This is a genomic window from Nocardiopsis sp. B62, from assembly GCF_018070675.1.
GTDB lineage: Bacteria > Actinomycetota > Actinomycetes > Streptosporangiales > Streptosporangiaceae > Nocardiopsis > Nocardiopsis prasina.
The window spans coordinates 1-57371 of record NZ_JAGPXK010000005.1; the positions used below are offsets into that span (position 1 = coordinate 1).

General features: G+C 71.2%; 51 protein-coding genes (1 of these 51 running past the window's edge). 35 read left to right on the top strand and 16 right to left on the bottom strand.

The features are described 5' to 3' along the window. Positions 1–725, bottom strand: a 725-nt coding sequence (locus KBX21_RS07400) for a cupin domain-containing protein (protein ID WP_210841440.1), incomplete at its 3' end; no start/stop codon positions are given. 215 nt (positions 726–940) lie between these two features. Here KBX21_RS07400 and KBX21_RS07405 point away from each other — a divergent pair. Further along, positions 941–1987: a LacI family DNA-binding transcriptional regulator gene (locus KBX21_RS07405; protein ID WP_210841441.1), complete on the top strand. Its 1047-nt coding sequence runs from the start codon at positions 941–943 to the stop codon at positions 1985–1987. 343 nt (positions 1988–2330) lie between these two features. Here the strand turns inward: KBX21_RS07405 and KBX21_RS07410 are convergent, their stop codons facing one another. Continuing rightward, entirely contained in the window at positions 2331–3380 is a 1050-nt protein-coding gene (locus tag KBX21_RS07410; RefSeq protein WP_247665403.1) for a LacI family DNA-binding transcriptional regulator, read from the bottom strand. Between the two features lie 162 nt (positions 3381–3542). Here KBX21_RS07410 and KBX21_RS07415 point away from each other — a divergent pair, with 162 nt between their 5' ends. From KBX21_RS07415 to KBX21_RS07440, 6 genes are all read left to right on the top strand, one after another. Then, on the top strand, positions 3543–4388 hold the full coding sequence (locus KBX21_RS07415; protein ID WP_049578845.1) for an ABC transporter permease: 846 nt from the start codon (positions 3543–3545) through the stop codon (positions 4386–4388). Positions 4389–4545: 157 nt separating this feature from the next. After that, the gene (locus tag KBX21_RS07420; protein WP_210841442.1) at positions 4546–5601 is read left to right on the top strand and encodes an ABC transporter substrate-binding protein; all 1056 of its coding nucleotides are present in this window, start codon (positions 4546–4548) and stop codon (positions 5599–5601) included. Between the two features lie 2 nt (positions 5602–5603). Continuing rightward, complete coding sequence (locus KBX21_RS07425; protein WP_156208160.1) at positions 5604–6437, top strand: ABC transporter ATP-binding protein; 834 nt, start codon at positions 5604–5606, stop codon at positions 6435–6437. Positions 6438–6486: 49 nt separating this feature from the next. Beyond that, positions 6487–7647, top strand: a complete 1161-nt coding sequence (locus KBX21_RS07430) for a Gfo/Idh/MocA family protein (RefSeq protein ID WP_049578843.1) — start codon at positions 6487–6489, stop codon at positions 7645–7647. After that, positions 7644–8903: a dihydrodipicolinate synthase family protein gene (locus tag KBX21_RS07435; RefSeq protein WP_210841443.1), complete on the top strand. Its 1260-nt coding sequence runs from the start codon at positions 7644–7646 to the stop codon at positions 8901–8903. The genes KBX21_RS07430 and KBX21_RS07435 overlap by 4 nt, the downstream gene beginning before the upstream one ends. After that, positions 8900–9787: a sugar phosphate isomerase/epimerase gene (locus KBX21_RS07440; protein WP_049578839.1), complete on the top strand. Its 888-nt coding sequence runs from the start codon at positions 8900–8902 to the stop codon at positions 9785–9787. Before KBX21_RS07435 ends, KBX21_RS07440 begins: the two co-directional genes overlap by 4 nt. A 239-nt stretch (positions 9788–10026) precedes the next feature. Here the strand turns inward: KBX21_RS07440 and KBX21_RS07445 are convergent, their stop codons facing one another. Next, on the bottom strand, positions 10027–10221 hold the full coding sequence (locus tag KBX21_RS07445) for a DUF1918 domain-containing protein (protein ID WP_049578837.1): 195 nt from the start codon (positions 10219–10221) through the stop codon (positions 10027–10029). Between the two features lie 184 nt (positions 10222–10405). On the opposite strand from KBX21_RS07445, the gene KBX21_RS07450 reads away from it, so the two are divergent. Further along, complete coding sequence (locus KBX21_RS07450; protein WP_017544135.1) at positions 10406–10612, top strand: hypothetical protein; 207 nt, start codon at positions 10406–10408, stop codon at positions 10610–10612. A 66-nt stretch (positions 10613–10678) separates the two neighbouring features. Here the strand turns inward: KBX21_RS07450 and fdhA are convergent, their stop codons facing one another. Both fdhA and KBX21_RS07460 read right to left on the bottom strand, forming a co-directional pair. Further along, positions 10679–11899, bottom strand: a complete 1221-nt coding sequence (gene fdhA / locus KBX21_RS07455; RefSeq protein ID WP_210841444.1) for a formaldehyde dehydrogenase, glutathione-independent — start codon at positions 11897–11899, stop codon at positions 10679–10681. Positions 11900–11999: 100 nt separating this feature from the next. Beyond that, entirely contained in the window at positions 12000–12446 is a 447-nt protein-coding gene (locus KBX21_RS07460; RefSeq protein WP_210841445.1) for a hypothetical protein, read from the bottom strand. A 109-nt stretch (positions 12447–12555) separates the two neighbouring features. On the opposite strand from KBX21_RS07460, the gene KBX21_RS07465 reads away from it, so the two are divergent. From KBX21_RS07465 to KBX21_RS07500, 8 genes are all read left to right on the top strand, one after another. Then, positions 12556–13353, top strand: a complete 798-nt coding sequence (locus KBX21_RS07465; protein WP_234004153.1) for a thioredoxin domain-containing protein — start codon at positions 12556–12558, stop codon at positions 13351–13353. Positions 13354–13359: 6 nt separating this feature from the next. After that, positions 13360–14322, top strand: coding sequence for a cytochrome c biogenesis CcdA family protein (locus KBX21_RS07470; RefSeq protein ID WP_210841585.1), 963 nt, complete (start codon positions 13360–13362; stop codon positions 14320–14322). Between the two features lie 16 nt (positions 14323–14338). Then, positions 14339–15592, top strand: a complete 1254-nt coding sequence (locus tag KBX21_RS07475; protein WP_210841446.1) for a pyrroloquinoline quinone biosynthesis protein — start codon at positions 14339–14341, stop codon at positions 15590–15592. A gap of 56 nt (positions 15593–15648) precedes the next feature. After that, positions 15649–16026 (top strand): BlaI/MecI/CopY family transcriptional regulator, encoded by a 378-nt coding sequence (locus KBX21_RS07480; protein WP_049578830.1) that lies wholly within the window; start codon positions 15649–15651, stop codon positions 16024–16026. Further along, positions 16023–16970 (top strand): M56 family metallopeptidase, encoded by a 948-nt coding sequence (locus KBX21_RS07485; protein WP_210841447.1) that lies wholly within the window; start codon positions 16023–16025, stop codon positions 16968–16970. Before KBX21_RS07480 ends, KBX21_RS07485 begins: the two co-directional genes overlap by 4 nt. A 401-nt stretch (positions 16971–17371) precedes the next feature. Beyond that, a complete protein-coding gene (locus KBX21_RS07490) occupies positions 17372–18184 on the top strand; it encodes a hypothetical protein (RefSeq protein ID WP_049578826.1) in 813 nt (270 codons plus the stop codon). A 129-nt stretch (positions 18185–18313) separates the two neighbouring features. Next, entirely contained in the window at positions 18314–18979 is a 666-nt protein-coding gene (leuE, locus tag KBX21_RS07495; RefSeq protein ID WP_049569601.1) for a leucine efflux protein LeuE, read from the top strand. A 415-nt stretch (positions 18980–19394) separates the two neighbouring features. Continuing rightward, positions 19395–20063 (top strand): DUF899 domain-containing protein, encoded by a 669-nt coding sequence (locus KBX21_RS07500; RefSeq protein ID WP_049569596.1) that lies wholly within the window; start codon positions 19395–19397, stop codon positions 20061–20063. Positions 20064–20111: 48 nt separating this feature from the next. Here the strand turns inward: KBX21_RS07500 and KBX21_RS07505 are convergent, their stop codons facing one another. Continuing rightward, on the bottom strand, positions 20112–20708 hold the full coding sequence (locus tag KBX21_RS07505; RefSeq protein WP_210841448.1) for a TetR/AcrR family transcriptional regulator: 597 nt from the start codon (positions 20706–20708) through the stop codon (positions 20112–20114). A gap of 80 nt (positions 20709–20788) precedes the next feature. On the opposite strand from KBX21_RS07505, the gene KBX21_RS07510 reads away from it, so the two are divergent. After that, complete coding sequence (locus KBX21_RS07510) at positions 20789–21661, top strand: oxidoreductase (protein WP_210841449.1); 873 nt, start codon at positions 20789–20791, stop codon at positions 21659–21661. 45 nt (positions 21662–21706) lie between these two features. Here KBX21_RS07510 and KBX21_RS07515 read toward each other — a convergent pair whose 3' ends face one another. Then, positions 21707–24229, bottom strand: coding sequence for a penicillin acylase family protein (locus KBX21_RS07515; RefSeq protein ID WP_247665405.1), 2523 nt, complete (start codon positions 24227–24229; stop codon positions 21707–21709). A 296-nt stretch (positions 24230–24525) separates the two neighbouring features. On the opposite strand from KBX21_RS07515, the gene KBX21_RS07520 reads away from it, so the two are divergent. From KBX21_RS07520 to KBX21_RS07540, 5 genes are all read left to right on the top strand, one after another. Next, positions 24526–24738 (top strand): hypothetical protein, encoded by a 213-nt coding sequence (locus KBX21_RS07520; protein WP_210841450.1) that lies wholly within the window; start codon positions 24526–24528, stop codon positions 24736–24738. 308 nt (positions 24739–25046) lie between these two features. Then, on the top strand, positions 25047–35372 hold the full coding sequence (locus KBX21_RS07525) for a non-ribosomal peptide synthetase (protein WP_210841452.1): 10326 nt from the start codon (positions 25047–25049) through the stop codon (positions 35370–35372). 68 nt (positions 35373–35440) lie between these two features. Then, on the top strand, positions 35441–35650 hold the full coding sequence (locus KBX21_RS07530) for an MbtH family protein (protein ID WP_017544117.1): 210 nt from the start codon (positions 35441–35443) through the stop codon (positions 35648–35650). 51 nt (positions 35651–35701) lie between these two features. Continuing rightward, the gene (locus KBX21_RS07535) at positions 35702–36691 is read left to right on the top strand and encodes an ATP-binding cassette domain-containing protein (protein WP_210841453.1); all 990 of its coding nucleotides are present in this window, start codon (positions 35702–35704) and stop codon (positions 36689–36691) included. Continuing rightward, positions 36688–37488 (top strand): ABC transporter permease, encoded by an 801-nt coding sequence (locus KBX21_RS07540; RefSeq protein WP_307869171.1) that lies wholly within the window; start codon positions 36688–36690, stop codon positions 37486–37488. Before KBX21_RS07535 ends, KBX21_RS07540 begins: the two co-directional genes overlap by 4 nt. 101 nt (positions 37489–37589) lie before the next feature. Here KBX21_RS07540 and KBX21_RS07545 read toward each other — a convergent pair whose 3' ends face one another. From KBX21_RS07545 to KBX21_RS07555, 3 genes are all read right to left on the bottom strand, one after another. Next, positions 37590–38783, bottom strand: a complete 1194-nt coding sequence (locus KBX21_RS07545) for an MFS transporter (RefSeq protein WP_210841454.1) — start codon at positions 38781–38783, stop codon at positions 37590–37592. Positions 38784–38951: 168 nt separating this feature from the next. After that, on the bottom strand, positions 38952–39623 hold the full coding sequence (locus KBX21_RS26890; RefSeq protein ID WP_307869172.1) for a very short patch repair endonuclease: 672 nt from the start codon (positions 39621–39623) through the stop codon (positions 38952–38954). Between the two features lie 138 nt (positions 39624–39761). Continuing rightward, positions 39762–41045 (bottom strand): DNA cytosine methyltransferase, encoded by a 1284-nt coding sequence (locus tag KBX21_RS07555; RefSeq protein WP_210841456.1) that lies wholly within the window; start codon positions 41043–41045, stop codon positions 39762–39764. 107 nt (positions 41046–41152) lie between these two features. Between KBX21_RS07555 and KBX21_RS07560 the strand changes: the two genes are divergently transcribed. Further along, the gene (locus KBX21_RS07560) at positions 41153–41905 is read left to right on the top strand and encodes an Eco29kI family restriction endonuclease (RefSeq protein ID WP_210841457.1); all 753 of its coding nucleotides are present in this window, start codon (positions 41153–41155) and stop codon (positions 41903–41905) included. A 10-nt stretch (positions 41906–41915) separates the two neighbouring features. Next, on the top strand, positions 41916–42164 hold the full coding sequence (locus KBX21_RS07565; protein ID WP_210841458.1) for a hypothetical protein: 249 nt from the start codon (positions 41916–41918) through the stop codon (positions 42162–42164). A gap of 10 nt (positions 42165–42174) precedes the next feature. On the opposite strand, the gene KBX21_RS07570 is transcribed toward KBX21_RS07565, so the two are convergent. From KBX21_RS07570 to KBX21_RS26560, 3 genes are read right to left on the bottom strand one after another with little or no spacing between them, the layout of a single operon-like run. Continuing rightward, complete coding sequence (locus KBX21_RS07570) at positions 42175–43200, bottom strand: nitronate monooxygenase (RefSeq protein WP_210841459.1); 1026 nt, start codon at positions 43198–43200, stop codon at positions 42175–42177. Positions 43201–43254: 54 nt separating this feature from the next. Beyond that, on the bottom strand, positions 43255–43848 hold the full coding sequence (locus tag KBX21_RS26555) for a hypothetical protein (protein ID WP_247665406.1): 594 nt from the start codon (positions 43846–43848) through the stop codon (positions 43255–43257). Then, positions 43827–44573: an MFS transporter gene (locus KBX21_RS26560; RefSeq protein WP_247665407.1), complete on the bottom strand. Its 747-nt coding sequence runs from the start codon at positions 44571–44573 to the stop codon at positions 43827–43829. The genes KBX21_RS26555 and KBX21_RS26560 overlap by 22 nt, the downstream gene beginning before the upstream one ends. A gap of 200 nt (positions 44574–44773) precedes the next feature. On the opposite strand from KBX21_RS26560, the gene KBX21_RS07580 reads away from it, so the two are divergent. Together KBX21_RS07580 and KBX21_RS07585 are read left to right on the top strand one after the other, a co-directional pair. After that, entirely contained in the window at positions 44774–45529 is a 756-nt protein-coding gene (locus tag KBX21_RS07580) for an SDR family oxidoreductase (RefSeq protein ID WP_210841460.1), read from the top strand. Between the two features lie 147 nt (positions 45530–45676). Continuing rightward, positions 45677–47311: an AMP-binding protein gene (locus KBX21_RS07585; protein ID WP_374225705.1), complete on the top strand. Its 1635-nt coding sequence runs from the start codon at positions 45677–45679 to the stop codon at positions 47309–47311. 110 nt (positions 47312–47421) lie between these two features. On the opposite strand, the gene KBX21_RS07590 is transcribed toward KBX21_RS07585, so the two are convergent. Together KBX21_RS07590 and pfkB are read right to left on the bottom strand one after the other, a co-directional pair. Then, positions 47422–47691 (bottom strand): HPr family phosphocarrier protein, encoded by a 270-nt coding sequence (locus tag KBX21_RS07590; RefSeq protein WP_049569569.1) that lies wholly within the window; start codon positions 47689–47691, stop codon positions 47422–47424. A gap of 83 nt (positions 47692–47774) precedes the next feature. After that, complete coding sequence (gene pfkB, locus KBX21_RS07595; protein ID WP_210841462.1) at positions 47775–48719, bottom strand: 1-phosphofructokinase; 945 nt, start codon at positions 48717–48719, stop codon at positions 47775–47777. 363 nt (positions 48720–49082) lie between these two features. Between pfkB and KBX21_RS07600 the strand changes: the two genes are divergently transcribed. From KBX21_RS07600 to ptsP, 6 genes are all read left to right on the top strand, one after another. After that, the gene (locus tag KBX21_RS07600) at positions 49083–49844 is read left to right on the top strand and encodes a DeoR/GlpR family DNA-binding transcription regulator (RefSeq protein ID WP_017544105.1); all 762 of its coding nucleotides are present in this window, start codon (positions 49083–49085) and stop codon (positions 49842–49844) included. Between the two features lie 67 nt (positions 49845–49911). Next, positions 49912–51009, top strand: coding sequence for a PTS mannitol transporter subunit IICB (mtlA, locus tag KBX21_RS07605; protein WP_049569563.1), 1098 nt, complete (start codon positions 49912–49914; stop codon positions 51007–51009). 42 nt (positions 51010–51051) lie between these two features. Continuing rightward, the gene (locus KBX21_RS07610) at positions 51052–51360 is read left to right on the top strand and encodes a PTS lactose transporter subunit IIB (RefSeq protein ID WP_017544103.1); all 309 of its coding nucleotides are present in this window, start codon (positions 51052–51054) and stop codon (positions 51358–51360) included. Further along, a complete protein-coding gene (locus KBX21_RS07615; RefSeq protein WP_017544102.1) occupies positions 51350–51790 on the top strand; it encodes a PTS sugar transporter subunit IIA in 441 nt (146 codons plus the stop codon). The genes KBX21_RS07610 and KBX21_RS07615 overlap by 11 nt, the downstream gene beginning before the upstream one ends. 79 nt (positions 51791–51869) lie before the next feature. Continuing rightward, positions 51870–52910, top strand: coding sequence for a zinc-dependent dehydrogenase (locus KBX21_RS07620; protein ID WP_049569560.1), 1041 nt, complete (start codon positions 51870–51872; stop codon positions 52908–52910). Between the two features lie 84 nt (positions 52911–52994). Beyond that, positions 52995–54683, top strand: a complete 1689-nt coding sequence (ptsP, locus tag KBX21_RS07625; RefSeq protein ID WP_210841463.1) for a phosphoenolpyruvate--protein phosphotransferase — start codon at positions 52995–52997, stop codon at positions 54681–54683. A gap of 94 nt (positions 54684–54777) precedes the next feature. Here the strand turns inward: ptsP and KBX21_RS27200 are convergent, their stop codons facing one another. Continuing rightward, on the bottom strand, positions 54778–55146 hold the full coding sequence (locus KBX21_RS27200) for a DUF397 domain-containing protein (RefSeq protein ID WP_374225706.1): 369 nt from the start codon (positions 55144–55146) through the stop codon (positions 54778–54780). A gap of 449 nt (positions 55147–55595) precedes the next feature. Here KBX21_RS27200 and KBX21_RS07635 point away from each other — a divergent pair, with 449 nt between their 5' ends. The 3 genes from KBX21_RS07635 to KBX21_RS07645 form a co-directional block, all read left to right on the top strand. Next, a complete protein-coding gene (locus tag KBX21_RS07635; protein ID WP_210841464.1) occupies positions 55596–55967 on the top strand; it encodes a hypothetical protein in 372 nt (123 codons plus the stop codon). A gap of 83 nt (positions 55968–56050) precedes the next feature. Further along, on the top strand, positions 56051–57091 hold the full coding sequence (locus KBX21_RS07640) for a hypothetical protein (protein ID WP_210841466.1): 1041 nt from the start codon (positions 56051–56053) through the stop codon (positions 57089–57091). A 63-nt stretch (positions 57092–57154) separates the two neighbouring features. Then, positions 57155–57371 carry the 5' portion of a hypothetical protein gene (locus tag KBX21_RS07645; RefSeq protein WP_210841467.1) on the top strand. 23 nt of this gene lie beyond the right edge of the window, so only the first 217 of its 240 coding nucleotides appear in the window; its start codon is at positions 57155–57157; its stop codon lies off the right edge, out of view.

Below are 57371 nucleotides of genomic sequence, written 5' to 3' on the forward strand. Positions count from 1 at the left end.
CACATGCCCCAGGCCGGGGAGGCTCCGCCCCGGTGGACCGACGCGGACGCCAGGTGGGAGGCGTCGCCCTCGGCCAGGGCGTCGAGGTGGGCGGCGGTGCGGGCCACCTCGGCGGCCGGTCCGAGCTCGAACCGGGCCCGCCAGGCGGGCAGGTGGCCGGAGACCAGGCACAGGGCGGCGGCGTGCAGTTCGGTCAGCGCGGAGGTGTCGCCCGACTCCAGGCGGTTCCGCAGTTCGGTGAAGCCGGAGACGGCGAGTTCGCGCCTTTCGCGGGCTGATCTCTCGGGGTCGGCGGGGTCGAGGGCGGCCGCCCGCGCGTAGGCGGCCGGGTCGGCCAGGACGTCGGAGGGGAACGTGAGGACGGCGTCGCCCGCCTCGGGCAGGCCCGCGTTCTGCATGAGGACGATCATGCGCAGGCCGTCGTGGTTGACGAGGCGGTGCACGGTTCCGGGTGTGAACCAGAGGAGGTCGCCCTCGGTGAGCGGGGTGGAGGAGAAGCCCTCCGGGGTGAGGGTCTGCACGGCGCCCGAACCGCCGGTCACCGCGTACGCCTCGGTGCAGGCCAGGTGGAGGTGCGGGGTGCCGCCGCAGAGGCCGTCGGACTCCGGGGCGGCGGGCCAGTCGTAGACGCGCAGCCGGGACAGCCCGATCCCTCCGGGAAGCGCGGGCGGGCCTTGGGGCGGTGTCGGGGCGTCAGGGCTGGTCGGCTGGGGTTGCTGGCTCAACGCGGCTCCCTGATCGCTTGGGGGAAAGCGCTTTCTATTCGGAGAAAGTACGTTCGGTCCCCGGCCGCTGTCAAGGAGTCCTGAGGCGGTCGTTCGCATCGGTTCCCCGCCTGCGCCGGGCGTGGAAGTTCGCCATACTGCTGGAAGGGCCTCCCCGTGAGCCGCTGGTGGCAGCGGCGGGGCGGGAGGCGCCGGAACGGGGGACCAGGGCGGAGATGGCGACCACACTCGCCGACGTGGCGCGGCGGGCCGGGGTGTCACCGGCGACGGTGTCCAGGGTCCTCAACGGCAACTACCCCGTGGCCCGGGCCACCGCGGAACGGGTCCACCGGGCCGTCGCGGAGCTGGACTACGTGGTCAACGGCAACGCCCGCGCCCTGGCGGCGTCCAGCTCCGACCTCATCGGCGTGTTGGTCCACGACGTCGCCGACCCGTTCTTCGGGGTCATCGCCAGCGGAATCCAGGCCGCCATGGCCGAGGGCGACGTCCTGGCGGTCGTGTGCAACACGGGCAGCTCCGCCGAACGCGAGCTGCGCTACCTCAGGCTCCTGCGCAGGCAGCGGGCCCGGGCCGTGGTGCTCACGGGCGGATCGGTGAACGGCCCCGGCCACCGCGACGCCCTCGTCGACCAGGTCGCCGAGTTCACCGCCACCGGATCTCGCGTCGTCCTGTGCGGCCGCCCGCCCCTGACCGGCCACGACGGTGGACCGCTGCCAGGGGTGGTCGCGGTCGACTTCGACAACCGGGAGGGCGCCCGAGGGCTCACCGCGCACCTGGTCTCGTTGGGGCACCGGAGCATCGGCTACCTCACCGGACCGGAGCACCGCACGACCTCGCGGCTGAGGCTGGACGGGCACCTCCGGGCCCTGGCGGACGCGGGCCTGCCGGCGGGGGACTGCCCGGTGGCGTCCAGCGACTTCGACCGCGAGTCCGGTCGGGCCGGGGTGGCGGAACTCCTGCGCCGGGCCCCCGGCCTCACGGCGGTGGTCGCGGGCAACGACAACGCCGCGCTGGGCGCCCTCGCCGAACTCCGCTCACGCGGGCTGGACGTGCCAGGGGACGTCTCGGTGGCCGGTTTCGACGACCTCCCGTTCAGCCTGGACGCCGTCCCGGCGCTCACCACCGTGCGCATACCGCTGGCGGACGCGGGCCGCACCAGCGGGATGCTCGCGATCGGCGCTCGGGAGGACCCGCCCGGCGGGGTCCTGACCGTGCGCACCGAGCTGGTCGTCCGCGACTCGACCGGCCCGATTCCCGGATGACGCCCCTCTGAGGGGGCCTCCCGTGGAATCCGGGCGAGGCCCCGTGTGACCGGGGGCCTCGTCCGCGAACGGTCGCACGCCCCCGGTCAGGGTCACTGAACCGGGGAGGGCTCCTGGCCGAGCCTCGTGGGGCCCCGCAGGACACCCTGGACCCCCGGACCCCTATGCTCCCCGGCTTCACTTCGCGGGTGGGAGCGGGGGCCGCGCATGATCACCTCACCGGGGACGCGGGCGTCCTCGGTGAGCGGGGCGGTCGGGTGCGGGGCGAGGTCGGTGGTCTGGCGTGGTGGGTCCGCAGGACGCCCGGACCCCCGGGTCTTCCCGACGCCTGGACTTCCCGGCTTCACTTCGCGAGCGGTGGGCAGGAGTCGCGCATGATCACCTCACCGGGCACGCAGACGTCCTCGGTGAGCGGGGCACTCGGATCAAGGGCGAGGTCGGCGGCCCGGCGTCCTATGGCGGCGAGCGGGAACCGCACCGTCGTGAGCTGGGGGGTGACGTCGGCTGCGGTCTCGATGTCGTTGAACCCGGTGACGGCCACGTCGCGGCCGGGCTGGATCCCGTTGTCGCGCAGGGCTGTCATCGCGCCGACCGCCATGAAGTCGTTGCCCGCGCACAACACGTCGACGTCCCTGATCCGGCCGGAACGGATGAGTCGGAGGGTGGCCCGGTAGCCGCCGGAACGGTCGAAGGAGTCGCTCTCGACCACGGAGATCCCGCCGCCACGGGTCGCGAGCCCCTGGCGCAGGCCCTCCGTCCGCTCCGCCACGGTCTCCAACGCCCCCGAGCCCGTCACCATCGCTGCGCGGCGGTATCCGATCCGGGCGATCTCCGTGCCGAGCTCCCTGGCCCCGGAGGTGTTGGCCGGGTGCACCGCGCCGAGGCCGCCCACCGACTGGCTCAGGAAGAGGGTCCGGCCGCCGCTGTCCGCGAATCCCCGCAGCTCGGCGAGGAGCGCGTCAGTGTGGGGGTTGTCCGAGATGCGGCTGCCGCCCACGAGGATCGCGCGCGGGCGCTGCCCCCGGAGCGTGCGCACCGAGGTGAGCTCCCGCTCGCTGTCGCGCGCGGTGATCGCGATGGTCACGATCACGCCGTGGGAGTGGGCGGAGTCGGCGACCCCGGCGGCCAGGGCGGAGAAGTAGGGGTCGTCGATGCTGCTGACGAGCAGCGCCAGTACCGGGGAGCTGCCCCGGGCCATGGCCTGCGCGGACAGGTCCGTCCGGTAGTCGAGTTCGCTCGCGGCGCGCAGGACCCGCTCGCGGTGTTCGCGGCCGACCTTGCGGTCGCTGTCGTTGAGTACCCGGGAGGCCGTCGCCAGGGACACCCCGGCCCGTGCGGCCACGTCCGTGAGGGTCGGGTTTCCGCTGGATGCCCTGGTCCTCGTCTTGCGCATTTTCCGTCCCGTCCCTCGTGGGGGCATTGACACCCCACCTACGCGAACTTAATATTCCGGAAACGGGAAAGCGCTATCCCGCTCCCGGAACGTCTGGGTAAGCGCTTTCCAGCATAGCCGAGGCTTCTTCCGCCATCCCCCGAAGTGCGACACGAGGTCCGTATGACTCCACAGACTCAGTCCGCCCCAGCCCCTCCACCCGCCCGGGTCCCCGACGGCACGCGGGGGCGCGGACGTCGTCCCTCGCGCCGGGTCGCGGCGGCGGCCTATCCCGCCACCTTCCTCGCACTCGTCGTGGTGGTGTGGTTCGCCGTCACGTCCACGGGGCTGGTCCAGCCCTACATCATCCCCTCGCCGGTCGACACTTGGAAAGCGTTTACCGACAACCCCGAGTACCTGTGGGGCCACACGCTGGTCACCACGGGGGAGACCGTCGCCGGGTTCGTGATCGCGGCGGTGGTCGGCGTACTCGTCGCGGTGCTGATGGTCTACTCGCCCACACTGGAGAAGACCTTCTACCCGCTGATCCTCTTCGCGCAGGTCATCCCGAAGATCGCGATCGCGCCGCTGTTCGTGGTGTGGCTGGGCTTCGGCGCCAGTCCGAAGATCCTCGTGGCCGTACTCATGGCCTTCTTCCCGGTGGTGATCTCCGGGATCAGCGGCCTGCGCTCCGTCGACCCCGAACTCCTCGAACTCACCTCCACCATGGGGGCCTCGCGGCTCAAGACCTTCTGGAAGGTCCGCTTCCCGGCCGCCCTGCCCGAACTGCTGTCCGGTCTCAAGATCGCCGCCACCCTGGCCGTCACCGGCGCCGTCGTCGGTGAGTTCGTGGGGGCCAACTCCGGCCTCGGATTCGTGATCCTCCAGGCCAACGGCAACATCGACACCGCCATGCTCTTCGCCGCGCTGATCATCATGTCCGCGCTGGGCGTCCTGCTCTTCGCGATCATCCAGGTCGCCGAGACGCTCCTCATCCCCTGGCACGCCACGCGCCGCAACCGGGGCTGATCCGCCCCGGGCGGCGTACCCGCACCCGTCCCGCGCGCCCCCTCCCGCACACCGGGGCGCCCGCGCCCTCCCCACGCACCCGAGCGCCCGGACCGCCCGGGTCACCCAGGCCTCCCAGGCCTCCCCAGCCGTTCCCGGAACACCCGAAGGAACCCTCATGGCCACCCGAGAATCCCGCACCACGAAGTACCGCGCCACCTCCCGCCCAGCCCTGACCGCCCTCGCGGCCGGGGTGAGCGCCCTGGCCCTCGTCGCCTGCGGCGGCGGGGACGGCGAGACGGCCGCCGGCGGCGACACCGACGCGGTGACGTTGCAGCTCAACTGGTACCCCTACGGCGAACACGCCCCCTTCTACTACGGCGTCGAGGAGGGGATCTTCGAGGAGCACGGGATCGACCTCACCATCGAGGCGGGGCAGGGCTCCGCCCGGACCGTGCAGGCCATCGGTCAGCAGAGCTTCGACTTCGGCTGGGCCGACACCCCCGCCCTGCTGGCGAACGTGGACGAGGGCGTGGACGTGCGCTCCGTGGGCGTCTACCTCCAGTCCACCCCCGCCGCCGTGCAGTACTTCGCGGAGACCGACATCTCCGGGCCGGACGACCTCAAGGGCCGAACCATCGCGGTCTCCGCCGGAGACGCGGTCACCCTCACCTTCCCCATGTACCTGGAGGCGGTCGGGCTCACCGAGGACGACGTCGAGCAGCAGAACCTCGACTCGGCGGGCAAGAACGCGGCGCTGATCTCCGGCCAGGTGGACGCGCTCATCGGCTTCGGCCACGACCAGGGCCCCAAGATCTCCGCCGAGAGCGGTAAGGAGGTCAACTACCTGCGCTACTCCGACGCCGGTCTGAGCTTCTTCAGCAACGGCCTGCTCGCCCACTCCTCGACCATCGCGGACGACCCCGACCTGGTCCAGCGCATGGTCACGGCCACCTCGGCGGCCTTCACCGCCGCGCAGGAGGCGCCGGAGGACGCGGTCGCCTCCATGGAGGGTCAGAACCCGCAGATGCCCAGCGGCGAGGTCCTCCTGGAGCAGTGGCAGGGGACCATCGAGCTCCTCCACACCGAGAACAGCGAGGGCCTGGAGCCCGGCCACACCTCGGAGGAGGACTGGCGGCAGACCATCGAGGTCCTCGCCGAGGCCGGGCTGATCAACGAGGCCAAGGAGACCGGCACGTACTTCGACGCCTCCTTCACCACGGAAGGACAGTGAGCATGTTCGCCAGGACAGCCGACCGCGCCCGGGACGGCGCGGGTGCCGGTCCCCCTCAGGACCCGGGGCCGATGGTCGACATCCACGGGGTCGACGTCACCTTCCAGACCAAGGACCGCACGGTGCACGCGCTCAGCGGCATCGACCTCACCATCCAGCACGGTGAGTTCCTCAGCATCGCGGGCCCCTCCGGCTGCGGGAAGTCCACCCTGCTGCGGGTGATCGCCGGGCTGACCGGGACCAGCGCCGGTGGTGTGACGCTGAGGGGAACCCCCGTGACGGGGCCCCGCCGCGACGTCGGGTTCGTCTTCCAGAGAGCGGCGCTCCTGGACTGGCGCAACGCCCGCGACAACATCCTCTTCCAGGCCGAGATGCGCGGGCTCCCCAAGGCGTGGGCGCGCAAGCGCACCGACGAGCTGATGGAGATGACCGGCCTGACCGGATTCGAGAAGGCCATGCCCTTCGAGCTCTCCGGTGGCATGCAGCAGCGCGTCTCCCTCTGCCGCGCTCTCCTGCACGAACCCGACGTGCTGCTCATGGACGAACCCTTCGGCGCCCTCGACGCGCTGACCAGGGAGAACATGAACGTCGAGCTGCGTCGCATCTGGGAGGCCACCGGCATGACGGTGGTGCTGGTGACGCACTCGGTGGCCGAGGCCGTGTACCTGGCCTCCCGCTCAGTGGTCATGGGGCCGCGCCCCGGCCGCGTGATCGAGGAGTTCGACATCGCCATCCCCGGCCACCGCGAGTACGAACCCACCCTGGAGAACCCCGAGTTCCAGCGCGTGACCGCCCGGATCCGCGAACTCCTGGGCTCCACCGCCACCGCCGACTGACCCCCGAGCCCACGGTCGACCGACCGCAACTGGACAGGACCTGCACGACATGACGACACAGACGATCGGGATCATCCTCAACGGTGTCACCGGCCGCATGGGCTACCGCCAGCACCTGGTGCGGTCCATCCTCGCCATCCGGGACGAGGGCGGGCTCGCCCTGCCCGACGGCTCCCGGGTACCGATCCGCCCCGTCCTCGTGGGGCGCGACAAGGAGAAGCTCGACCGCATCGCCCTGCGGCACGACGTCGACGAGTACACCACCGACCTGGACGCCGCGCTCTCCGACGACGGGCTGGGCGTCTACGCGGACTTCCTGCTCACCAGCGCCCGGGTCCCCGCCCTGCGCAGGGCCATCGCGGCGGGCAAGGCGATCTACAGCGAGAAGCCGACCGCCGAGACCCACGCTGAGGCCGAGGAGCTGGCCCGGGAGGTCGAGCGCGCGGGCCTGCACAACGGCGTGGTGCACGACAAGCTGTACCTGCCGGGGCTGCTCAAGCTGAAGCGGCTGGTCGACTCCGGCTTCTTCGGCCGGGTCCTCTCGGTCCGTGGCGAGTTCGGCTACTGGGTGTTCGAGGGCGGGTGGCAGCCCGCCCAGCGGCCCAGCTGGAACTACCGCAAGGAGGACGGCGGCGGGATCGTGGTGGACATGTTCCCGCACTGGAACTACGTCTTCGAGCACCTCTTCGGCCCGGTGCGCTCGGTGTACGCGCACACCGCCACGCACATCCCCGAGCGGGTCGACGAACGCGGTGCCACCTACGCGGCGACCGCCGACGACGCCGCCTACGCGATCTTCGAGGTGGGCGAGGGCACCGTGGTCCAGATGAACTCCAGCTGGTGCGTGCGGGTGGACCGCGACGAACTGGTGGAGTTCCAGGTGGACGGCACCCACGGTTCGGCCGTGGTGGGGTTGTTCAACGGGCGGGTGCAGACCCGTGAGACGACGCCCCGGCCGGTGTGGAACCCCGACCTCGCCGACACCCACGACTACCGGTCGGACTGGAGCCGCGTGCCCGACAACGCGGAGTTCGGCAACGGTTTCCGGGCGCAGTGGGAGGAGTACCTGCGCGACTACGTGGCGGGCCGCCCGCACCGGTTCGACTTCGCCTCGGCCGCGCGCGGCGTGCTGCTCGCGGAGCGGGGCCTCGAATCCGCCGCCGAGGGCCGTCGGATCGCGCTCGGTGACGACGCGGAGGCGGGGCGATGACGGCGGGTCCCGACCCTTCCGGGCCTCCTGCGGAGGCGGCCGACTCGGGCTCCGCTCCGGAGGTGCTGCTGCCGCGCTCCTCGGGCCGCGTCGACCGGCTCACGCTCGCGGCCGCGCCGGAGAAGGTCCGGCCGCGCGGACACCACCGGGTGCGGTCGGTCTACGCCGCCGCCCATGTGGTGCCGTTGCCTTGGGGGAACAACGTGCCCGGCGCCCCCGCCGAGGTGGACTGGGACTCCACCCTGGGGTTCCGCCGACGGGTGTGGGACCTGGGCCTGGGTGTCGCCGAGGCGATGGACACCGCCCAGCGCAACATGGGGCTCGACTACGCCGCCACCCGTGAACTGGTGGAGCGCACGGCGCGAGCCGCCACGGAGTTCGGGCGGGAGCACGGCGTGCCCACGCGCGACCTCGTCGTGTCGGGGGTCAACACCGACCAGCTCCCGGACGCACCGGTGTCCCTCGCCCAGGTGGTAAGCGCTTACCGAGAACAGCTCGAACACGTGGAGTCCACCGGTTCCGGGGCCGTGCTCATGGCCAGCAGGCACCTCGCCGCGGCCGCCCGCGACGCCACCGACTACGCGAAGGTCTACGCCGAGGTCCTCGGGGCCGCCCGCACCCCGGTGGTCCTGCACTGGCTGGGCGAGGCCTTCGACGCCCGCCTGGCCGGGTACTTCGGGTCACGGGACACGGCCGAGGCCATGGACACCGTGGTGGGCGTCATCGAGGAGCACGCGGACCGGGTCGCCGGGATCAAGCTCTCCCTGCTGGACGCGGCGGCCGAACGCCGACTGCGCTCCCGGCTGCCGGACGGGGTCCGGATGTACACCGGCGACGACTACAACTACGTGGACCTGATCCTCGGCGACGGCGAACACCACTCGGACGCCCTCCTGGGCGCGTTCGCGGCCGTCACCCCGCAGGCGTCGGCGGCGCTGACTGCCCTGGAGGCGGGGGACACCGACGCCTACCGCCGCGTCCTCGGACCCACCGAGGAGCTGTCCCGGCAGGTCTTCGCGCCGCCCACCCAGTACTACAAGACCGGGGTGGCCTTCCTGGCCTGGCTCAACGGGCTCCAGCCGGGCTGGTCGATGGTGGGCGGCCTGCACTCCGCCCGCAGCCTGCCGCACCTGGCGAGGGTCATCGAACTGGCCGACGCCTGCGGGGCGCTGGCCGACCCCGCGCTCGCCGCGCGGCGGTGGCGGAACCTGCTGCTGACACACGGTGTGACCGAGGAGAGGCAGGCACGGACGTGAGTACGCCCAAGGCGGGTACCGAACGGTTCTCGCTCAACCAGGCCACCATCAAGAGGGCGGACCTGGCGACCACCGTCGACCACGCCGTCGCCGCCGGGGTCGGTGCGGTGGGACTGTGGCGCGACCGGGTGGCGGAGGCGGGCCTGACCGAGGCCGCCGCCCGCCTGGCCGACTCCGGGCTGCGCTTCTCCAGCCTGTGCCGGGGCGGGTTCGTCACGGACCCGGGCACCGCCGACGAACAGTGGAAGGAGAACCTGCGGGCGCTGGACGAGACCGCCGCGCTGGCCGAGGCCGGGGCCCCGGGTTCGGCGCCGGTGCTCGTGCTCGTCGTCGGGGGGCTTCCGCCAGGAGACAGGGACCTCGCGGCGGCCCGGGACCGGGTCCGCGCGGCGCTGTCGGCCCTGGAACCGGAGGCGCGGGCGCGCGGGGTGCGTCTCGGACTCGAACCGATGCACCCGATGTTCTGCGCCGACCGCGCGGTGGTCTCCACCCTCGGACAGGCCCTCGACCTGGTCGCCGACCTCGACCCGGAGACGGCCGGGGTGGTCGTGGACACCTACCACGTGTGGTGGGACCCACAGGTGCTGCCGATGATCGCGCGGGCCGGGGCGGAGGGCCGGATCACCTCCTACCAGGTGTGCGACTGGCTCACACCGGTGCCCGAGGGCGCGCTCCTGGGCCGGGGCCTGCCGGGCGAGGGCCACATCGACTTCGCCTCCCTGACCCGCGCGGTCGAAGCGACCGGGTACCGGGGGGACATCGAGATCGAGGTGTTCCACCAGCAGGTGTGGGACGCGCCGTTCGCGGACGTGGTCCGGGGCTGTGTGCGCGCCTTCGGCGACGTCATCGCGCCCCACCTCTCCGACCGGACCGGGGAGCACTGAACGTCCGGCGCCGACCCCCACCCACGGGGGTCGGCGCCGGACCCCGTCTCCTCGGCTGACCGCACGACGCACGCCTTCGGACCGCGCGCCCACGCTCGACCCCCGGCCGGGCACGCTCCACCGCCGCCGCGCACGCCCCGGTACCGACCCCTCCGGCCCGACCTGCACTCGGGCCGGAGGGGTCCTTGTCCGTTCTCGTCCCGCGACACGCGTCTGGTGTGGTGCCTCGGGCGGAGACGTCAGTCGCTCGGAGTCCGGGGGAGCACGACGGTCCGGGGCCCGGGGTAGATGACCCGCTCCTCACCGTCGGCGAAGCGGACCATGTAGGGCGGGCCGTCGTCCGGCCCGAGGACGTCGATGATCTCCGCCTCGTGCTCGCCCTTGGAGCTGGTGACCCCGTGTGTGTGCAACTGGTCTCCGATGGTGGCGCGCATTCGTTCTCCCCCACGGTTCGACGACCGGCCTCCCCCAGGCTGGCCACAGTCGGGTGGTACCCGCTCACAAGCCCGGACGAACCATGTCGACCTGGGGAAACACCGGGATTTCGGACGAACGGTGACGCATGGGGTGAGTGCTGTGCTGGTGTGAGGACCGGTGCGACCCTCGCATAATGAACGGGTGGACAAGCTCTCCCCGATCATCGCGTTCGTCGTCTTCATGGGTGTGTTCGTGCTCTCGCGGACCGCCACCCGGGACTTCCTGGAGTCCTGGGTCGCCCTGGAGGGGGTGATCCTCGGACTGGCCTCCCTTGTGGCCTCGATGGGCATCGCCGCCCTCGCCGCCGGGGCGGTGCTCTACGTGTCCCGGTTGATCTCCGGGGAGTAGCCCGCTCTCCGGGCAGCGCCGGAGAGCGGTGGTCGGAGCGAGCGGCCGAGACCGCTCGCCGTGCCGTCAGCCCGTGCTCAGGTAGCCGTTCGGGTCGAGCACGTACTTGCTCGCCGCTCCCTTGTCGAAGGACTGGTAGCCCTCGGGCGCGTCCTCCAACGGGATCGCGACGGCGTTGACCGCGTCGGCGATCCGGACGCGGTCGTTGAGGATCGCCGTCATCAGTTCGCGGTGGTACTTCATCACCGGGCACTGGCCGGTGAAGAAGGCGTGCGACTTCGACCAGCCGAGGCCGAAGCGGATCGACAGCGAACCCACCTTGGCAGCCTCGTCGGCCGCGCCCGGGTCGCCCGTCACGTACAGGCCGGGGATGCCGATGGCCCCGCCGGCCTTGGTGACGTCCATCGCCGTGTTCAGAACGCTCGCGGGCGCCTCCTCAGTGGCTTGCGCGCCGGTTCCGTGCGCCTCGAACCCGACGGCGTCCACGGCGCAGTCCACGGCCGGTGTGCCGAGCAGCTGCTCGATCTGGTCACCGGGGTCACCCGCGGCGACGTTGATCGTCTCGCAGCCGAACCCGCGCGCCTGGGCGAGCCGTTCGTCGTTGAGGTCGCCGACGATCACCACCGCCGCGCCCAGCAGCTGCGCGGATGCGGCGGCCGCGAGTCCCACCGGTCCGGCGCCCGCCACGTAGACCGTCGACCCCACGCCCACACCGGCGGTGACACAACCGTGGTAGCCGGTCGGGAAGATGTCCGAGAGCATCGTGAGGTCCAGGATGTGCTCCAGGGCCTGGTCGCGGTCGGGGAACCTCAGCAGGTTCCAGTCCGCGTAGGGCACCAGCGCGTACTGCGCCTGCCCGCCGACCCAGCCGCCCATGTCCACGTACCCGTAGGCCGAGCCCGGCCGGTCCGGGTTGACGTTGAGACAGATCTCCGTGTGCCGGGCCTTGCAGTTCACACAGCGGCCGCACGAGATGTTGAACGGGACCGAGACGAGGTCGCCCACCTGGACGAACTCGACGTCGGGACCCTTCTCGACCACCTCTCCGGTGATCTCGTGGCCCAGGACCAGGCCCTGGGGCGCGGTGGTGCGGCCCCGGACCATGTGCTGGTCACTGCCGCAGATGTTGGTGGCGACGACCTTCACGATCACGCCGTGCGGGACCTCGCGCCCCACGTTCGCCGGGTTGACCCCGGGCCCGTCGTGGAGCACGAAGTCCGGATACGCGATGTCCTCGACCTCGACCCTTCCTGGGCCCTGGTAGACGACTCCTCTGTTGCCGGCCATGTCCTTCCTACCTCTCCGCCTGGGCGGCCTCGCTCCGGTGCGTGGGGGTGTCCCCCCACTGTTTCCGCTGGGAGCCCGGGTTAACCGAACCCCGGCGTGACTATCCGACGGAGTCCGGCACGGGGCAGGAGGCGTTCGCTCGGAGCCGGGCCCGCAGCGCCAGGGTCAGCAGCACGAGTCCCGCGGCGGCGAGCAGGGGCTGGAGCGGCGCGAACCAGGCCATCGCACCGCTGGTGCCCAGCGCCAGCAGGACGATCTTGTTGCAGACCGGGCAGCCGATCGCGAACCAGGCGAGGAGCCCCCCGCCGAGTCCGCGCACGCCACCCGGCCCGTCGGAGCCCTCGGGGACGGGGCGGGTGTAGGTGGCCAGAAGCAGCCCGGACAGGATCGAGGTGGCCACCCAGACGGGATGGGACCACCACGTGGGTTCGATCTCACGGGCGAAGAGGCCGTTGGGGATGAGCACCGCCGGCAGACCCAGGACCAGCAGTGTCAGCGCCGTCCCGGCCGCCGCCGTCACCCACTGGCGGGTTCCCCAGTCGCGCATCGGTCCGTCCTTCCGGGAGAGTGGGCGCGGGGCTCGTACCGGCATGCCCCCGCGCTTTTCTATGGAGCTTAGAGTACTCTCTATCTGTCATAGAAAACGGGGGAGCGGCATGCCGAAGGACGCCAGGAAACCGCAGGACTCGGGCCGCAAGGACGCCGGGACCAGGGGATCGGCCACACGGAAGGGCACGGGGAAGGGCGGGCCGTCACCGCTGTTGATCGGCGGCGCCGTGGTGGCGGCCCTGGTGGTCGCGGTGGTCGTGGGCCTGCGACTGGAGGGCGGGGGAGACGAACAGGCGACCTCCAACGAGGCCTCGGCGGTCGACCACATCGACGCCGAACAGCGCGAGTGGGGCCAGGCCCTGGCTCGGCGATCCGCCGACGACCCGATGTCCCTGGGCAGCGCGGACGCCCCCGTGGTCCTGGTCGCCTACTCGGACTTCGCCTGCCCCTACTGCGCCTCCTGGGCCCAGGAGACCCAGCCCGAGCTGGTTGAGCGGTACGTGGACTCGGGCGACCTGCGGATCGAGTGGCGGGAGTTCCCCTACCTGGGCGACCTGTCCAACACGCTTTCCCTCGGGGCGACCGCGGCCGGGGAGCAGGAGGCGTTCTGGGAGTACCAGGAGGCGGTGTTCGCGCAGCAGGACGAACTCAAGTCCGCCGACGACCCGGACGAGGTCCTCGACGGCATCATCGCGGACCTCGGCCTCGACGCCGACCGCTTCCACGAGGACCTCGACTCCGAGCGGAGCAGGATCGAGGTCAGCCACGACTTCATGGAGGGCCAGCAGATCGGGGTCAGCGCCACCCCCGCCTTCATCGTCAACGGTGACCCGATCATGGGCGCGCAACCCCTGGACGTGTTCGTCCGGAGCGTGGACACCGCCCTCGCCGCAGCCGGGGAGTGACGGGTGTTGGACATCGGCTTCGTCGCCGCGATCCTCGGCGGACTGCTGGCGCTGCTCAGCCCGTGCAGCGCGCTGCTCCTGCCGTCGTTCTTCGCGTACGCCTTCCGTGACACCGGTCAGCTCCTGCTGCGTACCGGGGTCTTCTACGTCGGGCTCTGCCTGACCCTGGTTCCGCTCGGCGCGGGCTCGGCCATGGTGAGCGTGCTCTTCTACGGGCACCGCGACCTGCTCATCTCGGTGGCGGGCGGCGTGATCATCGCCTTCGGTGTCGCGCAGATCCTCGGGCTCGGCTTCACCTGGGGTGTCCTGGCCCGGGCACAGAGCCGGTTCGCCGGGGGCCGGGGAAGCGTGTCCGTCCTGGGCCTGGGCGCCGTCTACGGTCTGGCCGGGTTCTGCTCCGGGCCGATCCTGGGCGCGGTGCTCACCGTGGCGGCGACCGGGACGCCCGTCCGGGGCATGCTCCTGATGGCCGCCTACGCGCTGGGCATGGTCCTGCCGATGTTCTTCCTGGCGCTGCTCTGGGACCACTTCGACCTGGGCGGACGGCGTTGGCTGCGCGGACGCACCGTCGAGCTGGGCCCGCTGCGTACGCACACCACGGCGCTGCTGTCCGGCGGCCTGTTCGTGGGGATCGGCGTGCTGTTCGTGGCCTTCGACGGCACCGCCTCGATGACCTCGCTCCCCGGCGCGGGCTGGATGGCGGAGACCGCCGACCGTGCCCAGGGTGTCTTCGCGCGACTGGGCACCAGCACCGACCTGGTCGCCCTCGGGGCGCTGGCCGTGCTGGTGGTCCTGGTGACGGTCGGCACCGTCCTCTCCCGGCGCCGGACCGCCGGGGACGAGGAGGCCGAGGTCGCGGGGCCGGATGAGGCGGGGATCGCGGTGGCGGGGGCCGAGGGGACGGGACCGGATGCGGACGCGCAGGAGGACTCCCGGAACCCCGGCCGGACGGCGGGGCGTGCGGAGTAGCGCGCGGTTCCCCACGGTGCGGACAGCTTCCCTGGCCGCACCGTGGGCCGCCCTCCTCCTGGTCACGGCCTGCGTCCCCCGACCGATCCCCGACGTCGAACCGCGCGACACCCCGGCCACGCCCCCGCCCTCCGTCGCCGGTGCGCTGCCGTACCCCCTGGAGGGACCGGCCCTGTGGACGGCGCCCTTCTCCTCCGAGCCCCGGGCGGCGGGTTCCTCCTTCGTCGGTGTGTCACAGGAGAAGGCGGGAGGGCCACTCCACTTCCTGGGAGTGGACCGGGACGGGGTCACCCGCTGGGCCACCGAACGGGACCCCAGCTGCACCGGGTTCACCGTGGCGCGCGCGGAGGAGGGCGGTGCGGAGTTCGTGGTGCTGCTGGACCGCGAGCCCGATCCCGACGGGGGCGTCCGCGCCTTCGTGACCACCGCCTCCGCCCACGACCCGGACACCGGGGAGCGCCTTTGGGGACCGACCGAGGTACCGGGGACTCTGGTCGGTCCCGGGCTGGTGTTCGCCGCTCTGGCGGGCAGCGTGATGACCGAGGCGAGTGGTCCGAAGGCGGCGCTGGCGGTGGGCACCGGGGAGGTGGTCGCCGACGAGGAGGACGGGGACACCGTCCTGCACGAACACCACGGCACGCTGCTGCTGTACCGGGACGGCGAGCTGCGGGCCCTCGGTTCGGAGCAGGGGGAACTGTGGACCCACGCCGACCTCACGGTCCCGGACGAGCTGGGCGACCGGCCGGTCTCGGTCGGGTACGGCCCCCGCCCCTCCAGCGACTCCGGCGCCGCCGTGGTCCTGGAGTGGACGGCGGCCGACGAGGTCGGGGGAGCGGGCGCGGACGACGACCGGGAGGTGCTCCTGTACACGGTGCACCACCTGCGGACCGGTGAACGCCTGCTGACCCTCGCCCCCGACGTACGCCCCCGCCTGCTCGGCGACGGCCTGGACCGCACGGTGGTCCTGGCCGCCCCGGCCGGGGAAGGGGAGGCCAGGCTGTACGGGCTGGCCGCGACGGACCCCGAACCGGCATGGGAACTGCCCACCCGGCCGGGCGAACGGCTCGCCGGTCTGGTCGGGGACACCCTGTACACCGCCGCCGAGAGCGGGGCGGGTCGCGCGGTCGACGCGGCCACCGGTGGGGTCGCCGCAGAGCTCCCCTCGGAGGCCTCGGACCTGACACCGGTGGCCGCGCTCCCCGGCGGCCCCGCCGTCCTGCGGGTCCCCGGGAACGGGGGCGGCGTGCTCGCGGCGCTGGCGGTCAGCTGAACGGCGGGCCGGGTTGCCTATTCTTGGACGGAGAAGCGCATGACGAACGGTGGGCCATGAGTAACACGGTTCCGGGACTCGGGTCACTGGAGTCCGCGGTGATGGCGGTCCTGTGGGCCGCCGGACGGCCCCTCAGCGTGCGCGAGGTGGTCGACGGCCTGGCCGAGCGCGAACCGGCCTACACCACCATCTCCACGGTCCTGGAGAACCTGCGCCGCAAGGAGTGGGTCGACCGGGAACGCACCGGCCGCCTGTGGTTCTACCGCGCGCTGCGCGACCGGGCCTCCCACGCGGCCGACCGCATGCACGGGGCCCTGGACGACAGCGGCGACTCCCAGGTGGCCCTGCTGCGCTTCGTGGACCGGATGGACCCCCGCGACCTCGACCTCCTCCGCGATCTGCTCGCCGACATCCCCCGGCAAGAGGAACCGTGACCTGGTCCCTGGCCTCCCTGGCGGTGGTCCTGCTGTGGAGCACGGCGGGGCCCCGTGCCCTGCGCGCCTTCCATGAGGGCCGGGGCGCCAGCGCACGGGCGATGCTCGCGCTCTGGACGCTCACCACCGTCGTGTGGCTGCTGGCCTGCGCGGTCCTGCTCGCCACCCTGGCCACCAAGGTGATGGGCCCGGGTGTGAAGGCGTTCGTCGCCGCGTGCGTGGATCTCTTCCAGGCGGTCCAGCAGAACGGCGCGGAGGGCGGGGTCGCGGTCGCGGGACTGCTCGGCGCCCTGGGCCTGGCCCGCCTCTCGTGGACGGCCGCGCGCCGTGCCCGGAGGCGACGCGCCTGGACCCGCGAGCACGGCCGGACCCTCGCGGCCACCGGAGACCGCCGCACTCTGCACCTGGACCGGGTCTGGTTGCTGGAGCGCCCCGAACCGGCCGCCTACTGCGTGCCCGGCCGCCGCCTGGGGATCGTCGTCACCCGGGGAGCCCTCGACCAGCTGACCGGGCCGGAACTCCGTGCGGTCCTGGCCCACGAGCGGGCCCATCTGGACGGCCGCCACCACCTCCTGGTCACCTGGACCAGACTGCTCGACGCCGCCTTCCCCGGGGTCCCGTTGTTGCGCGCGGCCGCCCGGGAGGTCCCCGAACTCGTGGAGTGGGTGGCCGACGACCGCGCGGCCCGGGAGGCGGGCCCGCGCGCCGTCGCCCACGCCCTGGGGATCATGGCGGCGGCGGGAACCGGGGGATCGGAACCGGCGCTGTCGGTGACCGGCGCCTGCCCGGTGCGCCGGGTGCACCGGCAGGTGCGGCCGGACCGGTCCACCGCCGGAGCGGGCTCCTACGCCGTCGCAGCTCTGCTGGTGCTGCTGCCGCTCGCACTCACGGTGCTGGCCACGGTGTTGAACGTGGTGGTTCCGCACTGCGACTGCGTCGGCTGAGCGCTGAGGGGCGCCCCCGTCGCGGGTCGTGTCACCGGGTGAGGCAGCGAAGATCCGAGGACAGCGGGTGGGAGGGCGACGCGCCGTCCTCGCTGACGGGGCTCGGTGGGCGGGTCCTCGGTGGCGGAGGAAGGTGCGCTGGTTCGCGGTGTCCGTGTCGGCCACGGACGCGGTCCGCCCTCCGCCGGGGCTCTGACACCACGTTCCGGACGCCTTCGTCGCCCCTGGCCGGTCGGGCCGATCCTGCTGGACATGGTGGCCTGCGTGCGGCTGACCAGGAGCGTCTCGCCGGGGTGGGCCTGTCCGGAGGCCCGCCCGCGGGGTGAACCCGACCCGTTCCGATCCGACACGGCCCCCGACACCCGTAGCGGTGCCGGGGGCCGTTGGGCCATCCTGGGGGCGTGCAGAGCGAGATCGAGGACGTGTACCGGGTGTTCGCGCGCTACCCCCGACCCGCGAGGGTGGAGGGGTGTCAGCACTGCGTCACCGAGAACGACCACCATGACCTGCTCGGGGCTCCGCTGCGGGAGCTCGACGCCGAGCGGCTGCGCCGGTTCTCCCACAAGGCCCTGAACACGTGGGGCGACGTGGATGACCTGCGCCACTTCCTGCCCAGACTTCTGGAACTCTCCCTCCGCGGTGACGCGGACCTCCACGGGCTCTTCGCCAAACTCCGCCAGGCCGGGTGGACCGACTGGCCAGAGGACGAGCGCGCGTCGCTCCGGGCCTGCCTGTCCGTCTGGTGGGAGCTCGGCCTCACCGACGAGGACCGGGAACTCGCGCCGTGGGGGACGCTCGCGGAGGCCGGGGACGAACTCGGCCCGTACCTGGCGTCGTGGTGGGGCCGCGACACCCCGCAGGCGCTGTGGACGCTGGTCGAACTGGTCGGCGAGGTCGCGCACACCGCGCCCGGCGACCGCGACGAGCGGGTGGTCGCCTGGCTGGCGACCACCCGGGGATGGATGGAGGAGGCGTTCTTCGAGGTCTCGGAGACCGGCCAGACCGAACTGGCCGAGGCCCTCTCGGAGGCCCGGCAGCTCCTGGACCTGGTCACCCTCGACGAACCGGTCGCCGACGGACCCGCCGACCCCGACACCGGGCCGTCCGGCTCCCCTTCCCCCGACCTCGACCCCGACACCGGCTCCGGGCCGTCCGGAGCCGCGGACCCGGAGTCGGCCCGCCCCGGTACAGACGGACCACCGGACCGGCCCTGAGGGGTGGGACCGGGGCCGCGAGGGGTGGCCCGGTTCCGGGATTCACGAGGGCCGGACGGGGGCGGGCACTGGGGCGGCAAGGGGCGGCCGGGGTGTGGTCCGTCGTGGGCGGGATGACACACTTCGTCCATGCTCGGTATCACCGACCTGCCGACCTACCTGGCGGGACTCGTCCTCATCGTGCTCCTGCCGGGGCCCAACTCCCTCTACGTGCTCTCCGTCGCCGCGCGCAGCGGTACCCGCACGGGGTACAGGGCTGCCGCCGGTGTGTTCACCGGCGACACCCTCCTCATGTTGCTCGCGGCCGCCGGTGCGGCCTCGCTGCTCCAGGCCAGCCCGCTGCTCTTCTCGGTGGTGAAGTACGCGGGAGCCGCCTACCTGGTCTGGATGGCCATCGGGATGCTGCGCTCGGCCCACGCCATCTGGACCTCACGGCACCAGAGAGCCGAGGACCAGCGTGCGGCCGACGCGGACGCGACGGAGGCGCCCACCGGTGAACGTCCCTTCCACCGAGCGCTCGTGGTGTCCCTGTTCAACCCGAAGATGATCCTCTTCCTGATCTCCTTCTTCGTGCAGTTCGTCGACCCCGCCTACGCGTACCCGGCGCTGTCCTTCCTGGTGCTGGGCCTGCTGCTCCAGGCCTTCAGCCTGCTTTACCTCTCCGTGCTGATCTTCAGCGGTACCCGGCTGGCGGCGGCCTTCGGCCGCCGGCGGCGACTCACGGCGGGCGCCACCTCGGCGGCGGGTGCGCTGTTCCTCGGCTTCGCGGTGAAGCTGTCCGTCAGCAGCGTCTGACCGGCCGGCCCCGGCGCCCTCTGATGGCTCGGCGCCTTCTGATGGTGGGCCCGGAAAACTTCTCCGGGCTCGCGGAATAGCACCAGGGGTGGGGTCGTTACACGGAGCGGGTCGGTGCGGTTTAAGTGTCCCCCGGGCTCTAATCAAAGCCTTCAGGGAATACCGCACCCCAGTGGTGGTCAGGAGCCCTGTTGTGCCACCCGCCGTGAGGCGACCGCCGCACCGGCCCTTCAACGTTCGAAGGCCCACCGGGACTCCCCGGTGGGCCTTCGTGTGTTCGCTCCCCCTCCGGCCCGACACGACGGCCCTTCGGCCGAGCGTGCGGCCGAATGTCGTACGGCGATGGCACCGTGGAGGGCACGGTGGTGGCCTTCCACACCTCAGCGGCCCCGCCGAAGCGCCCCAGGAGGAAGCCATGTACACGCCCGACGCGGTCACGGAGACCGAGTGGCACAGGGCCCACGAGGACCTGATCGCCAAGGAGAAGGAGCTGACCCGCGCCCAGGACCGGCTCGCGGCCGAGCGCAGGAGGCAGCCCGGGTACCGGATCGGCGAGGACCACGTGTTCGAGGGCCCGGGCGGGGAGTACTCCCTGACGGACCTCTTCGAGGGGCGCCGACAGCTCGTCGTCTACCACTTCATGCTCGCGCCCGGTTCCGACCACCAGTGCGAGGGCTGCTCCATGGTCGTGGACAACCTGGGTCACCCGGAGCACCTCAACGCCCGGGACACCACGCTCGCCGTGGTGTCCCGGGCCCCCTACCCGGAGATCGCGGCCGTGCGTGAGCGGATGGGGTGGACGGTGCCCTGGTACTCCTCCTTCGGCGGCCGCTTCAACGAGGACATGGGCGTCACCGTGGACGGCGGCGAGAACTTCGGGCTGAGCGTGTTCATCCGGGACGACTCCAGCGTGTACCGGACCTACTTCACCCAGGGCCGGGGCGTGGAGAAGCTGGGCACCAACTGGAGCCTGCTCGACCTCACCCCGCTGGGCCGCCAGGAGCTGTGGGAGGACAGCCCGGAGGGGGTTCCCCAGGGCGAGCCGTACGCCTGGTGGCGTCTGCACGGCGAGTACGGCGACTGACCCCGGCGGAGGCCTCCCGAACGGAGGCCTCCGCCCGGACGTGCCGGTTCAGCGAGGGCTGAGCCCGGTCATCAGGAGCCGGACCACGTTCCGCAGGGACTCGTCGACGTCCTCGGTGTTCTCGTCGCCGCTGAACGAGGCGAACCCGTGCAGGGTGGAGGCCACCGTGAAGGCGATGGCCGTGGGGTCGCCCTCGATGATCTCCCCCGCGCGCTGCCCCTCGGAGATGGCGTCCAGGACGATGGCGATCATGTCCCCGACGGCGGCGGCGAGCTGGTCGGAGACGTCGCTGTCGTGCTTGCGCGCGTACATCAGTTCCAGCAGGGCCGCGTTGGACATGGCGAAGCCCACGTAGGCGCGGGCCAGCCCCAGGAGGTAGTCCCCGGTGTCCGACCCGGCGTGGTCCTGTTCCGCTCTGGCGCGTTCGAGTGAGGCCTGGAGTCGCCGGAAACCGTTGAGGGCGAGCGCGTCGAGCAGGGCCTGCTTGTCCTTGAAGTGTCGTCCGGGCGCCGCGTGGCTGACACCGGCCTCGCGGGCGAGTTCGCGCAGGGAGAGGGCCCCGGGGCCGCGCTGGGCCAGGGTGCGTTCGGCGCTGCTCAACAGGGTGGAGCGGAGGTCGCCGTGGTGGTAGGGGCGGTCAGGCATGCCACCCAGCATAGCCCGATGTTTGCAATGCCAGCATTGTTGTCATTGACAACTTCAGGAGTGCTCCCTAGTTTGGGGACATGAGCACAACCAGCGTGAGCCTGCCCGACCTGACCGGCAGGACCGCCGTCATCACCGGCGCCAACAGCGGACTGGGCCTGGAGACCGCCAGGGTCCTGGCCGGACGCGGCGCTCGCGTGGTGTTGGCGGTCCGCGACACCGCCAAGGGGGAACGAGCCGCCGCCGAGATCCCGGGGACGACCGAGGTCCGCCGCCTCGACCTCGCCGACCTGGCCTCGGTCCGCGAGTTCGCCGACGGTTGGCGGGGCGACCTCGAACTCCTGATCAACAACGCCGGACTCATGGCGATCCCCGAGTCCCGCACCAGTGACGGCTTCGAGACCCAGTTCGGCGTCAACCACCTGGGCCACTTCGCCCTCACCAACCTCCTCCTCGAACACGTCACCGGACGCGTGGTCACCGTCTCCTCCGGCCTGCACCGATCGGTCAACCGGATCGACTTCGAGAACCCCAACCTGGAGGGCCGCTACACGCCCTACCGGGCCTACGGGCAGTCCAAACTGGCCAACCTCCTGTTCACCCTGGAACTCCAGCGCAGGCTCGACGAGGTGGGCTCCTCGGTGCTGGCCACCGCCGCGCACCCCGGCTACGCCGCCACCAACCTCCAGGGCCGCAGCGAGAACGCGTTGCAGGACGGGCTCCTGCGGATCGGCAACCGGATCTTCGCCCAGAGCGCGCACAGTGGGGCACTGCCCACGGTCTACGCCGCAACGCAGGACGTTCCCGGAGCGTTCTTCGCCGGACCCACCGGCCTGTTCGTGAACGGGGCGCCCGGCCCGTCCAAGAGGAGCGCCGCCGCGCGCGACACCGAGATGGCCCGGCGGCTGTGGGACCTGTCCGAGGAGATGACCGGTACGTCGTTCCCGCTCTAGCGGGAGGGCCCCGGAGACGGTTCTGAACGTCTCCGGGGCCGGGAGTCACGGGACGAGGGTGAGTTCGTCCTCAGTGGCCTCGCGGACCGCCTCCTCGGTCACCGCCCAGGGGAGCGTCGCGCCCTCCGCCCACAGTTCCAGCTGGTCGTCGTAGTTCGGGTGGAAGGCGTGGCCGGAGTTGCCGGTGAGGTTGATCCACGTGGAGGAGTCCCGGTCGGCCAGGTCCACGACCATGCGCATCGACGGGACCGTGGTGATGCCGTAGCCCTCCGACGCGTTCCAACCGGTGGCGTTGACCAGGTCGGAGCCCCCCGCGCTCTCCACGGGGCCGCGGTTGAACAGCCACTCCACCGGGCCGATCCCCGAGGTCCCGAAGGACTCGTGCGTCGCGGTGAGGGTGTGCAGGTCGCCCCAGCGCCAGTCGGCGGGGTCGTCGCCGAGCAGTTCGGTGAGCTCCTCCACGGCGGCGTCCATCGCCGCGGCCAGGACCTCCTCCCGTCCGCTGACCTCCCGGCCCTCCCACCAGGCCGAGTCGGGGTCCTCCAGCAACTGGGAGACCACGTGCATCCCGCGTGAGCGGCCGTCCATGCCGCGTTCCCCGAGTTCGTCGAAGAGCAGGGGGAGGAGCTGGCGCCAGGTCGCGTTGTAGAACGCGGCCGCGGCGGAGTCGGGTTCGTTGCGGTGGTCCCAGTCGACGAGGAGTTCGCGGGCCTTCGCGGTGGTTCCCTCGACCGGGGCGTCCAGCAGGTACGGGGTGACCTCGAGGGCGCTGGTGTGGAGGGAGTCCACGAGGACCCGCTCCATGTCCGCGACACCCACGGGGCCGTCCGCGATCGCCTCGTCCAGGAGGTCGTTGATCCGCTGGCCCCGGTAGCCGTAGTTCCAGTCCGAGGTCAGGAAGTGTCCGTAGTCCTCGTCCACGACCGACTCGTTGGCGGTGACGATCACCCCGGACTCCGGGTTGTACACGCTGGGCAGTTCGTCGAAGGGCAGGAACTCGTCCTCCCAGTCGTAGTCCGAGTCCCAGCCGGGGGCGGGCCAGCGGCCGTCGCCCTTGCCCCGGACCGGGACCAGACCGGGGGCCTGGTAGCCGATGTTGCCCTCGTTGTCCGCGTAGACGAGGTTCTGTGAGGGGACGTCGAACCGGCTCGCGGCCTCGCGGAAGGTGTCCCAGTCACGGGCCCGGTTCATGGAGAAGATCGCGTCGGCGGTGGTGCCCGGCTGGAGCGCGGTCCAGCGCAGGGACACCTGGTAGGGGGCGTCGTCCCCCTCGCGGGGGTTCTCGCCGACCCTGCGCAGGTTCGATCCCGCGGACGCGGTCGACAGGATCGGGCCCCTGTGGGTGGAGCGGACGGTGAGTTCGAGGTCCTGGCCGCCGGAGACCGCGATGGTCTCCTCGATGATCTCCAGGGGGCGCCGCTCCCCGTCCACCACGTAGTCGTCGCCCTCCACCCGCTCCAGGTAGAGGTCCATGACGTCCGGGTTGAGGTTGGTGAAGCCCCAGGCGATGGACTCGTTCTGGCCGATCACCACGCCGGGCAGGCCCGAGAAGCTGAACCCGCTGGTGTCGAAGGGGCACTCCTCGGTGAGCTCCGTGCAGTGCAACCCCATCTGGTACCAGGTGGACGGCATCGAGGCGCCCAGGTGGGGGTCGTTGGTGAGCAGCGGAAGACCGGTCTCGGTGTGCTCACCGGACACGACCCAGGAGTTGGATCCGAGGTCGGGGTCGTCGGAGGGGCCGAGGAGGTCCGGGATGGCGTCGTGCACGCCGGAGAGCCCGCCGAGCGCCGCGAGGGCCTCCTCGGGCAGGTCGGGTGCGCAGCCCAGGTCGGCTTCGGTGCCGGCCCCGGAGTGCTCGTCGGTGTCCGTGATGGTGGCGTGCTTCTCGGTCGGGTAGGCGGGGTAGAGCTCCTCGATCCGTTCCTCGTCGAGGCCGTCGGCGAGGAGCAGGGCCCGCTGCGTCTCGTCCTGGAGGTTGCCGCCCAGGTCCCAGGCCATGGCCTTCAGCCACGCGAGGCTGTCGGTGGGCGTCCAGGGCTCCACGGTGTAGTCGTCGGCGGTGATCCCGAGGAGGCCGTACTCCAGGCTGGCCGAGAGCCCCTGGTTGTCGTCGATCCAGGCGTTCACCCCGGCCGCGTAGGCGTCCAGGTAGCGCTGGGTGTCCTCCTCCAGGAGGTCGTACTCCTGCTCGGCGACCCGACGCCAGCCCATGGTGCGCAGATAGATGTCGGTCTCCACCTGGCCCGGGCCGAAGAGTTCGGCGGTGCGCCCCGCCGTGACGTGCCTGCGGAAGTCCATCTCCCAGAACCGGTCCTGGGCGTGGGTGAACCCCTGGGCGACGAAGAGGTCCTCGGCGTCGTCGGCGTACACGTGGGCGACGCCCCGTTCGTCCCGGAGCACGGAGACCGGCGCGCTGAGTTCGGCGAGGGCCAGCTCCCCGGAGGTGGTCGGGAAGGAGCGCCGTACCGCCCAGACCCCCAGGAGCGAGGCGATCAGTGCGAGAGACGCGACCGTGGCGACAAACCCCAGAAAAACACGAAGAAGGACACGCTTCCGCAATACACCCATGTCGGAACCCTAGGGTGTTCCGCCTTCGGTGCTCCAGTCCTCGCCGTTAATTGTTACCAACTGGTAGAAAATGGTGTTCCTCCTGGCGGGGGCGAGTGGGGCCGAGCGGGCACTGTCGGGGGGCGGTTCCGTGCGCCGGAGGTCGCGGACGCCAGGCGCGGCGCGGCCGAGGCGATCGGAATAACTCATGGCGAACCGGACCAATACCCCCGCCGCTCGGTGACGAATAGTCCCCTGAGGGGCGGATCGTCCAACCGGCGAAAGGCCCCGTCCGACCACCGAAGGGAACCCCCGTCATGACGTCAGTTCGTCGACGCGCCTCCGCGCTCCTGCTCTCCGCCCTCGCCGCCACCGCGGTCCTCGGCTTCGCCGTCGCGCCCGCTCAGGCCGCTGCGGCCCCCGCCGCCGAGGCCTCCGCGCCCTCGGGCGGCCTGCTCGGTGGTCTGGGTCTGTTCGGGGACGGCGGACTGCTCACCATCTTCATCGGCAACTACCAGATCAACAACTAGCGACCCGTTTCAAAGTGGCCGGAGTGGTGCACTCCGGTCGCTTTGCCCTGTCCGGAATATGGCTTTTAGTAAGTATCTGATTGCTTTGTGTGATGTGCATCACGCAATCCTTCCGAACTTTCGCCACGAATCACCAGTGATCACAGACAAGCTATTGAAAGCGGTCATCCCGGCCCCCCTGGGGCGACCGATCCGCTGGCGTGCTCCGTTTCCCGCCCGGGGCACCCCGGACACACGCATTCAATTCCCCGCAACCGCGGCCCGTCCGCTGCTTCGGCAGAGGCGCCGACGCGATTGGAAGGTCTTCGATGACGAACACCGGCCGAACCCGCCGACTGCCGCTCACGGCTGCCCAGACCGGGCTCTGGTACGCGCAGCAGATGGACCCGGGAAACCCCGTGTACGCCATCGCCGAGTACCTGGAGTTGGACGGTCCGCTGGACGTGCCGGTCCTCTGCGCCGCCCTGCGTCAGGCGGTGCTGGAGACCGAGTCGCTCCACCTGCGCTTCGGCGAGGAGGACGGGGAGCCCTGGCAGGAGGTCCGCCGACCGGAGGACTGGTGGCCCACGGTCGTGGACCTCACCGACGAGCCCGACCCCGCCGAGTCCGCCCGCCGGTGGATGCGCGACGACCTCGCGCGGGCGCAGGACGTCCGGGGCGAGACCCTGTTCGCCGAGGTGATCTTCCGTCTGGGCGAGGAGCACCACTTCGTCTACCAGCGCGTCCACCACCTGCTCCTGGACGGCTACGGGGCCATGCTGGTCCTGGGCAGGGTCGCCGAGGTCCACGACGCCCTGGCCGCCGGGACCGAGCCGGGCCCCAGCCCCTTCGGTTCGCTGAGCCGACTCCTGGAGGAGGAGGCCGACTACCGGGCGAACGGCACCGAGGAGACGGACGGCCGCTTCTGGTCGGAGTACATGGCCGACGCCCCCGACGCGGTGGGGCTGGCCGGTACGCCCCCGCGGATGCCCACCAGCCTGCACAGGGTCACCGACCACCTGCCGCGCGAGACCGCCGCCGGGCTCCAGGCCGCCGCCCGCCGACAGCGCACCAGCCTGCCCACCGCGGTCCTCACGGCCACCGCCGTGCACCTCCACCGCTTCACCGGCGCCCGGGACGTCGTCCTCGGCCTGCCGGTCACCACACGCCGCACGTCGCACGCACGGACGGTTCCGGCCGCGGTCTCCAACATCGTTCCGCTGCGCGTCCGGGTCCGTCCCGACCAGCCCGTGTCCGAACTCCTACGGCAGGTGGCGCTGGACACCCGGCGGGCGCTCCGGCACCAGCGCTACCGCAGCGAGGACCTGCGTCGCGACGGGAACTTCGGTCGCCGCCTCACCGGGCCGTCGGTGAACATCATCCCGGCCCTGGGCGAGCTGGTCTTCGCCGGGCTCCCGGCCACCACGCACAACCTCGCGGTCGGTCCCGTCGAGGACCTGTCCGTCATCTTCCACGGGCTCGGGGCGACCCAGGACATCCGCGTCGACTTCGACGGCAGCCCGGACCTGTACACGCGCGACGAGCTCGGCGACCACCAGAGCCGCCTGTTCGCCGTCATGCGGGCCATCGCCGAGGACCCCTCCGCCCCGGTGGGAACCCTGGCCGCCCGCTCCGACGAGGAGGAGAGGGCGGGGGCCGGCGTGAGCGACGGCCCGGTGCGGGCGCTGCCCGACCTCACGGTCGCGGACGAGTTCGCGATCACCGCCTCCCGGTTCCCCGCGAGCACGGCGGTCGTCGCACCGGACGGGCGACTCACCTTCGCCCGCCTCGACGCCCTGTCCGACCGATGGGCCGACCACCTCGTCGCGCTCGGCGCCGCCCCCGGGCGCCTGGTGGGAGTCCGGCTGGGGCGCCACACCGACCTCGCCGTCGCCCAGCTGGCGGTGCTCAAGGCCGGAGCCGTCTGCCTGCCCCTCGACCCCGGCTACCCCACGGGCCGACTGGCCGCGATGGTGCGGGACGCGCGGCCGGACATCGTGCTCGCCCACGGCGACACCGTGTCCGGGACCCCGGACGAAGCGCCGGAGGGCACCCTCAGGACCGTCCTGATGGACGACCCGGCCACCAGGGCCGCCGTCGAGGAGGGCCCGCGCCCGCCCGAGTCGGACCGGCCCCGCCCCGCCACCGGCGCCGACCTCGCCTACGTCATCTACACCTCCGGTTCCACGGGCGCGCCCAAGGGCGTCGCCGTGGAGCACCGATCCCTGCTCAACCTCCTGCACTCGCACCGCGAACTCGTCTTCACTCCCGCCCGGGAACGCCACGGACGGGCGCTGCGGGTGGCGCACACCGCGGGGCTCTCGTTCGACGCCTCCTGGGACCCGTTCCTGTGGATGGTCGACGGACACGAGCTCCACCTGGTAGAGGACGAGGTCCGCCGCGACCCGCAGCGGCTCGTGGCCCACCTGCGCGAACAGGGCCTGGAAGCCATCGAGACCACGCCCTCCTTCGCCCGCGCGCTCCTGGCCGAGGGTCTGGCCGAGCCCGGCGGCCCCACGGTCGTCGCCCTGGGCGGCGAGGCCGTGGACGCCGACCTGTGGAACACGCTCGCGTCGCTGGAACACGTCAGCGCGCACAACCTGTACGGCCCCACCGAGACCACGGTGGACAGCCTGACCACACCCGTCACCTCGGAGAGCGCCCCCCACATCGGGGCCGCGGTCGCCAACTCCCGCGCCTACGTCCTGGACTCGGGGCTCCGGCCCGTCCCCCCGGGCGCCACCGGTGAGCTGTACGTCTCGGGCGCGTCCGTCGCGCGCGGCTACCTCGGCCGTTCCGTTCTCACCGCCGAACGGTTCGTGGCCGACCCCCATGCCGCCGACGGCAGCCGCATGTACCGCACCGGCGACCTGGTCTCGCCGGGACCCGACCACACCCTGCGCTTCCTCGGCCGCGCCGACGACCAGGTCAAGGTACGCGGGGTGCGCGTCGAACCGGCCGAGGTCGAGGCAGTCGTCCGTGAGTGCCCCGGAGTCCGCCAGACCGCGGTGATCGCCGTTGGCGAGGGCGCGGACACCCGCCTCGTGGCCTACGTGGTCGTCGACGACCCCTCCGACACGGACAAGGTCCGCGCACACACCTCGGACCGGCTGCCCGCCTTCATGGTGCCCGCCGCGACCGTCCAGGTCCCCGAGCTGCCGCTGACCCCCAGCGGAAAGCTCGACCGCGCCGCCCTGCCCCTGCCCTCCGGCGGCTCGGAGACCCTCCGGGCGCCGCGCGACGAGCGCGAGCGCAGGCTCTGCGAGCTCTTCGCCGAGGCGGTCGGGGTCGAGCGGGTCGGCGTGGACGACGACTTCTTCGCCCTGGGCGGCCACTCCCTGCTGGCCACCCGCCTGATCGGCCGGATCCGCGCCGAGTTCGGCGCGGCCCCCGCCATCCGCGAACTCTTCGAGAACCCGACGGTCGCCGGGCTGGCCAGGGTGCTCCCGGACGAGGCGGTGACCGCACCGCGACTGGAGCCGCGCGAGCGCCCCGAGGTGCTGCCGCTGTCGCACACCCAGCGCAGACTCTGGTTCCTCAACAGGTACGCACCCGACTCCGGTGCCTACAACATCCCGGCCGCGCTCCGGCTGCGCGGCGAGCTGGACACCGGGGCCCTGCGCGCCGCGCTGGACGACCTGGTGGAGCGCCACGAGACCCTGCGCACCGTGTTCCCGCTGCACGGGGAGGAGCCCCGCCAGCACGTCCTGGCGCCCCACGAGACCCCCCTCGACTTCGCGGCCGTCTCGTGCCCCGAACGCGACCTGGAGCGGGTGATCACGGCCGAGGCGAGCCGGGGCCTGGACACCTCCCTGGAGACCCCGCTGCGGGTCCGGCTCCTGCGGGTCGACGACCGTGACCACGTCCTGCTGCTGGTCCTGCACCACATCGCCGGTGACGGGTGGTCGCTGGGACCGCTCGCCCGGGACCTGGCCGACGCCTACTCCGCGCGCTCCCAGGGGCGGGCCCCGGACTGGGCGCCCCTCCCGGTCCAGTACGCCGACTACACGCTCTGGCAGAACGAGGTGCTCGGCGGGGACGACGACCCGGAGAGCGAGCTCTCCCGGCAGCTGGCCTACTGGCGCGAGGCCCTGCGAGGGGCCCCGGAGGAGACGGTCCTGCCCGCGGACCGCGCCCGCCCCGAACAGTCCAGCGGGCGCGGTGGCTCGGTCCCGCTGAGCCTGTCACCCGAACTCCACGAGCGCCTCAACGGGCTCGGCGACAAGCACGGCGCCAGCCTGTTCATGGTGCTCAACGCCGGGCTCACCGCGCTGCTCTCCCGCCTGGGCGCGGGCTCCGACCTGACCGTCGGCACACCCACGGCGGGCCGCACGGAGACCGAACTCGACGATCTCGTCGGCTTCTTCGTGAACACGGTCGTCATCCGGACCCGGACATCCGGCTATCCGACCTTCGATGACCTGGTCATCCGGTCCCGGCAGGCCTGCCTCTCCGGTTTCGCCCACCAGGACGCCCCCTTCGACCGCGTGGTCGAGGAGTTGCGTCCGGCCCGCGTGGGCTCGCGGCCACCGCTCTTCCAGGTGATGCTCGCCCTCCAGAACATCCGCGCCGAGCGGCCGTCCCTGGGCGGCCTGGACACCACGGTGCAGGAGGGCGTCGGCACCCGGCAGGCCAAGTTCGACCTCACCCTCAACCTGACGGAGCACCTGGGGTCCGGCGGCGTCGCCGAAGGGCTCCTCGGCGACCTGGAGTACGACGCCGACCTCTTCGACGAGCACACCGCCCGCTCCGTCGCCGACCGCTTCACCCACCTGCTCTCGGTCCTGGCCGAGGCCCCGGACACCGTCGTCGAGGAGGCGGAGCTCCTCCTGCCCGGAGAGCGGGCGGAGCTGGACGAGGGCTCGGCGGGACCGTACCGTTCCGGAGCCGCGGACTCGATCCTGGAGGCCTTCGAGGCCCAGGTCCTGTGCACTCCCGACCGGACCGCGGTGGTCGCGGGCGACCACTCGCTGACCTTCGCGGAGCTGGACGCCCGCGCCGAGAGCCTGGCCCGCCTCCTGGCAGACCGGGGCGCCGGACCCGGAACGACCGTGGCGACGGTGCTGCCGCGCTCGGTCGACCTGGCGGTCGCGCTCCTGGGCGTGCTCCGCAGCGGAGCCGCCCACATGCCCGTCGACACCTCCTACCCGCGCGATCGGGTCGACCACATGTTCGCGGACGCCCGTCCCGAACACGTCCTCACCACGGCCGGAAACCGGACGCGCGTTCCCGCTGACAGCACGGTGCTGTACGTCGACGCGCTGCCGCTGGACACCCCCATGCTGCGGGTTCCGGCCCGCCCGGCCCCCCGCGACGCGGCCTACGTCGTCTACACCTCCGGATCCACCGGCCGCCCCAAAGGCGTGGTCGTCGAGCATCGCTCTCTGGCCAACCTGCTCCACTCGCACCGGGAGCGCGTGTTCGGACCGGCCGTCACCGCCGCGGGCCGACCCCTGCGGGTCGCGCACACGGCCGGGGTCTCCTTCGACGCCTCGTGGGACCCGTTCCTGTGGATGGTGGACGGCCATGAACTCCACATCGTCCAGGATCCCGTCAGGGGAGACGCCGAACAGCTCGTCGCCCTCCTGCGTGAGCGGGAGGTCGACGCGGTCGAGACGACGCCCTCCTACGCCAGGCAGCTCGTGGCGCTGGGGCTCTTCGACGGCGGCACCGGGCCGCGCGTGCTCGCTTTGGGCGGAGAGGCGGTCGACGCCCGGCTCTGGGACGAACTGCGCGACGTCCCCGGCCTGACGGCGCACAACCTGTACGGGCCGACCGAGTGCACCGTCGACAGTGTCACGGCCCGTTCCGACGAGGAGACCGAACCGGTGATCGGCAGGCCGATCGCCAACACCGGCGCCCGGGTCCTGGACGGCAGGCTCCGTCCGGTCCCCGCAGGGGTCGTCGGCGAGCTCTACCTCACCGGCGCCGGGGTCGCCCGCGGCTACCTCGGACGCCCGGGGATGACCGCCGAGCGCTTCCTCGCGGACCCGTTCGCCGCCGACGGGAGTCGGATGTACCGCACCGGTGACCTGGTCACCCGTCGGTCCGACGGCGCGCTGCGCTATGTCGGCCGCGCCGACGGACAGGTCAAGGTGCGCGGCCACCGGATCGAACTCGGCGAGGTCGAGGCCGTCGTGGCCGAACACCCCGACGTCGCCCAGTCGGCCGTGGTGCTCACCCGCACCAGGGACGGGGACGCGCGGCTGGCCGCCTTCGTCACCGCACGGCCGGGCGGTCGCCCCGACACCCGGGGGATCCGCGACCACGCGGCGCGCAGGCTCCCCGCCGCCATGCTGCCCGGGGTGGTCATGGTGCTGCCCGAACTCCCGCTGACGCCCAACGGCAAGCTGGACCGGGCGGCGCTGCCCGAACCCGAGGCCGTCACCGGCAGCGGACGCGGCCCGCGCACCCGCGACGAGACCGTCCTGTGTGAGCTGTTCGCCAAGGTCCTGGACGTGCCCGAAGTGGGCATCGACGACGACTTCTTCGCCCTCGGCGGCCACTCGCTCCTCGCGGTGCGCCTGGTGGCCCGTATCCGTCACACGGTCGGCGCCGAGGTCGCGGTGCGCACGCTCTTCGAGGCACCGACCGTGGCCGGTCTGGCCGCGGCGCTCGGCACCGGGCGCCAGTCCAGGCCCCCGCTGCGACCGGTGCCCCGGCCCGCGCGTGTGCCGCTGTCGTTCGCCCAGCGCAGACTGTGGTTCCTCAACCGGTTGGACACATCGGCGGCCCTCTACAACCTCCCGATGGCGGTTCGGATCACCGGCGAGCTGGACACCGAGGCGCTGCGCGGGGCGCTGTTCGACGTCTCCGCGCGCCACGAGAGCCTGCGAACGGTCTTCCCGGACATCGACGGCGAGCCCCTCCAGCACGTGCTGCCCCCCGAGGCGGTCACTCCGGGCAGCGAGTGCGTGGAGGTCGCCTCCGAGGAGGAGCTCCGGCAGGCCCTGGTCCGCGAGGCGGGCAGGGGCTTCGACCTTGCCGTCGAGACGCCTCTGCGGGGCCACCTGTTCAGGGTCGGCCGGGAGCACGTCCTGCTGCTGGTCCTGCACCACATCGCCGGTGACGGATGGTCGACCGCGCCCCTGGCGCGCGACCTCTCCATGGCCTACACCGCCCGTGTGCACGGCACGGCGGCCCTCGCCCGCGACCTGCCGGTGCAGTACGCGGACTACACGCTCTGGCAGCGCGAGGTCCTGGGCGACGACGGCGACCCCGAGAGCGCGATCCGGCACAGCCTCGACGCCTGGGAGCGCCGCCTGTCCGGCGCCCCGGACGAGGTGCGCCTGCCCTCCGACAGGCCCCGGCCCGCCAGCGCCTCCCAGCCCTCCGCCAGCACGGGGGTGGAGATCGGCGCGGACCTGCACGAACGCCTGCTGCGGTTGGCCCGGTCCTCGTCCACGAGCCTGTTCATGGTCCTCCAGGCCGGACTCGCCGCCCTGCACACACGCCTGGGCGCGGGCGACGACATCGTGATCGGCAGCCCGGTCGCGGGGCGCACCGACCCGGCTCTGGACGAACTGGTCGGGTTCTTCGTCAACACGCTCCCGCTGCGTACCGACACCTCGGGTAACCCGACCTTCACCGACCTGCTGGCGCGGGTGCGCGACGCCGACCTGGACGCCTTCGACGACCAGGAGGTGCCCTTCGAGCAGATCGTGGAGCGGCTCAACCCCTCGCGTGCCCTCGGACGTCATCCGCTGTTCCAGACGGCTCTGACCCTCCAGAACAACGAGACGCCCACCATGGAGCTGTCGGGTCTGGACGTGCGCCCCGAACCGGGCGCACCGGCACTGGGCGCCAAGTTCGACCTCTCCTTCGACCTGGCCGAGCAGACCTGTCCGCTGGGCGGCGCCGCCGGTGTCACCGGCACGCTGGAGTACAACAGCGCGATGTTCGACCCCGGCACGGCGCGGCTGTTCGTGGAGCGCTACGTCCGACTGCTCGACGCCGCCACCCGGGCACCCGAGGCCCGTCTCGGTCGCCTGGAGATCCTCTCCGGAGAGGAGCGGGAGGGGCTCCTGGCCGACGGGCACGGCCTGCTCAGGGAGCTTCCGGTCGAGACCGTCGTGGAGCTGTTCGAGGAGCAGGTCCGGCTCACCCCCGACGCGATCGCGCTGGTCTGCGCGCAGGAGCGGCTCAGCTTCGCCGACCTCGAACGGCGCGCCAACTGCCTGGCCCGTTCTCTGGTCAAGCTCGGCAACGGGCCCGGCGACGTGGTCGCCGTCCTGCTCCAGCGATCGGTGGAGACGGTCGTGAGCCTCCTGGGCGTGCTCAAGAGCGGCGCCGCGTACCTGCCCCTCGACCCCGACCACCCCGACGAGCGGCTGGCCACCATGATCGGCGACGCCGTGCCCGGGCTGGTGCTCACCGACTCCTCGCTCGCCCACCGGGTCCCCGACGCCCCGCTGGTGCGCGACGTGGACGCCATCACCGACAAGCACGGCGACTGCCACTGCGCCACCGCGGGCGCGCTCACCGACCGCGAACGGGTCCGTCCGCTCACCGCCTCGGACATCGTGTACGTCATCTACACCTCGGGCTCCACCGGCAGGCCGAAGGGGGTCGAGGTCGAGCACGGGTCGTTGGTCAACCTGTTCCTGAGCCACCAGGAGGAGCTGTTCACCCCGGTCAGCCAGGAGCTGGGCCGCAAGCTCCGGGTCGCGCACACCGCCGGTGTGGCCTTCGACGCCTCCTGGGACCCGATCCTCTGGCTGGTCGACGGGCACGAGCTGCACGTCGTGGAGGACTCGGTGCGCCGCGACCCCTCCGGCCTCGCCGACTACCTGACCCGCAACCGCGTGGACTCCGTCGAGACCACTCCCAGCTACGCCCGCAGGCTGATCGCCGAGGGCGTGCTCGACCACTCGGACGCGCTCTCGGTGGTGGCCTTGGGCGGAGAGGCGGTCGACGCCGACCTCTGGGACGACCTGACCCGCCGCCCGGACGTGCGCGCCTACAACTTCTACGGCCCCACCGAGACCACGGTGGACGCCGTCATCGCGGGCATCGGCGGCGAGGCCGGCCCGACCATCGGCCGACCGGTGGGCAACATCCGGGTGTACGTGCTCGACAGCGGGCTCCAGCCCGCACCCGTGGGCGCTCTCGGTGAGCTCTACATCGCCGGAGCCGGGCTGGCCCGCGGATACCGCAGCCGCCCCGGCATGACGGGGGAGCGGTTCGTCGCCGACCCCTTCGCCGCCGCGGGCGGACGCATGTACCGGACCGGAGACCTCGTCCGGTGGCGCGCAGACGGCACGCTGGAGTTCGTCGGCCGCGCCGACGACCAGGTCAAGCTCCGGGGCTTTCGGATCGAACCCGGGGAGATCAGGGCGACGCTCGTGGACCATCCCGGAGTCGCCGAGGCCGCCGTCCTGGTGCGCCGCACGGCGGCGGGGGACGCCAGGCTCGTGGCCTACCCGGTGCCGCTCGTGCGCCCCGGTCCCACCGACGCCGAGCTGCGCCGACACCTGGCCGCCAGGCTTCCCGAATACATGGTCCCGGCGGTGTTCGTCCGCCTGGAGTCCCTGCCACTGACCGTGAACGGCAAGGTCGACAACGCGGCCCTGCCGGACCCCGCCGAGCACGCACCGCAGGTGACCGGTGTTCCCGAGACACGACGCGAGATCCGCATCTGCGCGCTGTTCGCGGAGATCCTGGACCTGCCGAGGGTCGGGGTGCACGACGGGTTCTTCGAGCTGGGCGGGCACTCCCTGCTCGCGGCGCGCCTCGTGCGGCGCATCAGCGCCGCTCTGGGCCAGGAGGTCACGGTGCCGATGCTCTTCCAGAACCCCACGGTCGCCGGGCTCATCCAGGCGGCGGACGGGGAGACCACCGAGACCGGGCTCGGCCGGATCCTGCCGATCCGGCCCACCGGCGAGGGCGCCCCGCTGTTCTGCGTGCACCCCGCCGGAGGGCTCGCGTGGCCCTACGCGGGGCTGGCGCGACACATCGGCGCCGACCATCCCGTGTACGGGCTCCAGGCCCCGGGGCTCAGCCCCGGTGACCGGACCGAGCACGCCACCGACCTGCGATCCCTCACCGAGGACTACGCCGCGCGGATCCGCGAGATCCAGCCGGAGGGGCCCTACCACCTGCTGGGCTGGTCCTTCGGAGGCAACATCGCGCACGCGCTCGCCGGACACCTCCAGGAGACCGGCGACGAGGTGGCCACCCTGGCCCTGCTGGACTCGCACCCGTTCGGCCAGTCCGCAGAGGAGGGCTTCGCCGACGACACCGAGGTCCTCGTCGCGCTGCTCCGGGCCGTCGGCTACGCAGAGGACGCCGAAGGCCTCGGCGAGTCGCCGCGGACCGAGGACGCCATCGAGGTGTTCCGGCGCCACGGCGACCCCCTCGGCGAACTCTCCAAGGAGGCGGTCGAGGCCATGCTCCTCGGCTTCGACCGGCAGGTGTCCCTGCTGCGCCACGGACGGCCGCCCGTCTTCGACGGAGACCTCCTCTTCTTCACCGCGACGCTGGACAGCGTTCCCGGAGTCGACCTTGCCCGGACCTGGCGGCCCTACGTCGAAGGCCGGATCGACAACCAGGACGTCACGTGCACGCACGCGCTCATGGCCACACCGGAGGCGCTCTCCGTGATCGGACCGGTCGTCGCCGACCGTCTGGCCCGCTCACTGGCGCACCGCCGCTGACCCCCACGAACCACCGACAAGCCGCGGCCGTGATCGCGAGCCGCACGAACACAGAAGGGCACACAGCCATGCAGAACCCGTTCGACGACACCGACGCCTCCTTCCTGGTCCTGGTCAACGCCGAGGACCAGCACTCCCTGTGGCCCGCCTTCGTCCCGGTCCCGGCCGGCTGGGTCGTGCGCCATGGTCCCGCCGAGCGCCAGGAGTGCCTCTCCTACATCGACACCAACTGGACCGACATGCGGCCCCACCGGGTGCGCCAGCTCGACGCGGCCTGAGAACCCAGGGCCCGGCCGCGTGGCCGGGCCCCCAACCACGAAGGGAGTGACGTGGACGGGGACGACCATGTCATCGAGGTCGAGGGACTGACCAAGTCCTTCGGGCGACACCGCGCGCTTCGGGGCATCGACCTGGCCGTGCCGCGCGGGCACGTCCTGGGGCTGCTCGGCCCCAACGGGGCGGGCAAGACCACCACCGTCCGCGTGCTGACCACCCTGCTGCGGCCGGACGGCGGGCGGGTCCGGGTCGCCGGTCACGACGTGGTGGCCGACCCGGGTGCGGTCCGCCGCAGCATCGGGCTCTCCGGCCAGTACGCGGCCGTGGACGAGAAGCTCACCGGCTTCGAGAACCTGCGCATGGTGGGCCGCCTGTACGGGATGAACCGCGCGCAGGCGGCCGAGCGCGCCAGGGAACTGCTGCGGCGCTTCCGGCTCTCCGACGTCGCGAACCAGAGTTCGGGCGCCTACTCGGGCGGTATGCGCCGCCGCCTGGACCTGGCCGGGGCCCTGGTGGCCCGGCCCGAGGTGGTCGTGCTCGACGAACCCACGACCGGCCTGGACCCGCGCGGGCGCATGGACACCTGGGAGATCGTCTCCACCCTCGTGGAGGACGGGACCACGGTCCTGCTGACCACGCAGTACCTGGAGGAGGCCGACCAGCTCTCGGACACGATCGTGGTCATCGACAAGGGAACGGTGATCGCCCGGGGCAGCGCCGACGCCCTCAAGGAGCACATGGGCGGGGCACGGATGGACTTCGTCCTCGCCGACGCCGCCGACCTGGATTCGGCCGCGGGGATCGTCGCGGACCACGGCAACGGCCGACCCGAGACCGATCCGGGCGCCAGACGGCTCTCGGTGGGCACCTCGGAGGGGCAGTCGGCGCTGACCGGGGCTCTGGCGGCGCTGCAACGGGGCGGTGTCCCGGTGGTCGAGGTGGCGCTGCGCCGCCCCACCCTGGACGAGGTGTTCCTCGAACTGACCGGACGTGAGGAGGGCGAGGCCGCCGAGCCCGCCCCGCTGGCGGGAGGGCCCCGGTGAACGCGCTGATGAGATCGGTGAGCGACAGCGGGGTCGTCGCCCACCGGAACCTGCTCCACGTCGTGCGGACCCCGGGATCCATGGTCGCGGGGGTCATCCAGCCGGTGATGTTCGTCCTGCTGCTCGCCTTCGTCTTCGGGGGCAGCCTGGGCGGCGCGCAGTACCGGGAGTTCCTGATCGGCGGCATCTTCGCGCAGACCCTGCTGTTCAACTCCTCCTTCACGGCGGTCGGGCTGGCCAACGACCTCCAGAAGGGCATCGTCGACCGCTACCGGTCGCTGCCGATGTCCCGGATCGCCGTCATCCTGGGCCGGACCCTCTCGGACCTGGCGACGAGTTCCCTGTCGCTGCTGGTCACAGCCGTGTGCGGGCTCCTGATCGGATGGCGGGTCACCACGGGGGCGAGCGAGGTGGTCCTGGGCGTGGCCCTCCTGCTCTTCTTCGCCTTCGCGACCTCCTGGATCGGGGTCTTCATCGCGCTGACCGCCCGCAGCGTCGAGGTGGCCCAGAGCCTGGGCCTGGTCTGGCTGTTCCCGGTCGCCTTCGTGTCGGGTGCCTTCGTCTCCATCGAGGGCATGCCCGCGCCGCTGCGGATCGTCGCGGAGTGGAACCCGGTCACGGCCGTCGCCTCGGCCGCCAGGGAGCTGTTCGGCAACGCCCCGCCGCCGGGCCTGGCGCAGCCGTCCGGTTGGCCCGCGGAGAACGCCGTGCTGTACGCGGCGCTGTCCTCGGCCGTGATCATCGCCGTCTTCGCCCCGCTGGCCCTGCGCCGCTACGTCCTCATCAGCGCCCGCTGATCCACGGGGCCTCAGGGGGCGCGGGGGCGGAGCGGACTGCCCTCATTGGTCCGGCACCTCCGCGCCCCGGGGCCGACGGTCCCCGGGGTGCCTCCCCGTACTCAGGCCTGGGGCCGAGGCTCCTCCTTGAAGGAGCGCAGGAGCAGGGGGACGCACAGGAAGACGGCGGCCCCCATGACGGCGAAGTAGGCGGGAGCGGACAGGTCCAGGAGGGCTCCGCCCAGGACGGGACCGACGAAGAACCCGAGGTAGCGCAGTTCGGACAGGCCGAAGTAGGCGCCCTTGCGGTCGTCCGCGGCCAGGGAGTGCACCGCCACGTCCGGCAGGGGCAGCAGGATCGCCTCGCCCAGGGTCCAGAACACGATGGCCACGTACAGAAGGACCACGTTGGTCGTGCCCAGCCACACGCAGACGAAGGCGACCGCGAAGAACACGCACCCCAGGGTCACCAACGGGCCCCAGGGGAGGCGCTCGGACAGCCAGATCACCGGGGGCTGCACCGCCAGGGCCAGGGCGGCGTTCAGCACCAGCAACGAGGCGAACAGGTACTCCGTCCGGTCGCCGTAGGCGCCCTTCATGTACAGCGGGATGGACGTGTCCATCTGGGCCATGATCAGGAAGACCACCGCCCCCGCGCCGATGGCGGCGATGAGGTGGCGGTCACGCAGGGCGTCGGTCCACGGAACCGGTGAGGTGCTCCTGGAGGAGGTCTCCAAGCGCGTCAACTCCGCGCCGCGCACCGCCACCACTGACAGGTAGAGCGCGAAGAAGGCCGCCGGGGCCAGGAAGAACGCCGCCGGACCCACGTGGAACAGGACGCCGCCCACGGCCGGTCCGACGATCGCCCCCATGCACAGGGTGATGTAACGGACGCGGAAGATCCGGCCGTCGCCGGTGTCGGACAGGGAGAGCAGCTTCTTCATGCTCGGTTCGACCATCGTGCGCGCCACGCCCAGGCTGAGGAAGAGCGACACGATGGCGGCGGGAGCGGAGGCCAGGGCCAGCGCCGAATAGACCACCACGTTCAGCAGGAGTCCCCACCGCATGAGCCGGACGGCGCCGAACCGGTCGGCGACCATGCCGCTCAGGAGGCCGCCGAACGCGGCGATCAGCGCAATACCACCGACCACCGCGCCGATCCCCGCGGCGGACAGTTCCGTCCGGTCCGCGAGGTAGAGCGCGGCGAACGGCAGGGCGGCGAAGAACGCCATGGAGTTGAGCAGCGAACCCAGCACGAGTGTGCGTTCGTCGCGGCTGAACCGCCACAGGGAACGGCGCTGACTGGTCTGGGTCACGGGGACTCCCGGGGGGTGGACGCTGGGGGAGCGGCCACTCTAGGAGCCGACACCGACAGTCGAATCGATCCCGACGGGCGAGCTCCCCGATGTCACGATTCGCGGATCAGCCTCATCGTCGATCCCGCGTCTGCCACACCAGGAAATCTTCGCTTCGAACGGCCAAACCTAAGTGGTGTTCGATTCCCCGGAACCCGGAAAAGACCCTTCCAGGCCTTCGTCGAGCGCCGTCAAGACCCTCTCCAAAGCAGACTCCGGTGTCTCGTGCTCCCACACTCGGACGACCGTCCACCCTTGGGCTCGCAACCTCTCGTTCGTGTCGGTGTCGCGCGCCTGATTTCCCTCGATCTTGTCGCGCCAGAAGTCCGCTCTCCGTTTGGCCGGGCGATGATGCTCGGGACACCCGTGCCAGTAGCAGCCGTCCACGAAGACAGCGACACGCGCCTTTCGAAAAACGACATCGGCGGTGCGCGCCAGTTCCGGCAGCGGTCGGGCGTTGACGCGGTAACGAAGGCCTCGGGCATGCAGGAGTGATCGAAGGAGCAACTCCGGGCCGGTGTCGCGCCCCTTGTTCGCTCTCATGGTCGCGCGTGCCGCCTCCGAGGTCGCGGTGGAGTCGATCGGAAGGACCCGGTCCCTGACCAATCCGGCCGCACGGGCGAGATTCCACGCCCGCGCCAAGTTGGCGGCGCGTGTGTCGGCGTCGACCTCTCCCAGGTAGCGTTCGCGCGTTCGTCCGTTCTCCGACCACCGCAAGTAGGCGCGGATACGACGAGTGCGGTCATACACCCGTAGGGCGACCGACCCGGTCGCCTCCGTCCCCTCGGAGACGACGACCACACGCCGACCACGTCCTCCGACCGCTCGGTCCTGCTCCGCCGACCGCGCGGCACGCGACATCCCCGGGCGAGGTCTCCAGGCTCGTGGAGGCGGGGGGCGGTCACCCCAGCCTCGTTGCGCACGACCCGCGGGCACGGCTCAAGCCCCCGCTTCGTCGAGCGCGTTCCTAACAGCGTCCGCGAAGACCCGACCGAGTCGCACCGGGACGGCGTTCCCCAGTTGGCGCATCTTCTCACCACGGGGCCCGGCCAGTTCCCAGTCGTCAGGGAAGGTCATCACCCTGGCAGTCTCCCGCACCGTCATGTACCGGTGGCCCGCACCGTCGAAGGTGGGGTCGTCCAGGCGCATCACCGACTCACCGCCCGGTACCCCATGCACACCAGCCTTGACCGTCTTCGCGGGACGATCCAGCTCGTTGGGGGTGTGCCCGGTGTAGATTCGCGCCCCAGGCCAACCAACATGGTCAGGGACTCCGTCGACGACCAGCCTCGCTCGCACGGCCTCCTCCGGGACGGGCGGCAGAGGCACCCCCTCATTCTCGTCAACGCCCCTGATCGCGTCCCTGAGAGTCCGCCAGGGTCGCAGCCCATCCGACATCAAACCGGGGGGGCGCAGTTCAGCCATCACCCTCTCCCGCGTCGTGTCGATGCCAGGCGCGTCGTCATGTCGCTTCCAGTAGGTCCCATCGTGCATGGATTCGATCAGCGCGGCCTCCGAGTACTCGGGGACGGGCTGGTGACGAGCCCAGTCCACACCCAGGTCGGATCGGAAGGCGACGAGGATGACGCGATGACGAATCTGGGGCACACCGTAGTCCGCAGCGTTCACGGGCACGTGCACCACGTGATAGCGCTCGGTGGGGTCCACCGAGCCATTCTCGAGGCGATCGCGTAGGACGGCGTCATGCTCCTCCCAGGTGGCGCCCTCCGCCCGCCGCACGAACGGCAAACTCATCTCCCTCTTGATGTACTCGAAATAACGGCGGAAACCAGTGCGGAGCAGGCCCCGAACGTTCTCACAAACGATGGCCTTCGGGCGCATCTCGCGGATCGCCCGGAACATCTCAGGGAACATGTTCCGCTCGTCCTCATCCCCCCTCGCCACGCCTCCGAGGCTGAAGGGCTGACAGGGCGGTCCACCCGCGAGGACGTCGACCCCGGCCGAGGCCAAGAACCCGAAGGAAGGGATGTCCCGCACATCACCCGGGACCAACGGCCAACCCGTCGCCCGAGGCCCGGACACCGAGCCAGGCCCAGGCACGGAGGTGTCCGAGGGGTCCCGGAGCGTCGCCCCGTTGACGGTCAACGTCTCCACGGCCCGCTTGGCGAACTCGTTGACGAGAAGCGGTCGGAAACCGGCCCCGTGCACAGCCATCGCAAGCCCGCCGCCCCCTGCGAACAGCTCTACAGACTTCCGGTCCATGTTCGGTCCCCCCAGCAGCTCAGTGATGGTTAAACCATACCGCGGAAGTGTTCCCACTTGTTCATTGTCCACACGATTGTGATCTAGGTCGTATAAAGTCGGATCGAGTGACCTGTGGACTGAAAAAACCAGCGGCACCTCGAAAGAAAGGGGAGAAAATGGGTGAGGGTATTTCGGGGGGTGGGGTGGATCCTACATCCACGCCTGGATGGGTGTACGACCCATTGAAGAGAGAAAACCTTGGGCGTAGTGTTCTATGGGCGCTCGTCGCCTCGAATCCTGTGCCATTGGGTGCCATTCCTCCATTTCCTGGTTGCGGAATTTACGCCCTCTATTACACGGGTGGCAACGAACTTTACGAGTCCATCTCGTCACTGGAACTCCGAGTGCCCATTTACGTGGGAAAAGCGGACCCCTCGGGGTCACGGAAAGGGGGAGAGGTGCATCGGGCCTGGGAAGGATTCCGGCTGCGTGATCGGCTCAATAAGCACGCAAGAACCATCGAAGCAGCGGAAAATCTGGACCTGAAGGATTTCCAGGCCCGGTATCTACCAGCAGACGATCTCTTCACTCCGATGGCCGAAAGGCTGATGATCTCGGAGCTCAAGCCCGTTTGGAACATGATTCTCGAAGGATTCGGCGTCAACCCGCCAGGAAAGAAGAGGATCGAGGGACTTCGGCCCAAGTGGCACCAGATTCATCCGGGGGTGTCTTGGGCCGAAGGCATGCCCGAGCGTCCGGGAGGAGCCGCAGAGCTAGAAGAAGAAGTGAGGCTGCACCTGAAGACTTACGGGCAGGAGCGCGAATCCGCGAGCGGAGTCCCCATGAACCTCGTCCCTCCACGGATAGGACCCCAGTGATTCGGAACGCATGGTGCGTCGGGCGGCCGAGGCCCCGACCCTGCCGGACCGCGTGCACCTCAGCGCGGGCCTGCGCGAGTGGTCGCTGTTGGGCGCCAACGGGCGCGTCCACCGGGCACTGCTGAGCAGGGGAGCGGAACTGGGACACGACGCGGGCTTCGCGACCCTGGTCGAGTACAACGGCGGCCACGACCGCGCCTGCTGGCGGGCCGGTCTGCCCGAGGCGCTGGTGGCACTCACCGACGACTGGCCCCGCTGAATCCCGCGCCTCAGGGGGGCCCGGCGGCGTCGCGCAGTTCCCCGACGAGGTCGGCCGCGGGCAGTTCCCGGGCCTGACGGAACCCGGCCCCCGCCCACAGGGCCATGCCCCCGGTGTCACCGGCCCGGGCCGCGGCGGCGCGCAGAGGCCTGGTCATGTGGTGCACCTCGGGGTAGGCGGCGGGCGCGTCCGGATGCTCGACCATGAACCGGTTGGTGAGCCCGCGCGCCGGACGTCCGGTGAACGCCCGGGTCAGAGAGGTCTCACCGAAGGCCGGATCAGCCAGCGCGGCCTTGTGCGCGGGCTGCGCGCCGCTCTCCGGGCACCGGAGGAAGGCCGTGCCCAGCTGGACGGCGGTGGCCCCGGCAGTGAGGGCGGCGACGACGTCCTCTCCGGTCATGATGCCTCCGGCCGCGACCACCGGCACGTCGACGGCGCGCACCACCTCGTTCAGCAGCGTGAGCAGGGGTCTGTCGTCGCCCTGAGCGGGGTCGAAGGTGGCACGGTGCCCGCCCGCTTCCAGTCCCTGCGCGCACACGCCGTCGGCGCCGCGGGCCACTGCGGTCCGGGCCTCCTCGACGGTGGTGGCGGTGACGACCGTCGCCGAACCCGCCTCGCGCAGCCGCTCCAGCACCGTCGCCGAGGGGCAGCCGAAGGTGAAGCTCACCAAGGAGACGGGAGTGTTCACCAGCAGGTCGATCTTGGCGTCCCAGGCGTCGTCGTCATGCCCGGCCGGGCCGACCTCGGACCCGAGCCGCTGGGCCTCCTCGGCGAGGTCACTTCGGTAGTCGTCGAGCACGGACGCGGGCGCCGGTGAGCCGGAGGGGACGAACACGTTCACGCCGAACACCTCGGTCCCCAACGCGCGCACCTCGGCGATCCGATCGGCCAGCGCCTCCGCGGACAGGTACCCGGCGGCCAGCGACCCCAGACCGCCCGCGCCGTCCACCGCGTGGACCAGGGCGGGGGTGGAGGTGCCTCCGGCCATGGGGGCCTGGAGGATCCTCCGCGTACCGAGGAGTTCGGGCAGGTTCATGCTCTTCGCCTTCCCACGGGGGTCCGGTGCGGGACCGCGTGACCTGCGCGCAGGTTAACAGGAGGGTTCGGATCGGCCCCGGGCCGCGTCCTCGTTCTGCCGCACGGCCCAGGTGAAGTCCGCTGACTCCGGCAGCAGCCTGGTGAGCACCAGCGCGGCCGCCGCCAGCACCAAGGCGAACACCGCGAGGACGGACACGGCCGCGGGTATGCCCCACAGGTCCCACAACCAACCGAACGAGCTGGTCGTGAGCGCGCTGCCAAGCAGGGTCACCACGGTCACCGCAGAGAACATCGAGTTCCGGTTGGCGTCGGTGAACATCAGCTGGCACCACGCCCCGGACAGCACACCGCCCAACCCGATCAGGAACTCCGCCGCCACCAACCCCGTCACCAGCGGAACCACGCCGTGGGCGGCCAGGACCAGTGGAAGCCCGATGCCCATCGACAGGAGCGCGCCCCACACGTGTGGCCGGTCCTGGTGCACCCAGCGGGCGCAGGCCGCACCGGCGGCCAGCGAGAGGCTCATGAGCAGGAGCACCAGACCGTTGAGGCGCACGTCGTCGTCACCGTACTCGGCCAGGAGCATGGGCTGCCAGGACACCACGAGCAACATGGTGGCGACCATCAGGGACAGCGCCAGCACCACGGGTGGAAGGAAGCGGCGGGAGGCCACCAGTACCACCGACTCCAGGACGATGGTGCCGATCCGCCGATCCGCCGGTCCGGCTGACCCGGGGTCGCGGGGAAGCACACGGGGGCCAGCATGCCCAGCAGGAGGACGAGGACGCCTCCCACCGCGATCATCGTGCCCGCCGACAGCCACGTGCCCGCCACCATCACGGAGGCGGCTCCCAGCACGGAACCCAGCCGGGTGGACACCGCTCCCACCCGCACGATCCGCGTGATGCGCGCGTTCCTGTCGTGGAGGCCGATCCGGTTGATGAGGATCGCGTTGAGGGTGCCGGACTTCAGGGACATGCCGATGTTGCCCAGACACACGCCCACCACGGTGAACACGAGTCCGTCCGCCAAGCCGAGGGCGACGAATCCCGAACCCCACACCAGGAGGCCGAGCGTCAGCAGGCGGCGGTGCCCGTACCGGTCACCGAGGGCGCCGCTGGGCGCCTCCATGACCAGTCCGATGAGGTGGCCCCCGGCCAGGATCAGGCCCACGGCCCAGGGGTCGGCCCCGCGCGCGAGGATCACGGTGACGAAGACCGCGCCGAAGGCGAAGTCCGCCGTGGTGCTGACCAGCGTGAAGACGCTGAGCCGGGCCAACAGCGTGAACCGCTTCCCCTCCGGGGGAGGGGGCTGCGGACCGGAAGGCGTGGGTTCGTCCGTGGGGGCTTGGTCGGAAGTGCTGTGGGACATGGCGGTCCGCTTCCGTCAGGACCCGTGCACCGGGCCGGTGAGGTTTCGCCGACGCTAACAGCGCCCGGTCCCGTCACTCCACGCGTTTCCCGGCCTCCCCGGGGTCGTCCCGGCCCTTGCGGACACGGCGGCCCCGCCACGCGGTGGGGACCCCGTCCCCGGATACGCTCGGCGCGACACCTGACCTTGGGAGGAACCACATGACAGCGACCGCGGTCGTCACCGGAGCCAGCAGCGGGATCGGTGCCGCCACCGCTCGCGGGCTCGCCGCCGAGGGCTACGAGGTGGTCCTGGTGGCCCGCCGCGCCGACCGGATCGAGGCGCTCGCCGAGGAGATCACCGGCAGCGGTCACTCGGCCCGCGCCCGGGTCCTCGACGTCACTGACCGCGCGGCCGTCGACGCCTTCGCCGAGGAACTGGGCTCCTGCGACGTCCTGGTCAACAACGCGGGCGGCGCGATCGGCACCGAGACCGTCGCCAACGGCGACCCCGCCGACTGGCGGCGCATGTACGAGGTCAACGTCCTGGGCGTGCTCAACATGACCCAGGCCCTGCTGCCCAAGCTCATCGCCAGCGGGGACGGCACCGTCCTGGTCGTCTCCTCCGTGGCCGGACACGGCGTCTACGAGGGCGGCGGCGGTTACGTGGCCGCCAAACACGGAGCCCACACCCTGGCCGCCACCCTGCGCCTGGAACTGTGCGGGGAACCGGTCCGCGTCCTGGAGGTGGCCCCCGGCATGGTCAAGACCGAGGAGTTCTCCCTCAACCGCCTGCGTGGGGACGCCGAGCGCGCCGAGGCCGTGTACGCCGGGGTTCCGGACCCGCTGAGCGCCGAGGACGTGGCCGACACCATCGTGTGGGCGATCACCCGGCCGCCGCACGTCAACGTCGACCTGCTCGTGGTCCGTCCGCGCGCCCAGGCGGCCGCGCACAAGGTGCACCGAGTCAAGGAGTAGGCGTCGTCCCGGGGCGGAGGGGAAGGCCTTCCCCCGGGCCGGGGCGCGTGATAGGTGTGATCTGGCTTACACGCCCGGCGGGGTGCGGCAGCACACCTCCGGGCGTGGGATCCACTGTCCCGCACGGCTAGGAGCCTGGACTTGAGTGTGAACGCCGCCCTTCCCAGCTACGCCTCCGGCACCTCCACCACCCCTCTGCTCGGCGACACCATCGGCGGCGACCTGGCCCGGACCGTGGCCGCGCACCCCGACCGGGACGCCCTGGTGGACCGGGCCTCCGGGCTCCGGCTCACCTACCGGGAGTTCGGCGCGGAGGTCGAGCGGGTGGCGCTGGGACTGCTCGACCTCGGCGTGGTGAAGGGGGACCGGGTCGGCGTCTGGGCGCCCAACCGGTCCGAGTGGGTCCTCGTGCAGTACGCGACCGCCCGCGTCGGCGCCGTCATGGTGAACATCAACCCCGCCTACCGCACCCACGAGTTGGAGTACGTGCTCAACCAGGCGGGGATCTCGGTGCTGGTCGCCGCGCCCTCGTTCAAGTCCTCCGACTACGCCGCGATGATCGAGCAGGTGCGCGGCGAGTGCCCCGAGCTGCGCGAGGTGGTGCTCTTCGACGGCCCGGCCTGGGCGGCGCTGCTCGCCGCCGGTGACGGGGGCGATCCGGACCGACTCGCCGCGGTCGAGGCCACGCTCTCCCCGGACGATCCGGTCAACATCCAGTACACCTCCGGCACGACCGGGTTCCCCAAGGGCGCGACCCTCTCCCACCACAACATCCTCAACAACGGCTACTCCGTCGGTGAGCTGCTGGGATACACCGAGGCCGACCGGATCTGCATCCCCGTGCCCTTCTATCACTGCTTCGGCATGGTGATGGGAAACCTGGCTGCCACCAGCCACGGCGCGTGCATGGTCATCCCGGGCCCCGGGTTCGACCCCGCCGCCGCGCTCGACGCCGTCCAGGCGGAGCGCTGCACCTCGCTCTACGGCGTGCCCGCCATGTTCATCGCCGAGCTGGCCCTGCCCGACTTCGACTCCTACGACCTCTCCACGCTGCGCACCGGGATCATGGCCGGGTCACCCTGCCCGGTCGAGGTGATGCGCCAGGTCATCGACCGGATGGGGATGGCCGGGGTGTCGATCTGTTACGGGATGACGGAGACCTCCCCGGTGAGCACCCAGACGCGGACCGACGACTCGTTGGAACGCCGGGTGTCCACCGTGGGCAGGGTCGGGCCGCATCTGGAGGTGAAGGTCATCGACCCGGCCTCCGGGGTCACGGTCCCTCGCGGCGTCCCCGGCGAACTGTGCACCCGGGGCTACTCGGTGATGCTCGGCTACTGGAACCAGCCGGACAAGACGGCCGAGGCGGTCGACGCGGGCCGCTGGATGCACACCGGCGACCTCGCCGTCATGGACGACGACGGCTACGTGAACATCACCGGCCGCATCAAGGACATGGTGATCCGGGGCGGCGAGAACATCTACCCGCGGGAGGTGGAGGAGGTGCTGTACACCCACCCCGACCTGCTGGACGCCCAGGTCATCGGGGTCCCGGACCCGAGGTACGGCGAGGAGCTCATGGTGTGGGTGCGCATGCGCGACGGCGCCGAACCCCTCACCGCCGAGGCCCTGCGCGCCTTCTGCGAGGGCCGGATCGCGCACTACAAGATCCCGCGCTACGTCCACGTGGTGGACGAGTTCCCCATGACGGTCACCGGCAAGGTCCGCAAGGTCCAGATGCGCGAGGAGGCCGTCCGTCTACTCGACGGCGGGCTGATCTGAGGGGGCGGGTCGGCCTGGAGCGGCCAGTCGGCTTGGGGGCGGGTCCGCCCTGCCCGGCGGAGGGTCGGCCTGGAGGGGCGGGCGGGGACGGCCGCCCGCCCCGGTCCCGGCTACTTCGGGTCCAGTTCCTTGCCGAGCATCTCCACCAGCCCGTCCAGGGCCGCGTCCGAGCTCTCTTCCTCGCAGGTCAGCGTGACGGTCTCGCCGTGCGAGGCCCCCATCGCCATGACCGCCAGCACACTGCGGGCGTCCACCGGCTTGTGGTCCGCGCGGGAGACGGTCACGGGCAGACCGGTCTCGTTGACCGCCTGGACGAAGAGTGTCGCGGGCCGGGCGTGCAGGCCGAGGAGGGATCCGATGACAACGGTGCGCTCGGGCATGTCAGTCCTTGGGGGTGTCGGGCGGGGCCGGGAGGTCCGGCCCCGGTCACGGTGGTCGATGGCTGTTGCTGTGGAACGGGTGGTCACGACGACGGTTCGATGCGCCAGTCCGGGTCGGGCTCGGTCGCCGCGCTGACGCCGTCGGTGGCGACGTCGTCGGGGTGGGGGACGGTCGTTCCCGGAAGCGCGACGGCCGCGGTCCCCCAGGCCACGGCCTGACGGAGGCGCTCCTCAGGGGAGCCGTCTCCGGCGAGGAATCCCGCGAGCGCGCTGTCGCCCGCGCCCACGGTACTCCGGGTGCGTACCCGGGGGCCGCGTGCCCAACGTACGTCCCGCTCCGTGACGAGGAGCGCTCCGTGGCCGCCCAGGGTGACCAGGGCGGACTCGTTTCCCCAGGCGAGGACCTCACGGGCCGCCTCGGTGACGTCGCCGAGGGTGGTCAGCTCGCGGCCGACCAGCGCCGCGAGCTCCTCCTGGTTGGGCTTGAGCAGGGTGATGGATCCGGCCTTGGCGGCGGCGGTCAGCGGCGCACCGGAGGTGTCCAGGGCCAGGGGCACGCCGTGGGCGGAGGCCAGGCTCGCGACCCGCACGTAGAGGTCCTCGGGGACCCCGGCGGGGAGGCTGCCACTCGCCACCACCCAGGCGGGGGAGCGGGTCAGCTCGTCCTCCAGGGCGCCGAGCAGGGCCTCGACCTCCTCGGGGGACATCACGGGGCCGGCCGCGTTGAGCTTGGTGGTGGTGCCGTCGGACTCGGTGACGGTGACGTTCCCGCGGGTTTCTCCGGCGATGGGCACGGTGACGCGGGGCAGGTCGCCGAGGAGGGTGACGAGTTCGGCCCCACCGCCACCGCCGACGGGGAGGAGCGCGCGGGTGGTGACCCCGTTGCCGAACAGGGCTCGGGAGACGTTCACTCCCTTGCCGCCCGCCTGAGAGCGGGTGTCGCGCACGCGGAGCACCTCGCCTCGGACGAGGCGGTCGACCTCAAGGGTGTGGTCGACGCTCGGGTTCGGGGTGAGGGTCAGGATCATGGGTGCTCTCTTCGAGGGGTGTGACGCGCCCGGTCCGGGTGCCTCCGCAGTGGAAGGGTGCGCCCGAGGAGGTGGGGTTCCGCTGGCTGGTGGGTGGCTCCATGGGGGATGTGGTTCTGTCTTTGATTATGTGTGTTTGTCTGTGTGTGTCAATGGTGTGACGCGGATCGGATGGATGCTCCTCGGTGGACCGAGGGTCGGGTGACCCGTGCTGTCTCCTGGTCACAACGCCCGAGGGTCGGATGATCCTTCTCCTGACAACCTGGTGGGGTTGCTGGGATATTGGGGGGAGATACCCCTTGTGTGTCCCATGCAACACCATTAAACTCACCGAAAACCACACCGAAACACAGGTGATCCAACATGTACGCGGAAGAACGCCAGAAGGTGATCCTCGAACGCGCCCGGCACGACGGCCGGGTCGACGTGACGGGGCTCGCCTCGGAGTTCGACGTGACCTACGAGACCGTCCGCCGTGACCTCACCGCCCTTGAGCGGCACGGGGTCCTGCGCAGGGTCCACGGTGGCGCGATCCCCGTTGAGAGACTGGGTTTCGAGCCCGCTCTCACTGTGCGCGACTCCGTCATGACCCAGGAGAAGGAGCGGATCGCCAAGGCCGCGCTCGCCGAACTTCCGGACGAGGGCGCCATCCTCCTGGACGCGGGATCCACCACGGGGCGTCTGGCCGAACAGCTGCCCACGGACCGCGAGCTCACCGTCGTCACCAACTCCCTCTCAATAGCTCTCACCCTCACCCCACGAACCAACATCAACCTCATGCTTCTCGGCGGCCGCATCCGTACCCGGACCCAGGCCAGCGTCGAGTCCTGGGCCCTGCGCGCCCTCGCCGAGTGCTACGTCGACGTGGCCTTCATGGCCTCCAACGGAGTGTCCGTCGAACGAGGCCTGACCACCCCCGACCCGGCCGAGGCCGAAGTCAAGAGGGCCATGATCGCCTCCTCTCGGCGCTCCGTGCTCCTCGCCGACCACACCAAGGTCGGCAACGACCACTTCGCCCGTTTCGCCGCTGTCGAGGACCTCGACCTCGTCATCACCGACAACGGACTCGCCGACGGACTCGCGGACGAACTGGAGACGGCCGGTCCCAACGTCCGCGCCGTCTGACCACCCCACCATCACTCTCTCCCCGGCCGAGGCAGACCGCCCGCCGGACCTCCCAGGAGGTTCCCCCATGTCAACCCAGCAGAGCAGACTCGTCAACGTGCGCTCGGGAGTCCAGCGCTTCGGCGGCTTCCTGGCGAGCATGGTGATGCCCAACATCGGCGCGTTCATCGCCTGGGGCCTCATCACAGCGCTGTTCATCCCTGACGGCTGGTGGCCCAACGAGCACATGGCCCAGCTCGTCGACCCGATGATCGGCTTCCTGCTGCCGCTGCTGATCGGGTACACCGGCGGTCACCTCATCTACGACAAGCGCGGCGGCGTGGTCGGCGCCATCGCCACCATCGGTGTGATCGTCTCCGCCGACATCCCGATGTTCCTCGGCGCGATGCTGGCCGGTCCGCTCGCCGCGTACCTGATCAAGCAGATCGACAAGGTCCTCCAGCCCAGGACCCCCAGCGGCTTCGAGATGCTGGTCAACAACTTCAGCGCCGGCATCCTCGGTGGCCTCATGGCCATCACGGGGCTCTACGCCATCGGCCCGGTGGTCACGACCATCGCCTCCTGGCTCGGCCGGGGCGTGCAGTTCCTCATCGACCTGTCGCTGCTGCCGCTGGTCTCGATCCTCATCGAGCCCGCCAAGGTCCTGTTCCTCAACAACGCCATCAACCACGGTGTCCTCGGACCCCTGGGCGTGGTGCGGGTCGCCGACCAGGGCAAGGCCATCGAGTTCCTCATCGAGACCAGCCCCGGCCCGGGTCTGGGCATCCTTGTGGCCTGCATGCTCTTCGGCCCGAAGCTGAGCAGGGCGACCGCCCCCGGTGCGATCATCATCCACTTCTTCGGTGGCATCCACGAGATCTACTTCCCGTACATCCTCGCCCAGCCCAAGCTCATCCTCGCGGCGATCGCCGGCGGCATGTCCGGCATCACCACGTTCCTCCTCTTCGACGTCGGCCTGCTCGCCACCCCGGCGCCCGGCAGTATCTTCGCCCTCATGGCGGTCACCCCGCGCGGTGACCACATCGGGGTCCTGGCCGGAGTCCTGGTCGGAACGCTCGCGTCGTTCGCCGTCGCCTCGCTGCTCCTCGGCTTCGGCCGGGCCGAGCGCAAGGCTGAGCGGGAGGCCGCCGAGGCGGAGAAGGCCAAGGCAGACAAGGGCGAGTAGCCCACCGAAACCCCAACCACCACAGAACTGGGAGAACCGTTCATGGCCACCATCGAAGGCTCCGACATCAAGAAGGTCGTCGTCGCCTGCGACGCCGGGATGGGCAGCAGCGTCCTGCTCACCTCGCAGCTCAAGAAGAGCCTGTCGCCCCACGGCGTCACCGTCGAGCACTCGCCGGTCGACCGCATCCCCGAGGACGCCGACCTCGTCCTCTGTCACGCCGGTCTCGTCGACCGCGCCCGCCACCGGGCGGGCGACACCGTGGTCGTGCCCTTCCAGATGTTCCTCGGCGACCCGGCGTTCGCCCGCGTGGAGGCGGCCATCCGGGACGGTGGCACCCTTGGCGACTGACCTCACCCTCACCGCCGAGTCGGTGCGGCTCGGCGGGACCGCCAAGGACCGCGCCGACGCCATCGACCAGTGCGGGGCCCTCCTCGTGGAGCTCGGCGCCGTCGAACCCGGCTACGTGCCCGCCATGCACGAGCGCGAGGCCTCCATCCCCACCTTCGTGGGGGAGGGGGTGGCCATCCCGCACGGCACCGACGCCTCGCGGACGATGGTCAAGAAGACGGCCCTGGCCGTGATCCAGTTCCCGGAGGGGATCGACTGGGGCGGGCCCACCGTGCACGTCGCCATCGGCATCGCGGCCTCAGGCGACGAGCACCTCAAGGTGCTGTCCTCGCTGGCCGGGGTCCTCACCGACCCCGAGCGCGCTGCCAGCCTGCGCGGAGCGACCAGCGTCGAGGACGTCCTCGAGCTCCTCGCGCCCGCCGCGGGCTGATCCCCCACCACCGAACAGACGCTCCACCGGTCGGGGCGGAGAACCCGCCCCGGCCAAGCCCCACCAGAAAGGCCCGAACATGCTCGTCGCCCGCTTCTACGCCCCAGGTGACATCCGTCTGGAGCAGGCACCCGAGCCCACCCCCGGACCGGGGCAGCTCAAGATCGCCGTCGCCAACTGCTCCACCTGCGGCACCGACGTGAAGATCTCCAAGCACGGCCACCACCACATCCGCCCGCCCCGGGTCATCGGCCACGAGATCGCGGGCCGGATCGTCGAGGTCGGCGAGGGCGTCGACGGCTGGGCCGAGGGCGACCGGGTCCAGGTCATCGCGGCCATCCCGTGTGGGAAGTGCGTGGAGTGCTCCGACGGCCGCTTCACCGTCTGCTCCAAGCAGGAGTCCATGGGCTACCACTACGACGGTGGTTTCGCCGAGTACATGATCATCCCCGAGGCCGTCCTCGCGGTGGACGGCGTCAACCGCGTGCCGGACAACATCGACCTCGCCGAGGCCTCCGTGGCCGAGCCGCTGGCCTGCGTGCTCAACGGCCAGGAGATCGCCGGTGTGGGCGAGGGCGACACGGTCGTGGTCATGGGCGCCGGTCCGATCGGCTGCCTGCACGTGCGGCTGGCCCGGGCCAAGGGCGCGGCCAAGGTGTACCTGGTGGACCTCAACCGCGGCCGCCTGGACATGTCCGCCGCCATCGTGGAGCCGGACGCCTCGATCTGCGGCGAGGAGACCGACGCCGTCGCCGAGGTCCTGCGCCTCACGGGTGAGCGCGGCGCCGACGTGGTCATCACCGCCGCCGCCTCCGGCAAGGCCCAGGAGGACGCGCTCCGCATGGTGTCGCGCAGCGGCCGGATCAGCTTCTTCGGCGGCCTGCCCAAGGACGCGCCCATCATCCAGCTGGACGCCAACGTCGTGCACTACAAGGAGATCTCGATCTTCGGTGCCAACGGCTCCAGCCCCGAGCACAACAAGCGGGCCCTCGAACTGATCTCCTCGGGTGCCGTCCCGGTCGCCGACCTCATCACCGAGCGGATGCCGCTGTCGGACGTCCACAAGGCGATCGAGACCGTGGCCTCGGGCACGGCCGTCAAGGTCACCATCCAGCCCTGACGCTGACCCTTCCCCGGTTCGGTCCGGCACACCAGACCGTTTCCGGGTAGCTACTCGAAAACAGACCCCCTCAGGAGAGCACACATGGAGCAGACGAACCCCACCCGGGCACTGGAAGGCATCGCGGCTGGTCCGGGTGGGGCCGTCGCTCCGGTGGCCAGGATGGCGGCCCCACCGTCACTGCCGGAGACCGAGCCCGAGGTCACGGACGTCGCCGCCGAGCAGGAGTCGGCGCGCGCCGCCCTGGAGAGCGTGGCGACCGACCTCGAAGGCCGGGCCGCCGGGCTCGACGGTGAGGCGGCCGCCGTGCTCAACGCGCAGGCGCTCATGGCCCGCGACCCGGAGCTGCGGCGCCAGGTCGAGGAGGGCATCACCGAGAACCGGGCCGCCGCGTGGGCGGTGCGGGACGCCTGTGGCCGTTACCAGGACCTGCTTCTGGCCGCTGGGGGCTACCTGGCCGAGCGTGCCGCCGACCTGGCCGACATCCGGGACCGTGCGGTCTCTGTCCTGCTCGGGCTGCCCATGCCCGGGCTGCCCGACCCCGGTCACCCGCACGTGCTGGTGGCCGAGGACCTCGCGCCCGCCGACACCGTGCGCCTGGACACCAGCCAGGTGAAGGCCATCGTCACTCGCCTCGGTGGTCCCACCAGCCACACCGTCATCCTCGCCCGTTCCCTGGGTCTGCCCGCCGTGGTGGGCTGTCCGGGGGCGGAGGAGCTGACCGACGGCACGCTCGTCGCCGTGGACGGGGACAAGGGAACCGTCGAGGTGGACCCGGACCCCGAGGTGGCCGAGCGGGTTCGCCTGCGGGCCGAGCGGCGCCGCGCCGTGCTGGCGCAGAGCTCCGGTCCCGGCCGCACGTCCGACGGTGTTTCGGTTTCGCTGCTGCTCAACGCGGGCGAGGGCGACCCGGACGAGGCCGGTGCGCACGACAGCGAGGGCATCGGCCTGCTGCGCACCGAGTTCCTGTTCCTCGACAGGGCCGAGCCGCCCACGGTCGCCGAGCAGACCGAGTCCTACACCAAGCTGTTCCGCGCCTTCGAGGGCCGCACCGTCACCGTGCGGACCCTGGACGCTGGCTCGGACAAGCCGCTGGCCTTCGCCGACACCGGCGAGGAGGACAACCCGGCGCTGGGCGTGCGTGGCTTCCGCACCACCCGGGTGCACCCGAACCTGCTCTCCGACCAGCTCACGGCCATCGCGGCCGCGACGAAGGCCTGCGAGCACACCCGGGTCCGGGTGATGGCGCCGATGGTGTCCACGCCCGCCGAGACCGAGGAGTTCGCGAACCTCGCCCGTGAAGCGGGGATCACCGAGGTCGGCGTGATGGTGGAGGTGCCCGCCGCGGCTCTTCTCGCGGACCGGCTGCTGTCCCGGGTGGACTTCGTGTCCATCGGCACGAACGACCTGGCCCAGTACACGATGGCGGCCGACCGCACCCTGGGTTCGCTGCCTGACCTGCTGGACCCCTGGCAGCCCGCGCTTCTGAGCCTGATCGGCCAGGTGGGCGCGGCAGGGAAGAGGGCGGAGCGTTCCGTGGGGGTGTGTGGCGAGGCCGCCGCCGACCCGCTGCTCGCGGTGGTTCTGGTGGGGCTGGGCGTGACCAGCCTGTCCGCCGCGCCCCCGGCGCTGCCCGCCGTGCGCTACGCGCTGGCGCGGCACACCGAGGAGGAGTGCCGCGCGCTGGCCAACCTCGCCCTCAACGCCGAGACTCCGGCGCAGGGGCGGGAGGCCGTCAGGAAGGCCGCTCACGCGGAGGTCACCGACCTCTGATCGCGACAGGGTTCAGGAATGCGGCGTCCGGATTCCTGAACCGCTGTAGCCACCGAAGAGGCCCTGGGTTCGTTCCTGGGGCCTTTTTGTGTTTCTAGCTTCCGGCGCCCACCCCGGTGAGGAGGGCTGACCATTCCTGACAGGGGAAGAGGAGGTGTCCGGCCTCGCGGTTCTGGGTGTCACGGACGGCAGTGCCGGTAGGCAGGTCAGCCACTTGTCCAAATAAGTGGCATCTCAATTGGACCTCGGCCAGGACGCCGTCGTGAGGGCATTGCCCGTCGGTGAGTTCGCCGACGCTGCTGGAACCGGTCTGATTTGCTTCCCCTGCCTTGAGGAACAGGACGCGTCGGGGGACCCCGACCTCGGCCCAATCCTCCGCCCCGCTCCCGATGGGGCTGTGGGTGTTCCGGCCCGTATCGCACTCATCTGCGCGTATACCACCATTAGCCGGCGCGGAAACCACGAAGGTCTGTCGTACCGGCCCCTCCGTTCCCCCCTCGTTGGCCGTGCTCGCCAAGTTTGGTCCACACGTTCCGGCGCTTTCTTCCGTTCCAGGTCAAACCGGATGGGCTGTGCACCGGAGCCTGGGTGGCCCCCTAATTGGAGCAGCACGTCGGCCTCTTGTGCGAGTTTTTGTTCGATAACCCGTTCACCAGGGGTCTTGTGTTCACAGGTGGGTTCATGGGTCTGGTTTTAGTCCTGTCACCTGCACTTTCTGGGCAGATGAAGCCAGGTTTGACGCCCGAGAATTTCATTGGTACGGTTGAAAGGTAAAATAATTAAATCATTGACTCCATATCCCCCTTATTTTGGAGACCGTAGGCTTGTTGAGCAGAAAATCATCTCCCATTCTGCCGTTGGTGTCTCTTCTCGGCATACGCTGAGATTTCCAATGACGCCTCGCCCGAGGTGGTGGCGGAGATCTCGGACTCGTTCTGGATGCGCTATGGAATCTCGTCCATCTCCCCGGGATATCTCGCCTATCTGGCCGAGGCCTGCCCGGCGGGTGGGCCATGGCCACAGAACCTGCCTGAGGGCCAAGGCCACGCCTTCGTCCTGTCGTCGGTGCACGCTCCCTGCTACGGCACTCAGAGCGACCCGGTCGATCCCGTACTGGGAGCAGAGAAGGCCTGCGCGGTACTTGGTGACAACGACCCGATCGCGGCCGGAAGGCTCGCCGAGGAGTATCTGACGACCAGCGGGACCATGCATTGGGTGCACTCGACGGAAGTATCGCACTCCTCCGTTGAGGGAACTGACGAGTGCCTGGAACTCGTCCTGTGAGGGGCCGTGCCCACGCCTTCGTCTGCGTCGCGCTGTCACTGCTGCTGGGCGCAGCGTGCCACGCGGGTGTTCCCGGAGAACCGGTGTTCGACTTCCCCCACGAGAGGTTAGACGGGGGCCCGCTGTCCGAACGCAGGGACCACGCCCTGACGTGGTCGGGGACCGAGCTCGTGGTCTGGGGAGGTGATCCAGGCGACGCCCACGCCCCCTTCGCCGACGGGGCCGCGTACGAGCCGGAGACGGGGATCTGGAGGTCTCTGACGGCGTCGCCACTGTCGGCGCGTACTCGACACAGCGCTGTCTGGTACGGGGAGCGCATGTTCGTCTGGGGAGGCTTCGGCTCTCTGGAGGACGGTGCGGGTGACACCCGCATGCGGGGCGACGGCGCCTTCTATGACCCGGTGTCGGATTCTTGGGAGGAAGCCGCCACCGCCCCCGAGGCCCGCGCGTCGGCACACGCCGTCGTCGTCGGAGACGTCGTCGTGATCGCCGGCGGGTCGTCGGATGCGGACGGTGCCAGTGTCTCGGGATTCCTTGTCTACGAACCTGGCGGGAACGCCTGGGAAACAGTTCCATGGCCCTCAGGGGAAGGTGTCCGCATCCACGCGCTCGAACGGAGGGGCGACTCGGCAGTAGCGCTGGGCACGCGGGACGGCGTCCCGTTGGTGGCCGCCTTCGTACCCGGTTCCTCCGGCGTAGCGGAACGCTCCTGGGACGATTACGCCTCCCCTGCGGCCAGCGTTGGGCTGGTTTCCGACAGCGACGGCCTCCTGTTCGGGATCATCCGTGACGACGATCGGACACGGCTGTTGGAAGTTGCCGAGGACGGTGCGCCGGTGCTTCGGGCCGAGACTGAGGGAGCGCGCTTCCGCCCACCCGTGTCAATGACCGCCTCACCGCTGTCAGTCGGTCGCCTGTACGCCGCAGAGGACGGGCGAATGATCGCCACTGGTGACGGTGATGTCAGCGTCTGGGACCTGCGGAACGGCACTTCGGTGCGTGGTCAGGGGGGAGCCCTCGGCGGTTACTGCGGCCCCTTCGTGCTCGTGGAGGACAGCAGGTTGCTCGGGTGGGGCGGTCTGGACTGCGCGCTGTCTGGGATCGACCTGGACCTTGGTACCTGAATTCCACGAGAACCTGTCACGATCCGACTTACCGCCTGACGACTTTGGGCGTGGCTCGCACCGATGCCCTCGGTCACCCGGAGGAGCTTCCACCTGATCGAGTCGGCTCGTGCGCACGATCTCCAGAGCGAGGAGATCGCGGTCGTCCACCTGCTCAACAAGGCCTGCGAGGAGTCCCCCGAGACCGCGAGGTACAACCGGTTCGCGCGCTCAGCGGTGATCAGGCTCAGCGAGTCCAGGAACGGCATGATCCGCGACGACGTAGGCTCGCTCGCTCGCA

Excerpts from the sequence above, each read along its gene's own strand:
- KBX21_RS07505 (WP_210841448.1), bottom strand. The coding sequence starts at position 20,708 with ATGCCTGACCGCCCCTACCACCACGGCGACCTCCGCTCCACCCTGTTG.
- mtlA (WP_049569563.1), top strand. The coding sequence starts at position 49,912 with ATGTCAACCCAGCAGAGCAGACTCGTCAACGTGCGCTCGGGAGTCCAG.
- pfkB (WP_210841462.1), bottom strand. The coding sequence starts at position 48,719 with ATGATCCTGACCCTCACCCCGAACCCGAGCGTCGACCACACCCTTGAG.
- KBX21_RS07565 (WP_210841458.1), top strand. The coding sequence starts at position 41,916 with ATGGTGCGTCGGGCGGCCGAGGCCCCGACCCTGCCGGACCGCGTGCAC.
- leuE (WP_049569601.1), top strand. The coding sequence starts at position 18,314 with ATGCTCGGTATCACCGACCTGCCGACCTACCTGGCGGGACTCGTCCTC.
- KBX21_RS26560 (WP_247665407.1), bottom strand. The coding sequence starts at position 44,573 with ATGTCCCACAGCACTTCCGACCAAGCCCCCACGGACGAACCCACGCCT.
- KBX21_RS07520 (WP_210841450.1), top strand. The coding sequence starts at position 24,526 with ATGACGTCAGTTCGTCGACGCGCCTCCGCGCTCCTGCTCTCCGCCCTC.
- KBX21_RS07410 (WP_247665403.1), bottom strand. The coding sequence starts at position 3,380 with ATGCGCAAGACGAGGACCAGGGCATCCAGCGGAAACCCGACCCTCACG.
- KBX21_RS07525 (WP_210841452.1), top strand. The coding sequence starts at position 25,047 with ATGACGAACACCGGCCGAACCCGCCGACTGCCGCTCACGGCTGCCCAG.
- KBX21_RS07555 (WP_210841456.1), bottom strand. The coding sequence starts at position 41,045 with ATGGACCGGAAGTCTGTAGAGCTGTTCGCAGGGGGCGGCGGGCTTGCG.
- KBX21_RS07570 (WP_210841459.1), bottom strand. The coding sequence starts at position 43,200 with ATGAACCTGCCCGAACTCCTCGGTACGCGGAGGATCCTCCAGGCCCCC.
- KBX21_RS07445 (WP_049578837.1), bottom strand. The coding sequence starts at position 10,221 with ATGCGCGCCACCATCGGAGACCAGTTGCACACACACGGGGTCACCAGC.
- KBX21_RS07510 (WP_210841449.1), top strand. The coding sequence starts at position 20,789 with ATGAGCACAACCAGCGTGAGCCTGCCCGACCTGACCGGCAGGACCGCC.
- KBX21_RS07500 (WP_049569596.1), top strand. The coding sequence starts at position 19,395 with ATGTACACGCCCGACGCGGTCACGGAGACCGAGTGGCACAGGGCCCAC.
- KBX21_RS07515 (WP_247665405.1), bottom strand. The coding sequence starts at position 24,229 with ATGGGTGTATTGCGGAAGCGTGTCCTTCTTCGTGTTTTTCTGGGGTTT.
- KBX21_RS07420 (WP_210841442.1), top strand. The coding sequence starts at position 4,546 with ATGGCCACCCGAGAATCCCGCACCACGAAGTACCGCGCCACCTCCCGC.
- ptsP (WP_210841463.1), top strand. The coding sequence starts at position 52,995 with ATGGAGCAGACGAACCCCACCCGGGCACTGGAAGGCATCGCGGCTGGT.
- KBX21_RS07530 (WP_017544117.1), top strand. The coding sequence starts at position 35,441 with ATGCAGAACCCGTTCGACGACACCGACGCCTCCTTCCTGGTCCTGGTC.
- KBX21_RS07610 (WP_017544103.1), top strand. The coding sequence starts at position 51,052 with ATGGCCACCATCGAAGGCTCCGACATCAAGAAGGTCGTCGTCGCCTGC.
- KBX21_RS07480 (WP_049578830.1), top strand. The coding sequence starts at position 15,649 with ATGAGTAACACGGTTCCGGGACTCGGGTCACTGGAGTCCGCGGTGATG.
- KBX21_RS07435 (WP_210841443.1), top strand. The coding sequence starts at position 7,644 with ATGACGGCGGGTCCCGACCCTTCCGGGCCTCCTGCGGAGGCGGCCGAC.
- KBX21_RS07580 (WP_210841460.1), top strand. The coding sequence starts at position 44,774 with ATGACAGCGACCGCGGTCGTCACCGGAGCCAGCAGCGGGATCGGTGCC.
- KBX21_RS07600 (WP_017544105.1), top strand. The coding sequence starts at position 49,083 with ATGTACGCGGAAGAACGCCAGAAGGTGATCCTCGAACGCGCCCGGCAC.
- KBX21_RS07465 (WP_234004153.1), top strand. The coding sequence starts at position 12,556 with ATGCCGAAGGACGCCAGGAAACCGCAGGACTCGGGCCGCAAGGACGCC.
- fdhA (WP_210841444.1), bottom strand. The coding sequence starts at position 11,899 with ATGGCCGGCAACAGAGGAGTCGTCTACCAGGGCCCAGGAAGGGTCGAG.
- KBX21_RS07430 (WP_049578843.1), top strand. The coding sequence starts at position 6,487 with ATGACGACACAGACGATCGGGATCATCCTCAACGGTGTCACCGGCCGC.
- KBX21_RS07425 (WP_156208160.1), top strand. The coding sequence starts at position 5,604 with ATGTTCGCCAGGACAGCCGACCGCGCCCGGGACGGCGCGGGTGCCGGT.
- KBX21_RS07620 (WP_049569560.1), top strand. The coding sequence starts at position 51,870 with ATGCTCGTCGCCCGCTTCTACGCCCCAGGTGACATCCGTCTGGAGCAG.
- KBX21_RS07405 (WP_210841441.1), top strand. The coding sequence starts at position 941 with ATGGCGACCACACTCGCCGACGTGGCGCGGCGGGCCGGGGTGTCACCG.
- KBX21_RS07415 (WP_049578845.1), top strand. The coding sequence starts at position 3,543 with ATGACTCCACAGACTCAGTCCGCCCCAGCCCCTCCACCCGCCCGGGTC.
- KBX21_RS07590 (WP_049569569.1), bottom strand. The coding sequence starts at position 47,691 with ATGCCCGAGCGCACCGTTGTCATCGGATCCCTCCTCGGCCTGCACGCC.
- KBX21_RS07460 (WP_210841445.1), bottom strand. The coding sequence starts at position 12,446 with ATGCGCGACTGGGGAACCCGCCAGTGGGTGACGGCGGCGGCCGGGACG.